Origin of the sequence: Streptomyces sp. NPDC051219 (assembly GCF_040682335.1) — a bacterium.
Taxonomy (GTDB): domain Bacteria; phylum Actinomycetota; class Actinomycetes; order Streptomycetales; family Streptomycetaceae; genus Streptomyces.
On the sequence record NZ_JBFBAS010000035.1, the window covers coordinates 1 to 57671 of the forward strand.

Below are 57671 nucleotides of genomic sequence, written 5' to 3' on the forward strand. Positions count from 1 at the left end.
CTGGGCCGCCCCCCCCGAGTCGTCGGCTTAACCCCGGGGCGGCGCACGCCACCGGGGCGCCCGGCGGGTCGACCGGCCGGGCGCCCTTCGTGTTGTCCGTTGTACGTGCGTGTAATTACGCTTTGGTGCGGGCCGTGTTGTAGAGCTTGGCCGCCAGTTCGGCAACCTCCTGCTGCTTCATGCTCCCGCCCGTTGCCATCGACGCCAGGTCGATGGCGTTCACCATGCCGTAGGTGCTGTAGTCGACCCAGATGCAGGTCGGGATCTTGAACTCCTTCGGCTCACCGGGCTTGGCATCAGCGTCCGTGTTGATGAACTTGATGTCCTGGCACTTCATCAAAGCGCCCTCGAAGCCTTCCGGCTTGTACTCGGTGGGGCTGCCGACGAGCTCGACCTTGACCTCCGCGTCCTCCTTCTCGGTGTCGGTCTTGATCTCCTCGAAGGCGGCGTCGAGCACCTTCGCCGGGTCGGAGATCTCTCCCCATACACCGATGAAGTTCATGGCCTTGCCCGCGAGCGGGTTGCTCGGATCGGCACCTGCCTGGTACTCGGTGTTGATCTGCTGCGCGTTGGTGACGCCGAGAGCCGCGGCTTCCTTCTTCTCCGTCTCCGTCATCGGCTCCGTCTTGTCGCCCTTGGGGCTCTTCTTGTACTCGCCCACCGTCGCAGGGGGCGTGAGCTTGTACCCCTTGGTGTCGTCGGCCACATCGCCGTTGCCGCCACCGCCCGCCAGGAAGTAGACCCCCGCGCCGACCACCGCGAGTGCGACCACCACCGCGCCGATGATCAGGCCCGTCTTCTTCTTCGGGGCGGCCGGGGGTGGCGGGACCTGGCCGTAGGGGGGCTGCTGGCCGTACGGGCCCGGCTGCTGCGGCTGGCTGTAGCCGCCCTGTTGCGGGTAGCCGTAGCCGGGCTGCTGGGGCGGTACGCCCTGCGGGGCCTGCTGGGGGTAGCCGTAGCCGGGCTGGGGGCCCTGCGGCTGCTGGCCGTAAGGGCCCGGCTGGCCCTGCGGCTGACCGTAAGGACCCGGCTGACCGTACGGCCCGGGCTGCTGAGGCTGCTGCCCACCGTACGGGCCCGGCTGGTTGTAGCTCATTCCTGGTTCCCCTCCAGATACTTATGTGTTCCGAACATCCTGACGGAAGGGGGCGGATGCCGGGGCGCCGGGGGCCACAGCGTTACGGAACATTCCCGTTTCAGTACGGCCCCGTGACACCTCTAAACTGTGCCTCGTGACCGAGAACCCTCAGCAGACTCCAGCGTCCACTCCCGAACTGCCGACCCAGTACGCGCCGGCCGAGGTAGAGGGGAAGCTGTACGAGCGCTGGGTAGAGCGCGGTTACTTCACGGCGGACCCCAAGAGCGAGAAGCCCGCGTACACCATCGTCATCCCGCCGCCGAACGTCACCGGCAGCCTGCACCTCGGGCACGCCTTCCAGCACACGCTCATGGACGCCCTCACCCGTCGCAAGCGGATGCAGGGCTACGAGGCGCTGTGGCTGCCCGGCATGGATCACGCCGGTATCGCCACCCAGAACGTCGTCGAGCGCGAGCTCGCCAAGGAGGGCGTCTCCCGCCACGACCTGGGCCGGGACGCCTTCATCGAGCGCGTCTGGGACTGGAAGGAAGAATACGGCGGCAAGATCCTCGGCCAGATGCGCCGGCTCGGGGACGGCGTCGACTGGTCGCGCGAGCGCTTCACCATGGACGAGGGCCTGTCCAAGGCCGTCCAAACGATCTTCAAAAATCTGTATGACGACGAGCTGATCTACCGCGCCGAGCGCATCATCAACTGGTGCCCGCGCTGTCTGACGGCCATCTCGGACATCGAGGTGGAGTACCAGGACGACGACGGCGAGCTGGTCTCGATCAAGTACGGCGAGGGTGAGGACACGCTCGTCGTCGCGACCACGCGCGCCGAGACGATGCTGGGCGACACGGCCGTCGCCGTCCACCCGGACGACGAGCGGTACGCGCACCTCATCGGCAAGCAGATCAAGCTGCCACTGACGAACCGCACGATCCCGGTCGTCGCCGACACGCACGTGGACCCGGAGTTCGGGACCGGCGCGGTCAAGGTGACGCCGGCCCACGACCCGAACGACTTCGCCATCGGCCAGCGGCACAACCTCGAGTCGCTGACCGTGATGGACGAGCGCGGTATCATCACCGTCCACGGCCCCTTCCAGGGTCTGGACCGCTTCGAGGCCCGCTCGACGATCGTCGGTGCGCTGCGCGCCGAAGGCCGCATCGTCGCCGAGAAGCGTCCCTACACGCACTCCGTCGGGCACTGCTCGCGCTGCAAGACGACGCTCGAGCCGCGGCTGTCCATGCAGTGGTGGGTCAAGGTCGAGCCGCTGGCGAAGGCCGCCGGTGACGCGGTCCGCGACGGCAAGGTGCAGATTCACCCGCAGGACATGTCGAAGCGGTACTTCGACTGGGTCGACAACATGCACGACTGGTGCATCTCGCGCCAGCTGTGGTGGGGTCACCGGATCCCCGTCTGGTACGGGCCGGAGGGCGAGGTCGTCTGCGTCGGCCCCGACGAGCAGCCGCCCGCCGGCGAGGGGTGGACGCAGGATCCGGACGTTCTGGACACCTGGTTCTCCTCGGGCCTGTGGCCGTTCTCGACCCTCGGCTGGCCGGAACAGACGCCGGATCTCGAGAAGTTCTACGCGACCGACGTTCTGCTCACCGGCCACGACATCATCTTCTTCTGGGTCGCCCGGATGATGATGTTCGGCCTGTACGCGATGGACGGCGAGCCGCCGTTCCACACCATCACGCTCACGGGTCTGGTCCGTGACCAGTTCGGCAAGAAGATGTCGAAGTCGTCCGGCACCGCCGTGGACCCGCTGGACTGGATGGACGCGTACGGCTCCGACGCCGTCCGCTTCACCCTGGCCAAGGGCGCCAACCCCGGCACCGACGTTCCGATCGGCGAGGACTGGGTCCAGGCGTCCCGCAACTTCGCCAACAAGATCTGGAACGCGACCCGGTTCGCGCTGATGAACGGCGCGACGGTCGAGGGTGAACTGCCGCCCGCCGAGCAGCTTTCGGCGACCGACCGGTGGATTCTGTCGCGGCTGAACGCCACGGTCGCGGAAGTCGACGCGTATTACGACGACTACCAGTTCGCGAAGCTGGCCGACGCGCTCTACCACTTCGCGTGGGACGAGGTCTTCGACTGGTACGTCGAGCTGTCCAAGACGACGTTCTTCGAGGGCGGCGAGCAGGCGCGGGTCTCCGGCCGGGTGCTCGGTGAAGTTCTCGACGTGACGCTCCGGCTCCTTCACCCGGTGGTGCCCTTCGTCACCGAGACGTTGTGGACCACCCTCACCGGCCGGGAGTCCGTCGTGATCGCCGACTGGCCGAAGGACAGCGGCTTCCGTGACGCAGCCGCCGAGCGGGAGATCGGGAACCTCCAGCAGGTGATCACCGAGGTCCGCCGGTTCCGCGCCGACCAGGGACTGCAGCCCGGTCAGAAGGTCCCGGCCCGGCTGGATCTCTCCGGTACGGAGCTCGCGGCGCACGAGGCGGCCATCCGCCAGCTGCTGCGTCTGCAGCCCGAGGGTGAGGGCTTCAGCGCCACCGCGACCCTGCCGGTGGCCGGAGCGACCGTGGCGCTGGACCTGTCCGGCACCATCGACGTCGCGGCGGAGCGCAAGCGGCTGGCCAAGGACCTCGCGGCGGCCGAGAAGGAGAAGGCCCAGGCCACGGCGAAGCTCGGCAACGAGGCCTTCCTGGCCAAGGCACCCGACAACGTCGTGGACAAGATCCGGGGCAGGCTGGCGAAGGCCGAGGCGGACATCGCCCGTATCCAGGCCCAGCTGGACAGCCTGCCGCAGGCCTAGCGGGTGGCGGGCCCGGCCGCTCCTGCCGGGCCCCTGCCCTCTGAACGCGCATGAACGCCCCCGGACCCTACACATGACACGGTCCGGGGGCCTTCGGGTTCTGGACTCGGCAGGGCGGTAGACGGTCCCGCCGGTGGTTCTCCGTAGACTGGCCCTGTGAGTGAGCAGCCCGACCCCACCGACGGCTTCGACGAGATCGTCGAAGCCGCAACCGACCGTGATCCCGACCTGGCGGTGATCGAGGCCGGGAGCCGCACGCTGCGCACCCAGGCCGGGCCGCCGCAGGGCGACCCCGTGCCTTCCCGGCCGCAGGACCCTGAAGTGGACAAAGCGCTCCGGGAGGTGGAGCAGGAGCTCGCGGGCCGCTGGGGAGAGACCAAACTGGAGCCCTCGGTGTCGCGTATCGCGGCCCTGATGGACCTGCTGGGCGAGCCTCAGCGCGCGTACCCCTCCATCCACATCACCGGTACCAACGGAAAGACCAGCACCGCCCGCATGATCGAGGCGCTGCTCGGTGCCTTCGAGCTTCGCACCGGGCGGTACACCAGCCCGCACGTACAGTCGATCACCGAGCGGATCAGCCTGGACGGGGCGCCGATCGAGGCCACGCGTTTCGTCGAGACGTACAACGACATCAAGCCCTACGTGGAGATGGTCGACGCCGCGCAGGAGTTCCGGCTGTCCTTCTTCGAGGTGCTCACCGGTATGGCGTACGCGGCCTTCGCGGACGCCCCGGTGGACGTGGCCGTCGTCGAGGTCGGTATGGGCGGCAGCTGGGACGCGACGAACGTCATCGACGGCTCGGTCGCCGTGGTAACTCCGATCGACCTGGACCACACCGACCGCCTCGGCGCCACTCCCGGCGAGATCGCCGAGGAGAAGGGCGGCGTCATCAAGCAGGGCGCGACCGTCATCCTCGCTCAGCAGCCGGTGGACGCCGCGCAGGTACTGCTCAGGAAGGCCGTCGAGGTGGACGCCACGGTGGCCCGCGCCGGCATGGAGTTCGGCGTGGTCTCCCGGGAGGTCGCGGTGGGCGGCCAGCGGCTGACGCTGCGCGGCCTCGGCGGTGAGTACGAGGACATCTTCCTGCCGCTGCACGGCGCCCACATGGCGCAGAACGCGGCGGTGGCCCTCGCCGCGGTGGAGGCGTTCTTCGGGATCGGCGCCGAGCAGGCTCGCGCGCTGGACGTCGACACGGTCCGCGACGCCTTCGCCTCGGTGGTCTCGCCGGGTCGCCTGGAGGTCGTCCGGCGCAGTCCGACCGTGATCCTCGACGCCGCGCACAACCCGGCCGGTGCCCGCGCCACGGCGGAGGCGGTCACCGAGGCGTTCGGCTTCAGCCGCCTCGTCGGGGTGGTCGGCGCGAGCGACGGCAAGGACGTGAAGGGTCTCTTCGAGGCCCTCGAGCCGCTGTTCGCCGAGGTCGTAGTGACCCAGAACTCGAGCCACCGGTCGATGGACCCGGACGAGCTCGCGGCCATCGCCGTCGAGGTGTTCGGTCCGGACCGGGTGCAGGTCGAGCCGCGGCTCGACGACGCTCTGGAAGCGGCGATCACCCTCGCCGAGGAGGAGGACGAGTACGCCGGGGCCGGCGTACTGGTCACCGGTTCCGTCATCACGGTCGGCGAGGCCCGGCTGCTCCTGGGGAGGGGCTGACCCATGCGAACACTCTGTGCGAGCACGCTCATCGGCGAGTTCTTCGTGATCGGCTTCGCCGGACTCGTCGCCATGAAGGGCGATCTGTCCGCCGCCACCATCTGGACGGTCTGCGGCATCGGGATGCTGCTGTCCGTGCTGCTCTGCGGGATGCTGAGCCGCCCCGGCGCGGTGCAGACCGGCTGGGTGCTCCAGGCCGGACTGATCGCGAGCGGGTTCGTCGTCACCGAGATGTTCATCCTCGGTGCGGTCTTCGCCGCGCTGTGGTGGGCCTCCGTGCACTACGGGCGCCGGATCGACGAGGCGAAGGCCCGATGGGCCGCCCAGGCCGAACCCCAGGCATCCGCCGGGCCTGACGCAGCGTAACGCCTGACGCTGCGTGACCATTGCCCCGTTCGGCCCTGTAACCTCGGAGCACCCGCTCACCGACGTACGTACAAAGGAGCTCGCCCCGTGAGCCAGCGCACCCTCGTCCTGCTCAAGCCCGACGCCGTACGCCGAGGCCTGGTCGGCGAGATCATCGGCCGGATCGAGCGCAAGGCCGGCTGGACCATCCCCGCGCTGGAGCTGCGCACGCTGGACCACGACACCCTCGAGGCGCACTACGGGGAGCACAAGGGCAAGCCCTTCTACGAGCCGCTTGTGGAGTTCATGTCCTCCGGACCGGTCGTCGCCCTGGTGGTCGAGGGCGAGCGGGTCATCGAGGGCGTCCGGGCCCTGGCCGGCCCGACCGACCCGATCGCCGCCGCGCCCGGCTCGATCCGTGGCGATTTCGGCACCATCGTCCGGGAGAACCTCATTCACGCCTCGGACTCGGAGGAGTCCGCGCAGCGGGAACTGAAGCTGTTCTTCCCTTCCTTTTCCTGACGAGGCATCAGCCATATAGCGCTCACGACCTGGGGCGACCGAAGTAATTTCGGTCGCCCTTCGGTATAGGTACGGTGAACCCGGGAACGCATGGACCCGACGCCACGTCACCATTACTGGGGCGGGTACGTGTTCCGCAGACTTTGACGGAGTCCCCTCGCGCGGTGTCGCACCTGCGGCACTACGATGGACCTTCACCCACACACCCACCTCGCCGACCTACAAGCCAGCAGCTCCACCTGGGAAGGCCAGACGTATCTCCATGGGGAACAACATGTCGTTCATCGGCCGTGACATGGCGATCGACCTCGGGACCGCCAATACGCTGGTGTTCGTCAGGGGCCGGGGGATCGTCCTCAACGAGCCTTCCGTCGTCGCCATCAACACCAACACCGGTGGCATCCTGGCGGTCGGCTCCGAGGCGAAGAAGATGATCGGGCGGACGCCCGGCAACATCGTTGCGGTCCGGCCGCTCAAGGACGGCGTCATCGCCGACTTCGAGATCACCGAGCGGATGCTCCGCTACTTCATCCTGAAGATCCACAAGCGTCGCTATCTGGCGCGTCCCCGTGTCGTCGTCTGTGTCCCCTCCGGCATCACGGGGGTCGAGCGCCGCGCCGTCATCGAGGCATCCACCCAGGCCGGCGCCCGCCAGGTGCACATCATCGAGGAGCCGATGGCCGCGGCGATCGGCGCGGGCCTGCCGGTCCACGAGGCCACCGGAAACATGGTGGTGGACATCGGCGGCGGCACCACCGAGGTGGCCGTCATCTCGCTCGGCGGAATCGTTACGGCTCAGTCGATCCGGGTCGCCGGTGACGAGCTGGACAACGCGATCATCCAGCACATCAAGAAGGAGTACTCCCTCCTCCTCGGTGAGCGCACCGCCGAACAGATCAAGATCACCATCGGCTCGGCGTTCGACCTGGACAAGGACGAACACACCGAGATCCGTGGCCGTGACCTGGTCTCAGGTCTGCCCAAGACCGTCGTCATCTCGGCCGGCGAGGTCCGCAAGGCCATCGAGGAGCCGGTCAACGCGATCGTCGACGCGGTCAAGACCACGCTGGACAAGTGCCCGCCCGAGCTCTCCGGCGACGTCATGGACCGCGGCATCGTCCTCACCGGCGGTGGGGCCCTGCTGCGCGGCCTCGATGAGCGGCTGCGCCGCGAGACCGGTATGCCCATCCACATCGCGGAGGATCCGCTGGACTCGGTGGCGCTCGGGTCGGGCAAATGCGTGGAGGAGTTCGAGGCGCTCCAGCAGGTACTGGACGCTCAGCCCCGCAGGTGACGTGGCGGTCACGTGACGTTTCACCCGAAATCCGCCGTACGGGGCCTGACTTCCCGTGCGGCGGATCGTTGATATACACGCACAGTAATTCCGACGAGGAAGGCACGGCCGCCGCACGTGAGGGACACACGAGAGAGCCGGCTGCTCCTGGTGCTGCTGATCGCCATCGCGTTCGCACTGATCACGGTGGACATCCGCGGTGGAGAGGAGTCGCCGGTCGACGGTGCCCGGCAGGCCGCCGCCAGGGTCTTCGGCCCGGTGGAGAGCGGGGTCGCCTCCGCCGTCGACCCGATCGGCAACGCCATAGGGGCGGTTCGCGACTCCGGTGAGCGCCACAACCGGATCACCGAGCTGGAGCGCGAGAACGCCGCACTGAAGGCCAGGCTCGGCAGCGACGACCGCAACCGCAGCCGCGTCCGCGAGCTCGACGAGATGCTCAAGAAGGCCGGCGCGGGGCAGTACGGAATCAAGGGGGCAGAGGTCATCGCGATAGGAGCGGCCCAGGGCTTCTCCTGGACCGTCACCATCGACGCCGGCAGCAACGACGGGATCGGACGGGACATGACCGTCCTCAACGGCGACGGGCTCGTCGGCCGGGTCACCACCGTCGGGCCGAACACCGCCACCGTCCTCCTCGCCAACGACCCCGACTTCACCGTCGGTACCCGCCTGGAGAACACCGGCGAACTCGGCTTCGCCACGGGCCAGGGCGACCGGGCCCTCCGGGTACAGCTGCTCAACGGAAAGGCCAAGGTCAAGAAGGGCGACCGCCTGGTGACCTTCGGTTCGCGCGGCGCCAAGCCGTTCGTACCCGGTGTACCGATCGGCGAGATCATCCGCGTCGACCCGGCCGGCGGCGACCTGACCCGGACCGTCATGGTCCGGCCGTACGTCGGCTTCAGCAGGCTCGACATCGTCGGCATCGTCGTCCAGCCGCCGCGCGAAGACCCGCGCGACATGGTCCTGCCGCCCAAACCCGCCCCGCCGCAGCCCACGCCCACGGTCACTGTCACGGTCACCCCCTCGGCGGACGCCGTGGCCGACGGCACCGAGCAGTAGGAGCTGAACCTCATGCGCTTCAACCGGATTCTGCTCTCGACCACCCTGGTGGTCGTCGCTCTCGTCGTCCAGGTGACCGTGCTGGCCCGGCTCCAACTCCCCGGCGCCGTCCCCGACCTGGTGCTTCTCACCGTCCTCGCCCTCGCGCTGGTGTACGGACACGTCAGTGGCGCCCTCATCGGCTTCGGCGCGGGTCTCCTCTCCGACCTCGCTCCGCCGGCCGACCACGCCGCGGGGCGCTACGCGCTCGTCCTCTGTGTGACCGGCTATCTGGCGGGCCTCGCCAAGCCGGAGACCGGACGACTGCGCTCCGCCACCGGGCCGATGGCCGTGGTCGTCGCTGCCGCGATCGGCTCGACACTGCTCTACGCGGGCGTGGGCGCCCTGGTCGGTGACACCGCCGCCCGTCATGTGGGCCTTACCGGGCTGTTGTTCACCGCTGTGGTCTACGACCTGGTACTGGCCCCCTTCACCGTTCCGCTGATCATGGCCCTGGCCAGACGCGCCGAGAACGATCCCCTCGCCGAGACCCAGAAGGGCGGCGGCGCCGGCACCGATGTCGCGTCCGGCTGGCTCGCCTCGGGCACCGGGCTGCGTATCGGCAACCAGCGCGGCGGCCTGCGCATCAAGGCCGCGAGGAGCAGGGCGGCAAAGGCGGGACGTATTAAGGGGGTCAAGAGGCTGTGAGGCAGTACCGTCCGGAGCGTCGCCGCCCGGGGCATCACCCGAGGCCCTCCGGGGCCCGTACGACCAGTGGGGGGACGCAGTGAGCAACATTCCCGAGACAGGCCGCACCCCCCGGGTCCAGATCCGGCTCGTCGCCATCCAGGTCCTCGTCTTCTCCCTCCTCCTCACCCTCGGCGGGCGCCTCTGGTACCTCCAGATCCGCAACGGCGAGGAGTACACCGACGAGGCGAAGAACAACCATGTCCAGCAGGTCGTCCAGCCCGCCGTCCGCGGCACGATCCTCGACGCCCGCGGTGTTCCGCTCGCCGACAACGAGACCCGTCTCGTCGTGTCCGCCAGCCGTACCGAGCTGATGAAGATGAAGGACGACGGAAAGGCCGTGCTCGCGCGCCTCGCCGAGGTCCTGGACATGAAGCCCAAGGACGTCGCCGACAAGGTCCGGCTGTGCGACTCCGAGACCCCGCAGCCCTGCTGGAACGGCTCGCCCTACCAGCCGATCCCGGTGACCGACGAGGCCACCACGCAGCAGGCGCTGCAGATCCGGGAGCGCGCGGAGGACTTCCCCGGCATCACCGCGGAGCCCACTGCCGTCCGCCGCTACCCCGCGCCCGGCGGGTCCAACACCGCCCAGGTCCTCGGCTACCTCTCCCCGGTCACCGACGAGGAGATCAAGAAGGCCGAGAACACCCGCTCGCCGCTGTTGCGCTCCGACCAGATCGGCCGCTCCGGCCTGGAGCGGACGTACGACAGCGAGCTGCGCGGCAAGGCCGGCGTCACCCGGTACGAGGTCGACAACCTGGGCCGCGTCATCGGAGAGGCCAACAACGACGAGGCCGTGCCCGGCGCCCATGTCGTCACCAGCATCGACGCGCGGGTGCAGGGGGTCGCCGAGTACCAGCTCAATGCGGCGATGGAGGAAGCCCGCAAGCAGCACGACCGGAACACCAACCAGAACTACAAGGCCGACGCGGGCGCCGTCGTGGTCATGGAGTCGAAGACCGGCCGGGTGGTGGCGATGGCCTCCAACCCGACGTACGACCCGAATGCCTGGGTCGGCGGCATCTCCGGCAAGGACTACGCCAAGCTCACCGGCAAGGACTCCAACTACCCCCTCCTCAACCGGGCCATCCAGGGCCAGGCAGCCCCCGGCTCGATCTTCAAGGTCATTCCGACCACGGCCGCGGTCAACGCGGGCTACGACTTCAACGGCCGCTACCCGTGCCCCAGCTCGTACTCCATCGGCGGCCAGGTCTTCAAGAACTTCGAGTCCCAGGGACACGGCAGCATCAGCCTCGGCAAGGCCCTCGAGGTCTCCTGCGACACCGTCTATTACGCCCTCGCGCACCAGCAGTGGCAGAAGGACGGCGGTAACAAGCCCAAGAAGAACCCGGCGGACTGGTTCTACAAGACCGCCCACCAGTTCGGCCTCGGCAAGGAGACCGGCATCGACCTCCCCAACGAGGTCACCGGCCGTGTCCCCGACCGGAAGTGGAAGAAGGACTTCTGGGAGGCCAACAAGGACGGCTGGTGCAAGCAGGGCAAGAAGGGCGGCACCTACGTCGAGCTGCTCGCCTACGAGAACTGCCTCGAAGGCATGAAGATGCGCGCCGGCGACTCCGTCAACTACTCGATCGGCCAGGGCGACACGCTCGTCACCCCGATCCAGATGGCCACCATCTACGCCGCCATCTCCAACGGCGGCACGATGTACAACCCGAGCGTCGGCAAGGCGGTCATCAGCCCGGACGGCAAGACGGTCCAGGAGATGAAGCCCAAGTCGCACGGCAAGCTGCCGATGGACGCCAAGACGCGCGAGCTGATAGACGAAGCCCTCGAGGGAGTCGCGACCCGCGGTACCGCCGCCTGGCGATTCGGCGGCTGGCCGCAGGACAAGATCCCGATGCACGCCAAGACGGGTACGGCCGAGGTCTACGGCAAGCAGACGACCTCCTGGTTCGCCACCTACACCGACGACTACACGATCGTGATGACGATCTCCCAGGGTGGTACGGGTTCCGGGGCGTCCGGTCCGTTCGTGCGCAACATCTACGACGAGCTCTACGGCTTGGACAAGGAAGGCAACCAGGACCTCGGGAGGGCACTGCTGCCCAAGCCGCAGAAGGAGCTGCCGAAGATCGAGAAGGACGGTTCGATCAACGCGCCGCTGATCAAACCGTACGTCCCGGCGAAGCCCGAGGACGAGAACAAGCAGCAGATCGCGGTCGGGAGGAGGGACTGATGGCCGGTACCCACGGCTTCTCCGTCTCGCGGTACACCCCCGACCGCGGGATCTGGTCCAAGCTCACCGCCCGTGACTCGGTGGTGCGCAGGCTCGACTGGCCGCTGCTCTTCTCGGCGCTGGCGCTGTCCTTCGTCGGCTCACTGCTGGTGTGGTCCGCGACCCGCAACCGCACCCAGCTCAATCAGGGCGACCCGTACTACTTCTTCTTCCGGCACGCCCTGAACACCGGTATCGGCCTGGTGCTGATGATCGGGACGATCTGGCTCGGCCACCGCACCCTGCGCGGAGCCGTCCCGGTTCTCTACGGGCTCTCGGTCGTGCTCGTTCTGCTCGTCCTCACCCCGCTCGGCGCGACCATCAACGGCGCGCACGCGTGGATCGTGCTCGGCGGGGGCTTCTCGCTCCAGCCGTCGGAATTCGTCAAGATCACGATCATCCTCGGCATGGCGATGCTGCTGGCCGCCCGGGTCGACGCCGGCGACCAACTCCATCCCGATCACCGCATCGTCGTCAAGGCTCTGGGCCTGGCGGTCCTCCCCATGGCGATCGTCATGCTGATGCCCGACCTCGGTTCGGTCATGGTGATGGCGGTGATCGTCCTCGGTGTCCTGCTGGCCTCCGGTGCCTCCAATCGCTGGGTCTTCGGCCTGCTCGGCGCGGGCGCCGTGGGCGCCGTCATGGTCTGGCAGCTCGGAGTCCTCGACGAGTACCAGATCAACCGCTTCGCCGCGTTCGCCAACCCGGAGCTCGACCCGGCCGGTGTCGGCTACAACACCAACCAGGCGCGGATCGCGATCGGCTCGGGCGGCCTCACCGGCACGGGCCTGTTCAAGGGCTCGCAGACCACCGGCCAGTTCGTGCCGGAGCAGCAGACCGACTTCGTGTTCACCGTCGCGGGCGAGGAACTGGGCTTCCTGGGCGCGGGACTGATCCTGCTGCTGCTGGGCGTGGTGCTGTGGCGTGCCTGCCGGATCGCTCGCGAGACGACCGAGTTGTACGGCACGATCGTCGCCGCCGGGATCATCGCCTGGTTCGCGTTCCAGTCCTTCGAGAACATCGGCATGACGCTCGGCATCATGCCGGTGGCGGGCCTCCCGCTGCCGTTCGTCTCGTACGGCGGATCCTCGATGTTCGCGGTCTGGGTGGCCATCGGACTGCTGCAGTCCATCCGAGTGCAACGTCCGCTGTCGGCGTAGACCTGCCAACGGAAGTCATTCGCGACTAAATTCGGTCTATGGCGGACACGAAGCGCGAGATCGAGCGGAAATTCGAGTTCACTGCGGCCGATGGCGAGATGCGGCTGCCCGATCTGACCGAGATGGCCGGGGTCGCGGCCGTCATCGACCAAGGCGTCATGGAACTCGACGCCACCTATTACGACACCCAGGACGGGCGGCTCGCCGCCCACGCCATCACGCTGCGCCGTAGAAACGGTGGATCCGACGAGGGCTGGCACCTCAAGCTGCCGGTGGCGCCGGACGTGCGGGACGAGATCCATGTCCCGCTCACCGCCGGGGTCGAGGGCGGGGGCGTCCCGCACGAGCTCCGAGAGCTCGTACGCTCCCGGGTCCGTGACGCCGAACTCGTCCCGCGGGTACGCCTGCGTACCACCCGCCACGTACTCCACCTGGAGGACGGTGACGGCAGGCTGCTCGCCGAAGTGAGCACGGACCAGGTCCGCGCGGAACGTCTCGAGCCCGGCGGCGGTACGGCCGAGTGGACCGAGATCGAGGTCGAGCTCGCGGACGGCGGCGACGCCTCGTTCCTCGACGCCGTGGAGAAGAAGCTCCGCAAGGCCGGCGCACGGGTCTCGGACTCCCCGTCGAAGCTGGCCCGCGCCCTGGCGGAGACGGAGCCCGCGGCTGCGGATCGCAAGGCCGCTTCGGCCGAGCCCGCAGGCGGTGCCGGCAAGAAAACCGCCGGCAAGGACACCGCCGGGAGCCATGTCCTTGCCTACCTGCGTGCGCAGGTCGCGGCGATCGTCGAGTACGACCCGGCCGTGCGACGGGATCTGCCCGACTCGGTGCACCAGATGCGGGTCGCCAGCCGCCGGATGCGCAGCGCCTTCAAGACGTACCGGAAGGTCCTCGACCGGACCGTCACCGACCCCCTCGGCGATGAGCTCAAGTGGCTCGGCGCGGAGTTGGGGGTCGACCGGGACCTGGAGGTACTGACCGAGCGGCTGGAGTCCCGGATCGCCGAGGTACCCGAGACCCTGCGGCTCGGCCCCGTCAGCAGCCGGGTGCGGATCTGGAGCGTGTCGCGCCGCACCGGTTCCCGCCGCAGGACCCTCGAAGTACTGGACAGCAAGCGGTACCTGGCGCTGCTGGACGCGCTCGACGCACTGCTCGCCGCCCCGCCGCTGCGGCCCGCCGCTTCCCGGTCCCCTCACAAGGTGCTCCCGAAGGCCGTGCTCAAGGACTACGGCCGGCTGGCAGGCCGGGTCGAGCACGCTCTCTCCCTCGACCCGGGCCAGGAGCGCGACGTGGCGATGCATGAGGCCCGCAAGGCCGCCAAGCGGGCCCGCTATGCCGCCGAGCTGGCGCAGCCGGCGCTGGGCAAGCCCGCCAAACGGTTCGTGAAGCGGATGAAGGCCGTACAGACCCTGCTCGGCGACCACCAGGACAGTGTCGTCGCCCGGGAGTCTTTGCGGACACTGGCCATCCAGGCGCATGCGGCGGGCGAGAGCGCCTTCACCTGGGGCCTGCTGTACGGACACGAGGAGGCGCAGGCGGTGGAGAGGGAGCGGGAGCTGCCGAAGGTGTGGGCGAAGGCGTCGCGACCCGCGCTGCGCGACGGGCTCACCGGGTAACCGGACGGCCGGCCGATCGTTTCGTCTGTGTACGGTTTCCTCGCCGATGCGGGGGTGATCCTGGCCGGACGCCCGACGATCCGATCGTGCTTGCGCCTTCCCCGCCAATGCCGGGGTCCGACAGCCGTGCCTGGGGGCGGCTCAGACCGCGTTACGCTAGAGAGTCGTCCCCTGCCAGCTCATGAAGGTCCTGAGATGTCTGCTGCCGAGTCGGTCTTCCCACAGCTCGAAGCTCTGCTGCCGCATGTGCAGAAGCCCATCCAGTACGTCGGCGGTGAGCTCAACTCCACCGTCAAGCCGTGGGAGAGCTGTGACGTCCGCTGGGCCCTCATGTACCCGGACGCGTACGAGGTCGGACTGCCCAACCAGGGCGTCATGATCCTCTACGAGGTCCTCAACGAGCGCGAGGGTGTACTCGCCGAGCGCACCTACAGCGTGTGGCCCGACCTTGAGGCGCTGATGCGCGAGCACCGGGTCCCGCAGTTCACTGTGGACAGCCACCGCCCTGTACGCGCCTTCGATGTCTTCGGGCTGAGCTTTTCCACCGAGCTCGGCTACACCAACATGCTCACCGCCCTGGATTTGGCGGGCATCCCGCTGGAGGCGCGCGACCGCACGCCCGACGATCCGATCGTGCTCGCGGGCGGCCACGCCGCGTTCAACCCGGAGCCGATCGCGGACTTCATCGACTGCGCCGTGATCGGCGACGGCGAGCAGGCCGTCCTCGACATGACCGAGATCATCCGCGCCTGGAAGGCCGAGGGCCGTCCGGGCGGGCGCGACGAGGTCCTGTTCCGCCTCGCGAAGACCGGCAATGTCTACGTACCGCGCTTCTACGACGTCGAGTACCTGCCCGACGGCCGGATCGCCCGGGTCGTACCGAACAGGTCCGGCGTGCCGTGGCGCGTGTCCAAGCACACTGTGATGGACCTCGACGAGTGGCCGTACCCGAAGCAGCCGCTGGTCCCGCTCGCCGAGACCGTCCATGAGCGGATGTCGGTCGAGATCTTCCGCGGCTGTACCCGCGGCTGCCGTTTCTGCCAGGCCGGCATGATCACGCGCCCCGTGCGGGAGCGAAGCATCACCGGCATCGGCGAGATGGTCGAGAAGGGTCTGAAGGCGACCGGCTTCGAGGAGGTGGGCCTGCTCTCGCTGTCCTCCGCGGACCACAGCGAGATCGGCGACATCGCCAAGGGCCTCGCGGACCGGTACGAGGAAGACAAGATCGGCCTGTCGCTGCCCTCCACCCGGGTGGACGCGTTCAACGTCGATCTGGCCAACGAGCTGACCCGCAACGGCCGTCGGTCCGGACTGACCTTCGCCCCCGAGGGCGGATCGGAGCGCCTGCGCAAGGTCATCAACAAGATGGTCTCGGAAGAGGACCTGATCCGTACGGTCTCCACGGCGTACGGCAACGGCTGGCGCCAGGTGAAGCTGTACTTCATGTGCGGCCTGCCGACCGAGACCGACGAGGACGTACTCCAGATCGGCGACATGGCGGTCAAGGTCATCGCCGAGGGCCGCAAGGTCTCCGGGCAGAACGACATCCGCTGCACGGTGTCGATCGGTGGCTTCGTACCCAAGCCGCACACCCCGTTCCAGTGGGCCCCGCAGCTCTCCGCCGAGGAGACGGACGCCCGCCTGGAGAAGCTCCGCGACAAGATCCGCGGCGACAAGAAGTACGGACGCTCCATCGGCTTCCGCTACCACGACGGCAAGCCGGGCATTGTCGAGGGCCTGCTCTCACGCGGTGACCGCCGTATCGGCTCGGTCATCCGGGCCGTGTACGAGTCGGGCGGCCGGTTCGACGGATGGCGCGAGCACTTCAGCTACGACCGCTGGATGGAGGCCGCCGCGAAGACGCTGCCCGAGTTCGGGGTGGACGTCGCCTGGTACACGACGCGTGAGCGTACGTACGAGGAGGTCCTGCCCTGGGACCACCTGGACTCCGGTCTCGACAAGGACTGGCTCTGGGAGGACTGGCAGGACGCACTCGACGAGACCGAGGTCGAGGACTGCCGCTGGACCCCGTGCTTCGACTGCGGCGTCTGTCCTCAGATGGACACTCAGATTCAGATCGGCCCGACCGGTAAGAAACTGCTGCCGCTGACGGTCGTCAAGTAGGTCTGCCACTCGGTCTCCACATGCGGAGGCCCTCACCGCAACGGTGGGGGCCTCCGCTGCGTCTACGCCCACATGGAACCCGAGAAGCGGCAGGCCGAAGGCTGTCTGACGGCTGTCGTCAGAATCCCGGTACGGATCGTGGTGCTGGTCGTGGTCCTGCCCGTTCGGATGGCGTGGGACCTCCTCGTGGTGTGCGCGAGGTCGGTCGACCGCGCGATGCTCCGGCCGGCAGGCCGCGCGCTGGCGTGGCTGTTCGCCGTGGTCGTCGTGGTGCCGGTGTGGTGGCTGTACGAGCGGGTGCTGACTCCGTTGGGTCACGGTCTCGGGTGGCTGGCGCGGGGTGTGGGTGTGGGGCTGGTGTGGGTGGCCCGTGTGTTGTTCGTGTGGCCGTGGGTGGCGTTGTGGCGGTGCGTGCTGGTGCCGTCGGCGGTGTCCGTGTACCGGTGTCTACTCGCGCCGTTGGGTCACGGTCTCGGGTGGCTGGCGCGGGGTGTGGGTGTGGGGCTGGTGTGGGTGGCCCGTGCGTTGTTCGTGTGGCCGTGGGTGGCGTTGTGGCGGTACGTGCTGGTGCCGTCGGCGGTGTCCGTGTACCGGTGTCTGCTCGCGCCGTTGGGTCACGGTCTCGGCTGGCTCGGCAGAGTGGTCGTCGTGGCGCCCGCTGTCGCCCTGTACCGCTGGGTGCTGGCCCCCGTGGGCCGGGAGATCGCCGACGCACTCGGCCATGCCTGGCGCATCGCCGGCCATGTCTCCCGTGCCGTGGGACGCGGACTGAAGTGGCTCGCCTGGAATCTCGTCGGACGCCCGGTCGTTTCGGCCTACCGCAACGTGCTGGCACCCTTTGGGCACCTGATCCGCGACAGCCTGTGGGCACCCGCCGCGCGGGCCGCCGCCGAGGCGGGCGGGGCCGCGCGGGCAGCGCTGATGTCGGCGCGTGAGACGGTACGGCAGGCCCGCGCCGACGCCTGGCGGACGCTGGTCGGCGGGAAGGCCCGGCCGAAGGGTGTGGAACCGGTAGCGCCACCGGCGCGTACTCTGGGTAGTACAGCTATCGCCGCCGGCGCGGCGCCCGGTCCCGAGATCTCCCTGCACAAGCGGGGGTGAGCCGGACGGGGACGACGCCGAGGCGGCACCGTCCTGACGTCCCGAGGGCGGCGCGCGAGAGCGCCGCCCCGCACCGAGGAGAAGAACCACTGGGCAAGCGACAGCCCGAAGGCCCGCCGCCCGCACCGGCAGTGCAGCGCGTCCGGCTGCGCTACACCAAGCGCGGCCGCCTCCGGTTCACCAGCCACCGTGACTTCCAGCGCGCCTTCGAGCGGGCCCTGCGCCGAGCCGAAGTGCCCATGGCGTACTCGGCCGGCTTCACCCCGCACCCCAAGGTGTCGTATGCCAATGCCGCACCCACCGGCACGGGCAGCGAGGCCGAATACCTGGAGATCGCCCTCACCGAGTCCCGCGACCCCGACAAACTGCGTGAGCTGCTCAACGAGTCGCTGCCGGACGGACTCGACATCACCGACGCCGTGGAGGCCCGTACTTCGGGACTTGCCGAGCGGCTGACCGCCTCCGTGTGGGAGCTGCGCCTGGACGGCGTCCCGCTCGGGGACGCGGAGCGGGCCGTCAAGGTCTTCCTGGCCGCCGAGACCGTCGAGGTCCAGCGCCGTACCAAGAACGGCATGCGCAGCTTCGACGCGCGCGGCGCCGTTGCGGGTCTGCAGGCGCTTCCTCACCAGGCTGATAGGCCGGTGGACGACGCCTGTGCGATACTGCGGCTGGTAGTACGGCACCTGACACCTGCCGTGCGACCCGACGACGTCCTGTCCGGTCTCCGAGCTGTGGCCGACCTGGCGCCGCCGGTCCCCGCTGCGGTGACCAGGCTGGCGCAGGGGCTCTTCGACGAGGAGTCCGGCACGGTGACCGACCCGCTCGCGCCCGACCGCGAGGCAGTCATGGCCGCCCCACCCACGGCCGCCGGACTCGCCGCCGCGAAGGCGCCGAAAGGTTCCGCGTAAAAGCGGTCGTCGTTCGGCGCAGCCCTGGTACTCGGGAGCCACCTGGGTCGGGCAGCGCACTGACCTGAAGACTTTCGCCAGGCCGTACGCATTACGTACGGAACCGGCGAGCTAGACACAGCTCCCGTGCGGCGCCCGCGCCCCGGACGGCGGTTCCGCGTTCCACGCGGACCGTTGCGGACCGGAATGAGGCGTGGCGCCCGGGAGCGCGACGGGAGAACCGCCCGCATGCTTGAGCCGATCGAATCCAATGAGCCGGCGCACAACAGCGCCGCAGACGACAGTCCCAGCGACACCCTGCCCGCGCGCCGCCGGCGTCGCGCGGCGTCCCGCCCCGCGGGGCCGCCGGTCGCGGCCGGAAACGGCCCCGGAGCAGAAGCCGTGACACCGGACGCGGCCGATGCCGCCTCCGGTGGCGAGGCCGCCGCCGAGACCGAGGCCGCGCCCCCGGCGCGTGCCCGCCGTCGGGCGACCCGGAAGGCGACCGCACCCGCGGGAGCGCACGTGGCCGCCGAGAGCGAGAGCCCGGCGTCCGTGACCGAGGCCGCGCCCGAGACCGGGCCCGCAGCAGCTGACGTGACCGCCGGCGAGGCCGCCGCCGAGCCCGCCGCCCCGGCCCGAACGCGTCGTCGTGCCACCCGGAAGGCGACCGCGGCCGCCGCTGCGCCGGAGCCCGTCGAGCCCGCCGAGGGCCCCGAGACCGAGACAGCGGTTGAGGACGAGGAGCCCGTGTTGGCCCCTGCCGTAGTCGAGGCCGAGCCCGAGACCGCGCCGCCCGCTCGTGCCCGTCGTCGCGCCACCCGCAAGGCGACCGCGCCCGCCGGTGCGCCGAAGGCCGCCGAGAGCGAGACCGCGCCCGACGTGGAGGCCGAGGCCGCTGCCGCGGCCGAGGTCGTGACGGCCGCCGAGGCCGCCGTCGAGCCTGCCGCCCCGGCGCGTACGCGTCGTCGTGCCACCCGCAAGGCGACCGCCCCGCAGGCCGAGGTACCCGCCGCCGAGATCGAGGCCGGCGAGCGTATGCCCGCGGACGCCGCTGCCGGGATCGCAGCCGAGATCGCCGAGGAGCCGGCCGCCGAGGAGCCCGCCGCCGAGGAGGGGACGCGCAGCCGCCGTCGCCGCCGTGCCGCCGAGCCCGAGGGCGAAGCCGTCGCCGAAGCCGTCACCGTGGCAGACGCCGTGGACGCGCCCCAGGGCCGCGGCCGCCGCCGTGCGACGCGCCAGCCGGTGACCCCCGCACCGCAGCCCGCGGCCCCGGCCGAGGCCGAGGCCGAGGCCGAGGCCGAGGAGAGTGCGCCGGGCCGTTCACGCCGCCGTGCGGCGCGCCCGGCTGTCGCCGTGTTCCAGGCGCCCGTCTTCGCCGAGCCGATGTTCCAGACCCCTGAGACCGCGGCGGCCGCCGCTGCCGCCGAGGCGGCGGAGCGTGCGGAGTCTTCGGACGAGGAGGCGGCGGCCCCCGCGCCGCAGACCGCCTCGCGCCGTCGCCGCCGTCGCGGTGGTGCGGCCGAGCCGGAGCCGGCTGTCGAGCCCGCGCCCGCTGCCGCTGCCGCTGCCGCGCCTGCCGAGCCGGAGGCCGAGGGGCCCGTCGAGGACGAGCACGAAGGTGAGGAGTCGGACGAGTCCGGCGACCGCCCCGCGCGTCGCCGCCGCCGTGGTGGCCGCCGTCGTCGCCGTGGCGAGTCCGCCGACTTCGACGAGGCCGGCGAGGGCGAGGAGGGGCAGGACGCCGAGGGCGCTGCCGACCAGGACGAAGAGGAGCAGGACGAGCGGGCCGAGGACGAGGACGAGGGTTCGTCCGCGACCGGGTCGGCCTCCAGCCGTCGTCGCCGTCGCCGTCGCCGTCGCAGCGGAGACGCCGGTCCCGAGGCCGAGACCGGTGCCGACGACCCGGAGCGCACGATCGTCAAGGTCCGCGAGCCGCGTCCGTCCCGTAAGAGCGAAGAGCCGTCCGACGAGGTGCAGTCCATCAAGGGCTCGACCCGTCTGGAGGCGAAGAAGCAGCGCCGCCGTGAGGGACGCGAGCAGGGCCGCCGCCGGGTGCCGATCATCACCGAGGCGGAGTTCCTGGCGCGCCGCGAGGCCGTCGAGCGCGTCATGGTCGTCCGTCAGACCGGCGAGCGCACCCAGATCGGCGTCCTCGAGGACAACGTGCTCGTCGAGCACTACGTCAACAAGGAGGAGTCGACCAGCTACGTCGGCAACGTCTACCTGGGCAAGGTGCAGAACGTACTGCCGTCCATGGAGGCCGCGTTCATCGACATCGGCAAGGGCCGCAACGCGGTCCTGTACGCCGGTGAGGTCAACTTCGAGGCGCTGGGCATGGCCAACGGCCCGCGCCGCATCGAGTCCGCGCTCAAGTCCGGCCAGTCGGTGCTCGTCCAGGTGACGAAGGACCCGATCGGCCACAAGGGCGCCCGCCTCACCAGCCAGGTCTCACTGCCCGGCCGCTACCTCGTCTACGTGCCCGAGGGCTCGATGACCGGGATCAGCCGCAAGCTGCCCGACACCGAGCGCGCGCGTCTGAAGACCATCCTCAAGAAGATCGTCCCCGAGGACGCGGGCGTCATCGTGCGTACGGCCGCGGAGGGCGCGAGCGAGGACGAACTGCGCCGCGACGTCGAGCGTCTGCAGTCGCAGTGGGAGGACATCCAGAAGAAGGCGAAGAGCGGCGGCGCCTCGAACGCGCCGACCCTGCTGTACGGCGAGCCGGACATGACCGTCCGGGTCGTGCGCGACATCTTCAACGAGGACTTCACCAAGGTCATCGTCAGCGGTGACGAGGCGTGGGAGACGATCCACGGGTACGTCAGCCATGTCGCCCCGGACCTGAGCGACCGGCTGTCCAGGTGGACCTCCGAGGTCGACGTCTTCGCCTCGTACCGGATCGACGAGCAGCTGATGAAGGCGCTGGACCGCAAGGTCTGGCTGCCGAGCGGCGGTTCGCTCGTGATCGACAAGACCGAAGCCATGGTCGTGATCGACGTCAACACCGGCAAGTTCACCGGTCAGGGCGGCAACCTCGAGGAGACCGTCACCAGGAACAACCTGGAGGCGGCCGAGGAGATCGTGCGCCAGCTGCGGCTGCGCGACCTGGGCGGCATCGTCGTCGTCGACTTCATCGACATGGTGCTGGAGTCCAACCGCGATCTGGTGCTGCGGCGCATGCTGGAGTGCCTCGGCCGCGACCGTACGAAGCACCAGGTCGCCGAGGTCACTTCGCTGGGCCTGGTCCAGATGACCCGTAAGCGGGTCGGCCAGGGCCTGTTGGAGTCGTTCTCCGAGTCCTGCGTCCACTGCAACGGCCGTGGCGTGATCGTGCACATGGAGCAGCCGACCGCCGCCGGTGGCGGGGGCGGTGGCAAGCGTGCCAAGAAGCGCGCCCGTGGTGGTGTTCAGGAGCACACGCACGAGCACGAACTGCTGACGGCCGACACCGGGACGGAGGCCGAGGCCGAGTCCGAGGCCGAGGTCGCCGCCGAGCTGGCCGTCCCGAAGGCGCTGCCCGAGCCCGACTTCTCGATGGACGAGGAGCTGTTCAGCAGCGTCGCGGAGGCCGAGGCCGCCGCGGGCCTGGTGGGCGGACGCGGCCGTTCGCGCCGCCGGGCGACCCGGAAGGCGACCGCGCCCGCCGGTGCGCCGAAGGCGGCGGAGCCGGTGTCCGAGCCGGTTGCGGAGCCGGTGTCCGAGCCCGCGGCCGAGGCCGTGCAGGTCTCCGAGCCCGTCCAGGTCTCCGAGCCCGCACCGGTCGTCGAGGCCGCCCCGGTCGAGGCCCCCGTGGCCGTGCCTGTGGAGGCCGTCGTCGAGGAGGCCGCGCCGCAGGGCCGGACCCGTCGCCGGGCCACTCGTAAGGCCACGGCGCCGGCGGGTTCGCCGAAGCCTGCGGAGGAGGCGGCCCCCGAAGCTGCCGCCGAGATCGTCATCGAGGCACCGGCTCCGGTCGCCGCCCCGGTTGCCGTCGAGGCTCCGCAGGAGCCGGTGGCTTCCGAGGCGCCGGAGCAGCCGGAGCCGGCCGCACCCCGTGCACGGCGCCGGGCGACCCGCAAGGTCACCGCCCCCGCCGGATCGCCGGCCGGCGCGGCCGAGGCCGCCGTCCTCGTGGTGGAGGCCGAGCCCCAGGCGGGGTCGCAGGCCGAGCCGGAGTCCGAGCCGGAGGCGGATGCCGCCGTGGCGAAGAAGACGGCGCGCAAAACGGCCAAGAAGGCCACGGCGAAGAAGGCTGTGACCAAGAAGACGGCCGCCAAGAAGACCGCGGCCAAGAAGACGACCGCCAAGAAGGCGACGAAGAAGGCCGTCGCCGCGGAACAGCAGGCGCAGTCGTCGGTGTCGGCTTCGGCACAGGACTGAGCAAGGAAGCGGTCCGCCCCCGATTGACGGGGGTGGACCGCTTTTCCGTGGCAGAATCGTTGTCTTTACGCGTTTGCAACCCGCGATTTACCCCATGAAATTCCTGATAATGTGACGCCGGTCGTTGCCGACTAGTGCCTCCCCACGGAGACTGCCGTCGGCGAACCGGTCCCGGTCCGGGACGAACCGGTCCTGAAATTCCTCGGTAGGGCGTCGGCTTTGTGCCGGAGGGGAACAGCGCGGCCTCGAGAGACGTCCGCACCCCAGACCTCTGCCACATATAGAGCTCTTTGCGGTGCTGAAGGAGGACGTCCATGTCGAGCGTCAACGAGCAGCCAATTCCTGCTGCGCGTCCGGTGATCGGTGAAGAAGAGATCGAGGCCGCGGTACGCGTACTGCGGACCGGTCGCGTCGTGCAGGGTCCGGAGGTGGCCGCCTTCGAGGAGGGCTTCTCCGAGCTGGTCGAGGGCCGTCACTGTGTGGCCGTGAACTCGGGCACCTCTGCCCTTCACCTGCTGCTGCTCGCCCTGGGCATCGGCCCCGGCGACGAGGTCATCGTCCCGTCGTTCTCGTTCGCCGCCTCGGCGAACGCGGTCCGCCTGGTCGGCGCCGACGTCGTCTTCGCCGACATCGAGCCCGACAGCTTCGGCCTGGACCCGGCCGCCGTCGAGGCCGCCATCACCCCGCGCACCGCCGCGATCATGCCGGTCCACCTGTACGGCGCCCCCGCCGCGATGGACAAGCTGATGCCCATCGCCGCCAAGCACAAGCTGGCCGTCGTCGAGGACGCCTGCCAGGCGCACGCCGCGGCCCTGAACGGCACCCCCGTCGGCGCGTTCGGCTCGGGCGGCACGTTCAGCTTCTACCCGACGAAGAACATGCATTCCCTCGAGGGCGGCATGATCTCCACCGGCGACGCCGAGGTCGCGCGCACCCTGCGCCTCCTGCGCAACCAGGGCATGGAGCAGCGGTACGCCAACGAGATCGTCGGCGCCAACATGCGCATGACGGACGTCGCCGCCGCCGTCGGCCGCGTACAGCTGTCGAAGCTGGACGCCTGGACCGAGCAGCGCCGCGCCAACGCCGCCTACCTCGACGAGCACATCACCGCGCCGAACGTGGTCACCCCGCCGGTTGCCGAGGGTGCACGCCACGTTTACCACCAGTACACCGTCCGGGTGCAGGGTGACCGTGACGCCGCGATGCAGCAGCTCACCGAGGCGGGCATCGGCAACGCTGTGTACTACCCGACCCCCATCCACCGGCTGAAGCCGTACTGGGAGCCGGACCAGAAGGCCGGCCGCAACTGGGACCTGCCGGAGACCGAGCGCGCAGCCGCCGAAGTCGTCTCCCTCCCGGTCCACCCCTCGTTGACCGAGGGCGACCTGGAACGCATTGCCGCCGCCGTGAACGCGCTTGGAGAGAACCTGTGACTTCCGCTGGACTGAGGGCCGGTCTGATCGGCCTCGGCTCGATGGGGCGTCACCACGCCCGTGTGCTCGCCAACCTCGAAGGCGTACAGCTGGTCGGCGTCGTCGACCCGATGGGCGACAAGTTCGGTGCCGCGAACGGCGCGCCCGTCCTTTCCACCGTCGAGGAGCTGCTTCAGCTCGGTGTCGACTACGTCGTCGTGGCCTGCCCCACCGCGCTGCACGAGGAAGTCGGCCTCAAGCTGGCCGAGGCAGGCGTCTGCGCGCTGATCGAGAAGCCGGTCGCGGACACCGTCGAGGGCGCACGTCGTCTCGTCGAGGCCTTCGAGACGCGTGGTCTGGTGGCCGGCGTCGGGCACATCGAGCGCTTCAACCCGGCGCTGCAGAGCCTGCGCAAGCGGCTCGAAGCCGGTGAACTGGGCGAGGTCTTCCAGGTGGTCACCCGCCGCCAGGGCCCCTTCCCGCACCGCATCGCCGATGTCGGCGTGGTCAAGGACCTCGCCACCCACGACATCGACCTCACCGCGTGGGTGACCGGCCAGGACTACGTGTCCATCGCCGCACACACGGTCTCCAAGAGCGGCCGCCCGCACGAGGACATGGTCGCGGCCGTCGGCCAGCTCGCCGACGGCACGATGGTCAACCACCTCGTCAACTGGCTGAGCCCGCTGAAGGAGCGGTTCACCTCGGTCACCGGCGAGCGCGGCTGCTTCATCGCCGACACCCTCACCGCGGACCTCACGTTCTACTCGAACGCCGCCCAGGAGACCGAGTGGGAGGCCCTGCAGGCCTTCCGCGGTGTCGCCGAGGGCGACATGATCCGGTACGCGATCCCGAAGCGTGAGCCGCTGCTGGTCGAGCACGAGAACTTCCGCGACGCGGTGCAGGGCAAGCCGAGCAGCATCTCCACGCTGCGTCAGGGCCTGCGTACGGTCGAGGTGGCCGCCGCCGTGCTGGAGTCCGCCACCTGTGGCACCACCGTCGCGCTTTCCGGACTGGACGTGATGCCACGGGATGTGGCGTGAGCAAGCCCGATGTCACCGTCGTTGTCGCCGTCTACAACACGATGCCGGCCCTGACGGAGTGCCTCGAGTCACTCGTCAAGCAGAGCATCGGGCTGGACCGTATGGAGATCGTCGCAGTTGACGACGGTTCCACGGACGGCGGCGGGAAGGAGCTCGACCGGTACGCGGAGCGTTACCCGGGCACCTTCAAGGTGATCCACCAGGCCAACTCCGGGGGCCCGGCCGCGCCGAGCAACCGGGCCCTGGATGTGGCCACCGGGCGTTACGTGTTCTTCGTGGGCTCGGACGACTACCTGGGGCGCAAGGCGCTCCAGCGCATGGTCGCCATGGCGGACCGCCACGACTCCGACATCGTGCTCGGGAAGATGGTGGCGGTCGGCGACCGCTCCATCCCCCGGGCGGTCTTCCGCAGCACGCAGGCCAGCATTCCGCTGATCGGATCGGGAGCGCTGTACGCGATCTCGAACACCAAGCTGTACCGGCGGGCGCTGATCGAGAAGCACGGCCTGCGCTTCTCCGAGAAGCTTCCGGTGAGCAGTGACATGCCGTTCACCCTCGAGGCGTACGTGCGCGCGAAGACCATCTCGGTGGTCGCCGACTACGACTGCTACTACGCGGTCCGGCGTACCGACGACAGCAACATCACCTATCGCGCCCGCTTCGAGAACCGGCTGCTGGTCTGCGGGTACGCGCTCGACCGGCTCGACGAGCTGGTGGGGCCGGGTGAGCTCTACGACGCCTTCGCGACCCGCCTGCTGAAGGTCGACCTGGCGTGGATCTTCGGCCGGAACTTCCTGGCGATGGACGCGGAGCGACGCGAGGAGTGCGTACACGCCACCGCGCGATTCCTCGGGAAGTACTACGGCGACGGCGCGTACGAGCGGATGGAACACCAGCTGACCGTGCCGCAACGGCTGCGTTTCCGCTGGGTGTTGGAGGAGGACGCCGTCGCACTGGCGGAGCTGGTCCGGATGGACAGCGACGGGATCTTCCCGCCGACGCTCATCGAGGGCGACCGCGCGTTCGCCCGGTACCCGGGTTTCCGGAACGCGGGAAACAGCATCCCCGATTTCGGCTTCGAACTCACCGACAATGCCTCCGACCGACTGGGCTCGGGCGTCGAGCTCGAGTCCGCGGAGTGGTACCAGGCCGACGGCGAACTGTCGTTGGACATCGTCGTGCGGACTCCGTTCGTCGGCGACACCGACTCGGTCGTCGTAAGGCTGGTGAACGGCGCCATGCCGCGGAGCTCCGACAAGCACGGAGCGCGGCGTCTGCCCGAGGGGCACAAGGCGACTCCGGCCCCGGGCGAACTGACCCGCGAACCGTGCGAGGACGGGACCGGTACCGTCCTGCGCGCCCAAATTCCCATCGAGCGCCGCAAGGCGGTGCTGGGTGTGCGCGTCCACGCGGACGTGGCAGGCTCGACGTACGAGATCCCGGTGCGGACCGTCGGCCGGCCGCTGCCCCTCGCACGCCGCTGGCGCCGCGACAACCCGTACCGGATCTCGGCCAACGCCAACCCCAAGGGTCGGCTGGTCATCACAACGGCTCCCTTGTGGGAGCCTGCACCTGGTGTAGGAGAGCGGCTGCGCGACGCGCTGTACCGGTCGAAGCTGCGCCCCTTGCTGTCCCGGTTGAAGAGGAAAATAACCCGATGAACATCTGTGTAGTCGCGCTGGGCAAGATCGGCCTGCCGCTCGCCGTGCAGTTCGCCGCCAAGGGTCACCGCGTGATCGGCGCCGACGTCAACGAGAAGGTCGTCGAGCTGGTCAACGCCGGCACCGAGCCCTTCCCCGGCGAGCACGACCTCGACCGTCTGCTCAAGGAGACGGTCGGCGCCGGGCTGCTCTCCGCGACGACCGACACGACCGCCGCCGTGGCCCAGTCCGACGCCGTCGTGGTCGTCGTGCCGCTCTTCGTGGACGCCGAGGGCACGCCGGACTTCGGCTGGATGGACTCCGCGACCAAGGCGATCGCCGCCGGGCTGAAGCCGGGCACGCTCGTCAGCTACGAGACCACGCTGCCCGTCGGCACCACCCGTACCCGCTGGGCCCCGATGCTGGAGGAGGGCTCCGGCCTGACCGCCGGTAAGGACTTCCACCTGGTCTTCAGCCCGGAGCGGGTGCTGACCGGCCGTGTCTTCGCGGACCTGCGCCGCTACCCGAAGCTCGTCGGCGGTATCGACGGGGCGTCGACCGCGCGCGGTGTCGAGTTCTACGAGCAGGTTCTCGACTTCGACGAGCGTGCCGACCTGGCGCAGCCGAACGGCGTGTGGGACCTGGGCACGGCGGAGGCGTCCGAGCTCGCGAAGCTGGCCGAGACCACGTACCGCGACGTCAACATCGGTCTGGCGAACCAGTTCGCACGGTTCGCCGACAAGAACGACATCGACGTCAAGAAGGTCATCGAGGCCTGCAACAGCCAGCCTTACAGCCACATCCACCAGCCCGGCATCGCCGTCGGCGGCCACTGCATCCCGATCTACCCGCGGATGTACCTGTGGAACGACCCGGAGGCGACCGTCGTGCGCTCGGCCCGCGAGGCCAATGCCGCGATGCCGGCATACGCCGTGGACCTGCTGGCCGCGGCCTACGGCGACCTGGACGGCGTGGGTGTCCTGGTGCTCGGCGCGGCCTATCGCGGCGGTGTGAAGGAGACGGCCTTCTCCGGCGTCTTCGGGACCGTCGAGGCACTCAAGGCGCGCGGCGCGGTTCCGTTCGTCTCCGACCCGATGTACACGGCCGAGGAACTGGTCGCGCATGGTCTCGTCCCGCACGAGGGCCAGGCCGTCACCGCGGCGATCCTCCAGGCCGACCACGCGGAGTACCGCGAGCTGGCCGCCTCCGACCTGCCGGAGGTCCGCGTCCTGATCGACGGCCGCCGCACCACGGACCCGGCCCGCTGGGAGGGTGTCCGCCGCGTCGTCATCGGCGGCTGACCCGGGCAGACCACACGGCTGAGGGCCGGTACCCCCGCGGGGGTACCGGCCCTCAGCCGTGTATGCGCGCGGTCTGTGGTCAGGGCCGGCGGGACGGCACCGGGGCGACCGCGTCGGACCGCGCCGGGGCCTGCGCCGCCGACCGGACCGAGGGACCCAGCCGGCGCAGCAGGCGCTCGGCGGGGTGCTCGACGTACTGGTAGCAGAGTCCGGCCAGCGCCAGACTCGCGGTCAGGACCAGCACCCAGAGCGCGGCCGTGTGAGCGCCGGTGGCGGGCTTGCCGGCCACATGGAGAACGGCCCGGATGACGATCTCGTGGACGAGATACCAGGCGAACGACCAGTGCCCCAGCCGGATCATCCACCGACCACCCAGATACGTGCGGCTGCCGTCCAGGTCCGCCCGCGCGGCCGCGCAGATCAGCGCGGCGAAGACCGGGGCGGACAGCCACTGGGAGGCGGTGTACGGGCTGTACCAGAGGGAATCCGGTACGGCGGCCGACCAGGGGATGAGCGCAAGGTGCCAGGCGGCCACCAGGGCGACCGCTCCGGCGAGCGGTACGGGCGGCCGCCAGCCGCGCTTGACGGCGAGCCCGGCGACCACACCGAGGACGAACTGCAGGGTGCGGGTCAGGGGGAAGTAGTCCAGCGCCCAGGCCCTGGTGCCGGGCGAGCCGACGGCGGAGGAGCCGAGCCAGAGAAGGAACGTTACTGCCGTGACGGCGGCGGCGGTCCACGCCCAGACGCGCGCCCGGCGGCCGCCGAAGAGAGCCAGCAACGCCGGGAAGGTCAGGTAGAACCAGGCCTCGTCGCTGAGCGACCAGGCCGCCGGGTTGCCGCCGGTGTACAGCACGGGGTCGGGGAACCAGGCGTGCACCAGCAGGAGGGTCGCAGCGACCGCCTTGGCCGGCACGGCCCTGTCCATCACCGCCCACACGGCGACGGACAGGACCACGCTGACGGCGAGCAGCGGCCAGATGCGGGCGAAGCGCCGCCAGAGGAAGACCTTGGCGGGCACCTTCGCGCCGTCGTACGTCCAGGCGAGCACGAAGCCCGAGAGGACGAAGAAGAACGTCACCCCGCTGCGTCCGTACCAGACCGTGTCGCTGAGGCCCGGGATCGGGCCGACCTGCCGCGACAGGTGGTACAGGACGACCAGCAGGGCCGCCCAGAACCTCAGCCCTGTCAGCGAGGGAAGTCGGTCACGCCCGGTCGGCGTGCTGGGCGCGGACTGCAGGGGATTCCCCTCCCTCGGTGCTGAGCAGCAGCCGGTCGAAGTCCTCGCGTACGACCGGCCAGTCCCAGGCGGTCAGCGCGTGCTCGGAAGCCGCCTGGCACGCCTCGATCCAGCCCTCCTGGGTCGCGGTGACCTTCAGGATCCGCTCGGCGGCCTCTTCCGGCGTGCTGGTGACCCAGTCGGCCGGGAAGAGGGTGCGGGCGCTGTTCTCCTTGCCGGCGAAGAACGGCCAGTCACGGGCGACCGGAACGGCGCCGCTCGCCGCCCCCTCCACGAACCCGCAGTGGAAGCTCTCACGGACGGACGCGCTCAGGATGACACCGACCTCGGTCAGCGCCGCCGGGACGTCGTCCAGCTGTCCGAGCCTGACGACGGCGCCGTCCGGCTCCAGTTCGGCGACATCCTTGCGGTACTGGACGGCGTACGCCCGGGCCGCGGCGCTGAGCTTCGCGTCGACGTCCTCGCCGAGCAGGAAGAGCCGGTACCGGGAGTCCTTGGCGCGCAGGATACGCAGCACCTCGATCGCCCACCGCGGATCCTTGGCGACCGCCGAGATCCCGGTGAGGGCCAGGGTGAAGCGTGCGTCGGGCGCCTTGGGGCGCACGAAACGCGTGAGGTCCATGGCGTTGTGGATGACGTGCAGCCGGGGCGCCTCGGCGGACCGCAGCTGCGGCACCACGGCGGTGGTGAGGTCACGCAGGTGCGCGCCGACGAACACCAGGTCGTCGACCCGGGAGAAGTCCACCAGGAACGGCCAGTAGCTGAACGTCTCGAAGCTGTGCAGCCGTACGACCACGCGCGTGCTGCCGGGGTCGACCGCGGTCAGCAGCGCGGCGGGGCCCACGCACCAGTCGACGAACACCGTGTCCGCCCAGTCCAGGTGCGGGCGCAGGAGCTCCTCGGCCTGGCGGGCGAACTCCGCGTCGCCGCCGAGCCTGTGGTCGGCGAGCCGGGTGAGATCCGTGGCGAGCTTGTCGAGCGCCGGGTCCGTCTTCAGGTCCAGGAAACGCACCTCCACTCCGGGGTGCGCCTCGTAGTGGTCGCTGATCTCGGTCAGGAAGTTCGCGTTGGCCCGGGTGACGAACAGCAGCCGCAGCGGCCGGTCCGACGTCGCTGCCGCCGCCGGCACGGTGCGCCCGGCTCCCACCGACAGCGCCTTCAGCGTCGCGCTCCGGTGGAGCGGCGCCAGGTACTTGGCGGGGTCGTCCGTGAGCGGCGAGGTGGTCCGGTCGAAGTGCAGGACCCGGTGGAAGGCCAGGGTCATCGCCGCGATCGCGGACCTGGCCGCCGCCTTGGTCTTTCCGCGTCCCAACTGGCCGTCGGCGTATTCGAGTTCGGCAGTGACGGCCTCTGTCAGCCGACCGGGGACACGGCCGCTCGACAGCTCGATACGGGCGGCGTCGGTCAGCAGGTCGGCCCGGCGGCGCAGGCTGCCGGTGCGCTGCGCCGCGGAGTGGAGCGCGAGCGCGGCGCCGGCCGGCCGGTTGGCCTTGGCCATGCCGTTGCCCACGCGCCGCGCGAGCTTGAAACGGACCGGCTCGGGCAGGCCGGGCGCGGACACCGCGAGCCGCCAGGCCCGCGCGCCGACACCGGTACGCAGCACCCGTGGGCCGATCGCCCGGGCGGCCACGGTCCTCGGCAGGCGGACGACCTTGCGCCTGGCGCCGCGGGCGGCCCGGGCCGGGTTGGGCAGGGCGTCCAGGCGGGCGGCGCGGGCGTAGTGCCTGGGGTCGGCGCGCCGGTCCGCCAGCGCCCTGACCGCTGCGGCGGTGCCGAAGCATGCGTGCGCCACGCGGTTGGCCTGAGCCAGCTGCCAGACGGTGTAGACGGCCTGGGCGTCCAGTGCGACCAGCACATCGGCCTTGCGGGCGTGCTGCTTGAGCCAGGCGTCCTTATTGGCGTACAGCCAAGTCCGGCGGGGCGCCGAGACCTTCTTCGCGGCCGCGGCGAAGCCCTTGCCGTGGTTCTGCTCCGAGAAGGAGTGCGCGTCGGCCAGGAAGGGGGAGCCGGGCAGCTCGTCCGAGGCACAGAACCCGGCCAGACGGATCTGGACGTCCTCGCCCTGCAGGTTCCGCAGGGAGGCCACCAGCGTCTCGGGCTGGGGTGCGGAGGACGCCACCAGTAGAACCTTGATCATGCCTGCACACTTCCTGCCTTGACCGTCGCGGGGCTTACCGCGTCCGCCAGTTCCCGGATCGCGGGCACCATGAGTGCGGCGCGGGTGAAACGTGCCGCGTGGGCGCGGGCCGCCGCGCGGTCCTCCTCGGTGCCCTCCGCCGCCATCCTGGCCGCTTCGCAGAACGCGTCGGCGAGGCGCTCCTCGTCCAGCCCGCAGGCCCCGGTCCACAGCGGATGGCCCTCGAGGACGTGGGAGGCGTCATGGTCGACCTCGTGCGCGGACAGCACGGGCAGCCCGGACGCCATGAACTCGTACACCTTGCCGGACGTCACGAACCGGCCGCCGACCAGCATCAGGACCAGTGCGTCCCAGCTGCCGTAGGTGGCCGCGACCTCCGCCTTGGGCACCGGCCCGCCGAAGGTCACGCCGTCCGCCTCGGCCTGCCGGATCAGGGTCATGTGCGCGTTGGCCTCGCGGCTGGCGCCTGCTCCTATGTGGCCGCGCACCTCGAACCGGGAACGCGCGACGAGCGGGTCGCGAAGGCGCGCCGACCGCCAGCCGTCCAGGACGGTCTGCAGGAAGCTGGGCGGGAAGTTCACCGAGCCCAAGTAGCCGAACGTCAGACCCTGTGCGGGATCAGGCGCGGGGGAGAGGGGCGGCACGCTGTCCGGGTCGAAGCCGTTGCGCACGACCTTGACGCGCTCGGCGAGCTCCGGGTACCGGTCCCGGTAGAAGTCCGCGATGGGGTCGTTGACGCACCACACCGCGACGGCCTCGGAGAGCACACGCTCCTCCCACTGGCCGGCCTCCGACTCACGGGTGAAGGCCTCACCGCCGCGGATCACGTCCACCGACCAGCCGTCCCGGAAGTCCACCGCGTACGGCACGCGGTGCGCCTCCCAGAGCCGCCAGGCGGCCGCCAGGTTGACGTAAGGCGCGCAGCTGGCCAGCAGGAGATCGGCCGGGTGCTCCTCGTGGAGATCCAGCATCGCCTGCTCCAGCACCGCGCGCCAGCCGCCGAACACCAGCTCGGGGAAGTGCTCCAGGTGCCGCTCGCGCTCCAGCTTGGCCCAGCGGGTCGGGCCGAGCGCCCGCTCCTCGCTGTACTGCCGGATGTCGGTCTCCAGGTCCTCGCGGGCGAGGGGAAGCTCGACGATCCGCACGCGCGGGTCGACCGGGTCGGACAGCGTGTGGTCCAGCCCGTACTCACGCTCCCAGGACTCCTCCAGGATCGTCACCACGGTGACGTCCCAGCCCAGAGCGACGAACTGGTTCGCCGTCTCGCGCATCCGGTACGCGCAGCTCTTCGCCGCCGGAGGGAATCCGATGGCGAGGTAGATCAGGTGCGGCCGGCCCCCGTCGGGACGGGGCGCCGGACGGGAGCTGCGGTACGGCAGTCCCGATTCCCGGCCCGGGGGCCTGAGACGCTTGATCACATTACGCAAGGAAAGCTCCGGAAAGACTGGCTCGGGCGGCGAAGGCGGCCGGCGGCAGTGGCGGCGGTGGGCAACGGTGGTCGGCGGACGTGCCGGATCAGCGCTCGGTCAGCGCACGGACAGCGGCCACGGCGGCGTTGCCGTCACCGTAGGGGGTGCCCCGCTCGGTCTCTGGGGCGGGGCGGGTGGCGGTCGCCGCCCAGGCCTCGGCACCGAGCTCGTGCGGGTTCGGGACGAGGATGTTCCAGCCGTCCTCGATGGTCTCCACCCACTCGGTCTCCGGGCGCAGCGTGGTGCAGGCGCGGCCCAGCAGGAAGGCTTCCTTCTGGAGGCCGCCGGAGTCGGTGACCACACCGGCGGAGCCGAGCACGGCGGCGACGAGACCGGCGTAGGGGAGCGGCCGGCCCGTGTGCAGTGCGCCGCGGTTCAGCTTGATGCCGTGCTCCTCGGCGCGGGCGATCAGCCGCGGGTGGGCGAGCAGCGCCACCGGCACCGGGAGGTCGGCGAGCGAGTCGATCAGCGCGGCGAGGCGCTCCGGGTCGTCGGTGTTCTCGGCGCGGTGCAGGGTCGAGACGAGGTACGGGGCCTCGGGGTCGATGCCCTCGGGCAGCACCGGGCGGGGGTGCTCACCGGCGAGTACGGCGTCGCGGATGCGCAGGCAGACGTCGACCATGACGTCGCCGACCATGACGGAGCGGTCGGCCAGGCCCTCGGACGCGAGGTGGCGCATGGCCTCCTCGGTCGGGGCGAGCAGCAGGTCGGCCGCGTGGTCGGTCATGACGCGGTTGTGCTCTTCCGGCATCCGGCGGTTGAAGGACCGCAGGCCGGCCTCCAGGTGGGCGACCGGGTAGTGCAGCTTCACCGCGGACAGCGCGCCGGCCAGCGTCGAGTTGGTGTCGCCGTAGACCAGCACCCAGTCGGGCTTCTCCGCCTCCAGGACGGCGTCCATGGCGGCCAGGACGGCGCCGGTCTGCACGCCGTGGCTGCCCGAGCCGACGCCCAGGTGTACATCCGGGTCCGGGATGCCGAGCCCGGAGAAGAAGACGTCGGACAGGTCGGCGTCGTAGTGCTGACCGGTGTGCACGATCACATGCTGGTGAGGGGTGCCTGCGAAGGCCGCCGCGATGGGGGCGAGCTTGACCAGCTGGGGGCGCGCCCCTACGACACTGAGGACCTTCACGTTGCTCTGCTCCTTTGAGCCGGGGTATGGATGAGCGGGGTGTCCGATAATACGGGCGTGCCGAACCGGTCCACCGGGGCGTCTTGATCGACCGAGAGGTCGACTCGGATGCCGTACTCCGGAGATCGGCCGCAATGCCGGGGGCGGTATGCTCTTAGGCTGCGGGGTCCCCTATCCATGCCGATTGCGCCCCGAGCGCAACGCACGTGATGCCCCCCACATCGATGGCACTAGTGCACAGGCTCGCATGCTCGGCGGGCTCCTGGAGGTGCCGGTCCTTGAGAGTCAAGAAAGGCACACATATGGAGCTCGACAGCGCCGCACGGCCCCGGATGTCCCGGGGCACCCGGGGGCGAGTCGTGATGCTCGTCGACAACGGGGTCAGGAACGACTCGCGCGTGCAGAAGGCGGCCCGCTCGGCCGCCGACGCCGGCTGGGACGTCATCCTCTTCGGCATCTCCCCGGACCGCGAGATCCACTCCTGGTTCATCGGCGATGCCGAAGTACGTCTCGTGCCGAAGCCGGGACCGCTGGCTCCCAAGCGTCACGACATGCGCAGCCCGTTCCTGCGCAGCCCGCTCGCCTACCGGACCCCGCAGGAGCTGCGGTACCGGCAGCAGCAGGTCAAGGCCTGGCGGGCGGACCTCAGGTTCCGTGCCGCCGCCGCGCGCGCCGAGGGCCCCGGCCCGAAGGCCGGCGGCTCTCCCGCCCGGCTGCTGCTGCCCCGTGCAACCGCCAAGTTCGCCAGCAAGTGGGTCGGCCTGCGGGCACGCCAGACGCGCCGTCTGAAGAAGCGCCGCGCGAGCCTGGAGGCGCCGATCGACCGCGCGACCACGATCATGTGGCAGAAGCTCATGGGCGACCGCGCGTGGCGGAAGCTGCTCCCGTACCTGTGGGACTACGAGCTGGCGTTCGCCAAGCACATCGACGAGCTCCAGCCCGACCTCATCCACGCCCACGACTTCCGCATGCTGGGCGTCGGCGCCCGTGCCGCGGTGCGCCTGCGTGGCGCCGGCCACCCGGTCAAGCTGGTGTGGGACGCCCACGAGTACGTGCCGGGCCTGCACTCCGCGCACGGCCGCTGGCTGCCGGGTCACGTGGCGTGGGAGCGGGAGCACGCGCCGTACGCCGATGCAGCGATCACCGTGTCGCCGTCGCTCGCCGAGCTGCTGAAGGAGGGGCACCACCTCAAGGAGCTCCCCTACGTCGTGCTGAACGCCCCGGTGACCGACCCGGACCCGGAGGAGGCCGCCAACGCCGACCCGGTGCCGGACCTGCGCGCGATGTGCGGTGTGGACACGGACACACCGCTGCTCGCCTACTGCGGCGGCATCAACCCGGTGCGCGGCGTCGAGACGATGATCGAGGCGCTCGCGCTGCTTCCCGACGTGCACGTGGCGCTGGTGTCCGTACCGCCGGGCCGGCCCTACTCGGCCACGGCCAAGATCGAGAAGCTCATCGAGGAGCTGGAGGTGGGCGACCGCGTCCACGTCCTGCCGTTCGTCCCGCACTGGCAGGTGCCCGAGTTCCTGTCCACGGCGGATGCCGCGGTGAGCCCGCTGCACCACCTGCCGAACCACGAGCTGGCGCTGAGCAACAAGTTCTTCGAGTACTCGCAGGCGAAGCTCCCGCTGGTCGTCAGTGACATCCGCACCATGGCGGAGATGGTGGAGTCCACCGGACAGGGCGAGGTCTTCCGCGCCCAGGACGTGCAGGACTACGTGCGTGCGGTGAAGGCCGTACTGGCCGATCCCGAGCGCTACCGGGCCGCGTACGAGACGCCCGGTCTGCTGGAGAAGTGGACCTGGGAGGCCCAGGCCGAGGTGCTGGACGAGGTCTACAGCCGACTGCTGCCGGACCGTCCCCGGCCGAAGGCCGCCCCGGCGAAGACCGTCGCCGTGGAGCCGCCGGCCCAGCAGCCGGCCTCCGAGGACGGGCACGCCACGGCCGTCTGAGTCAACAGCCCCAACAGCAGTGCCCCGGACCGGTCTTCGGTCCGGGGCACTGTCGTTGCCGCGGGCGTTCGAGCCGTCAGCGGCCGTCGGTCAGCACCTGGGAGCAGGGCGCCCAGTAGTCCTTGAGCGCGCCGGCGGTGATCCGCACCATGGGCCGCCCGTTCACGATCGCCCGTACATCGAACGGGGCGTTGGAGTCGCCCGCGAACTTCACCGTCTTCGTGGCACCAGTGGCCCCGTTTGTGGCGAACTTGTAACACGTAATGCTGATGCCCTTGGGGAAAGTGGCCACCCGGCGCGGCATGTACGTCGACGTGAACCACTGGCCGCGGAGGAACACCCGTGGGAAGGACTCCGCGATGTACCAGTCCTTGGCCGTACCCGCAGTGATCAGGTAGTGGACGCCCCGGCCCTTGATGCGGACACGCGTCTTGGTCGGGGCCTGGGTGGCGCTGTTCACGGTCAGCTTCTTGGTCGCCGTGACGGCGCCGTTCCCGTCGAACCGGTAGAGCGTGTGCGTACCGGCGGCCATCGCGACATTGCCGCTGACCGGCATCTTCGGCGTCGGGTAGTCGTCCATAAGTACGTCGGACAGGTACGCGGAGCGCGTGCTGCCCGACAGCCACTGCATCTGTCGCAGCAGCTCGATGTGGATGTTGTGGTACTTGTCGTTCGGCAGCCGGTGCGGGACGCAGTAGTAAGAGATCCAGCCCTTGTTCCGGATGGGCGTGAAGTGGGCGTAGATCGTGGTGAGCGAGCCGTCGAAGAGCTGCTGGGCCAGCGGGTTCCCGGTCAGCTTGAAGTAGTCCCAGAGGCCGAGCAAGGCGAAGAGGAAGCCGTTGTACGTGAAGTCCGACGTCTCCGGCGTCGCGCCCGGGTACTCCTGGATCCAGAGGTAGCCCTTGCTGTCCTTCGCGACCACCCACGGCTTGCCGTCGGTCCCGCGCAGCATCGAGCCGAACGCACCGTCGGCCGCGGCCTTGTAGAGCGTGCGCGCGTCCTCGGGAATGATGTCTATCTGCGCGAGCTGCGCGAAGAAGCTCAGCGCCTCGCCCTGCGCCATGCCCGAGTACCAGGGGCCCGTGTAGCGGACCGAGGTGTGCGCCCCGCCCGAGTAGTCGAAGGGGTACGGGAAGTACCAGGCTCCGCGCGCCTCCACGCGAGTGTCGATGAGGCGCTCGGCCTGCGCGCGGGCGCGGTCGAGGTAGAACGAATCCCGGGTGCGGCGCCACGTGTTGAGGTTCGACAGCCCGTACTGCAGCTGCGCCACCGGGTGGTTGTAGACCCTGCCGTTGGCCGCCTTGAACATCCGTACACCGGCGGCGTCGTGCAGTCCGGTGTCTACCCGGGGCACGATGAGGTCGCGCCACGGCTGCATCTCGTCCGGTACGTCTTCGACGATCCGGTACCCGGACATCTTGAACGTGAACGGCAGCGTCGTCGGCACCGCCGCCGCGACCGCCGACGGATTCGGCATGGCCGTCTCGTACGGGATCCGCCGGCTCGGCGCGGTGACCGTGCCCTCGGCGAGCGGGTCCGGAAGTTCGGTCAGTCCCGCGTAGTGCGGCTGCCCCGGCAGGTCCAGGGCAAGGGACTTGGGCATTCCCGCGAACGGATCGACCGGCGTCGGGTCGTCCAGTACGCCGGTCGCCATCGCGGTGACCGTGCCCCCGCCCACGACGGCGACACCGGCGACAGTGCCGCCGGCCGCCCGGATGAGCCGTCTGCGGCTGACGTCAGCACGCCGTTTTCCAGCCATGACTGGGTACCCCCCCAAAGGATGTGCTCAGTGATGGCCGGAATCGTAAGCGACCCGTGACGCCTCTGTGAGGGGGGTGGCCACAGAGTTTCCCGACGGTGAACGGGAGTTACGCTGTCCGCTCGATCAGTACGCCGTCCTTCTCGTCGTACAAAGCACCCGTCTCGGGGCACTCCCAGACATCCGGCTCGCCCTCGCGCTCCGTCAGCCGGACGCCGACGCGGCCGACCCAGCCGATCTGCCGCGCGGGGACACCGACGACCAGCGCGAAGTCGGGCACGTCCTTGGTGACGACAGCGCCCGCGGCGACCATCGCCCAGCGGCCGACCCGCACCGGCGCCACACACACCGAGCGCGCGCCCAGCGAGGCGCCCTCGGCGACCTTGACGCCGACGGCTTCCCAGTCGCCGCCGCGCTTCTGCTTGCCCTCGGGGTCGACCGAGCGCGGATTGTGATCATTGGTGAGCACCACGGCCGGGCCGACGAAGACGCCGTCGCCGAGCTCGGCCGGCTCGTAGACGAGGGCGTAGTTCTGCAGCTTGACGTTGTTGCCGATCTGTACGCCGGTCCCCACGTACGCGCCGCGGCCGACGACACAGCCCTCGCCGAGCCGGGCCCCTTCGCGGATCTGGGCGAGCTCCCAGACGCTGCTGCCGTCGCCGATCTGGGCGGTCTCGGCGACCTGGGCGGTGGGCTGGACCCTGTAGTTCACTCTGCTGGCCTTTCGGGAGGGGCTTGGCGGGGTGAGCATACGTCCGAGCCCGGTTTGACCCTCCGCTCGGGGCCCCGTAGCCTTGACCCTCGGCGTGTTTCCCTATGCGTCACATCCCTGAGCAACTCCCTCCCGGTCCGCCGGGAGAGGCCGCTCGTCCAATCCGGATCATCACAGGCCCGTTCCTGTGTGAGCGGCTGGCATCAGGGGTTCCGGTTCCGAGCGAGAGTGAGTTCCGCGTGTACGCCATCGTGCGCAGCGGTGGTCGCCAGCACAAGGTTGCTGTCGGCGACATCGTTGAGGTTGACAAGATTTCCACTGCCAAGGTTGGCGACACGGTCGAGCTCTCGACCCTGCTCGTTGTCGACGGCGAGGCCGTGACCAGCGACCCGTGGGTTCTGGCCGGGATCAAGGTCACGGCTGAGGTCGTGGACCACCACAAGGGCGCGAAGATCGACATCCTTCGCTACAAGAACAAGACCGGCTACCGCCGTCGCCAGGGTCACCGCCAGCAGTACACGGCGATCAAGGTCACCGGCATCCCCGCGGCTGCGAAGTAAGGGACTGAGAACAAATGGCACACAAGAAGGGCGCATCGTCCACCCGGAACGGGCGCGATTCCAACGCTCAGCGGCTCGGCGTCAAGCGCTTCGGCGGCCAGGCCGTCAACGCCGGTGAGATCCTGGTCCGCCAGCGCGGCACCCACTTCCACCCGGGCACGGGCGTCGGCCGTGGCGGCGACGACACGCTGTTCGCGCTCCAGGCCGGTGCGGTGGAGTTCGGTACGCACCGTGGCCGCAAGGTCGTGAACATCGTTCCGGTCGCCGGCTGAACTCGGCGTTCGCAGAACGGCACAGCACCTTCCGAGGGCGGATCGCAGCTTTCCCGGTGACCGGGGAAGCGGGTCCGCCCTCGGCGTGTTACTGAGTTAGACATTTCCGTACGTACTGGAGGACACCCATGACCACCTTCGTGGACCGCGTCGAACTGCATGTCGCCGCGGGTAACGGAGGCCACGGCTGTGCCTCCGTACACCGTGAGAAGTTCAAGCCGCTCGGCGGCCCCGACGGGGGCAACGGCGGGCGCGGCGGTGACGTGACCCTGGTCGTCGACCAGTCCGTGACCACGCTGCTGGACTACCACCACAGCCCTCACCGCAAGGCGACCAACGGCCAGCCCGGCGCCGGCGACAACCGTTCCGGCAAGGACGGCCAGGACCTGGTCCTGCCGGTCCCGGACGGCACCGTCGTTCTGGACAGGCAGGGCAACGTACTGGCCGACCTGGTCGGTCAGGGCACCACCTTCGTGGCGGGCCAGGGCGGCCGCGGCGGGCTCGGCAATGCCGCGCTGGCCTCCGCCCGCCGCAAGGCCCCCGGATTCGCGCTGCTCGGCGAGCCGGGCGAGGCCCGGGACGTCGTCCTGGAGCTGAAGACCGTCGCCGACGTCGCGCTGGTCGGATACCCGAGCGCCGGCAAGTCCTCGCTGATCTCGGTGCTGTCCGCCGCCAAGCCGAAGATCGCGGACTACCCCTTCACCACCCTGGTGCCGAACCTGGGTGTGGTGACGGCCGGCTCGACCGTCTACACGATCGCCGACGTACCGGGTCTGATCCCCGGCGCCAGCCAGGGCAAGGGCCTGGGCCTGGAATTCCTGCGTCACGTCGAGCGATGCTCGGTCCTCGTGCACGTACTGGACACGGCGACCCTCGAATCCGAGCGTGACCCGGTCACCGACCTCGACGTGATCGAGGACGAGCTGAAGCAGTACGGCGGACTCGACGACCGGCCGCGGATCGTCGTACTCAACAAGATCGACATTCCGGACGGCCAGGACCTCGCCGACATGATCCGCCCGGACCTCGAAGAGCGCGGCTACCAGGTCTACGAGGCGTCCGCGGTCGCCAGGACCGGCCTGAAGGAGCTCTCCTTCGCGCTGGCCGGCATCGTAGCCGAGGCGCGCGCCGCCAAGCCGAAGGAGGAGGCGACCCGGATCGTCATCCGTCCGAAGGCCGTGGACGACGCGGGCTTCACGGTTACGCGTGAGGAGGACGGTCTCTACCGCGTCCGGGGCGAGAAGCCCGAGCGCTGGGTCCGCCAGACCGACTTCAACAACGACGAGGCCGTCGGTTACCTCGCCGACCGCCTCAACCGTCTCGGCGTCGAGGATGCCCTGGTGAAGGCCGGTGCACGGGGGGGCGACGGCGTGGCCATCGGCCCCGAGGACAACGCGGTCGTCTTCGACTGGGAGCCGACGATGATGGCGGGCGCGGAGATGCTCGGCCGGCGCGGCGAGGACCACCGTATGGAGGCTCCGCGGCCCGCGGCGCAGCGTCGGCGGGACCGGGACGCGGAGCGCGACGAGGCACAGCGCGAGTTCGACGACTTCGACCCGTTCTAAACCCTTGCGGTGGGCAACGGAAGATAACAATCGTTTGTGGTCTGTCGGCGCGCACAACCCTCCGCCCCCCGGCATCGTCTAGATACGGGGGTCGGGGCGAGGTGCCCCGGCGGACCTGAAACGGAGCGTTGATGAAGATCTCCTTCCTCATCCACACGGTGTACGGCATCGGCGGGACCATCCGCACGACGCTGAACCTCGCTGAGGAACTGGCCAATCGCCACGAAGTGGAGATCGTCTCCGTGTTCCGGCACCGCGATGTGCCGATGTTCACGATCGACCCGCGCATCAAGGTCGTACCGCTGGTGGACACGCGCCCGCTCTCGCCGTCCAACGAGAAGGAACACCCCTTCCTCGTACAACCCTCCGAGTGTGTGCCCAAGTCCGAGGCGCGCTACCAGGAGTACGGCAGGCTCACCGACGAGCGGGTGCGTGAGCACTACGCGGCCTCGGACGCGGACGTGGTCATCGGCACCCGGCCGGCGCTGGTCGCGTACGTCGCCCAGTTCGCCCCGTCGAGCGCGGTGCTCATCGGCCAGGAGCACATGACGCACCACCACCACAAGCCGCCGCTCCGGGCAGAGATGTACGACCACTTCGCCGCGCTCGACGCGCTGGTGACGGTCTCCGAGGGCGACGCCGCGGTGTACCGGGAGAAGATGCCGCTGCCCGTCACCCGCGTGCTCGCCATTCCCAACAGCGTCCCGGAGCCGCCGGTGGTCCCGGCCGACGGATCGGGCCGGACCGTGGTCGCGGCCGGCCGGCTGGCCTCGGAGAAGCAGTACGAGGTGCTGATCTCCGCCTTCGCCAAGGTGGTCGCCCAGCGCCCCGACTGGGACCTGCGCATCTACGGCTGGGGCCCCCACAAGGAGGCGCTGCGGCGCCACATCGACAAGCTGCGCCTCTACAACAGCGTCTTCCTGATGGGCCCGCACTCGCCCATCGAGCCCGAGTGGGCCAAGGGCGCGATCGCCGCCTCCACCTCCAAGGGCGAGTCTTTCGGGATGACGCTCGTCGAGGCCATGCGCTGTGGTCTGCCGGTGATCAGTACCGACTGCGACTACGGGCCGCGGGAGATCCTCAAGGACGGCGAGGACGGTCTGCTGGTACCGGTCGGCGACGTCGGTGCGGTCGCCTCCGCGCTGCTGAAGCTCATCGACGACGAGCCGCTGCGCCGCCGGATGAGCAAGGCGGCGGTGCGTAACGCCCGACGCTTCGACCCGGGCCACGTCACCAAGCAGTACGAGGAGCTCTTCGGAGAGCTGCGCCGTGCCGCGGCGCTGCGCGCGGCCGCGGAGAACTTCGAGCCGGTGGCGGACTGCGTGGTCGCGGAGGACGGCGGGGTGACCGTGGCGCTCGTCGCCGGGCAGCCCGCCGCCGCGGAGCGCAGCGGGCTGCAACTGCTGTGCTCGCGCACCGACGTGCGCACCGACGAGCGCCGTTTCGCGTTCGACGACCACGGCATCGCCACGATTCCGGCCGACGAGGACATCGCCGAGGGTGTCTGGCAGTGCTTCGTCGAGCTGCCCCGGTCGGGTCGGCGGGTCCGGATCACCGCCCGCGCCGTCGACCAGCGTGGTGCCATGCGGGCCGGCGAGCGGGTCCGGGCCGGCGCCCCGGTTCGCAACCTCGTCCCGTACGCGGTGAAGCCGCACGGTCTGCTCGCACTGCGCTCCTGGGTGCGGCCGGTCCATGCCGAGGCCGGTGACATCCAGGTGGTCGGCAAGGAGGTCACCGTCTCCGGGCGGCTCATCGGAGACACGATGTCCGGTTCGCCGGTCCTGCTGCTCCGCCGTACCGGGGGCGCGTCGGCCGAGCTGACATACCCGGCGGTCCGGCAGGGTGAGGACGGCTTCCGGGCTTCCTTCCCGTGCGGGGAGGCGGCCGCCCGCCAGATTGCGGTGAGTGAGGTGTGGGACCTGTGGCTGCGGTACGCGCCGGGTGCAGAGCCGGTGAAAATCGGCCGCCTGCTCGACGACGTCGTCGAGAAGACCGCCGCCTACACCTATCCCGTTCCGGTCCTGCGGAAGACGAGGCCGTGGGGTCTCGTCCGGATCGTGGCCCGCAAGCTCCGCGGCAGGCCACAGCAGCGGGTCAAGGCCCGAATTCACTACCGTGCAGGGAACGACCTGGGCCTTCACGTCGCCGACCTGCCGCCCAAGTAGCGGTTCGGCGGCCGGCCGGCGCGTGTGGCATCTGTCACCGTGGAGCGCGCTTCGCGCCTCTCCAATCCCCCTGGCCAACGGGTGAACAGACGGTTTCGCGGGGGTGTGGGGCGGTCGGCGTCCGCCTTGCGAGACCGTCACGGAGAGTGCGACCATCACCTCGTCCCCCAGCCAATTCAACGTAGAGGTCGCCTGTGTCTGTGCCGCACGAAGCCAAGCCCCGCACCACAGCGGTCGTGCTCGCCGGTGGTACCGGCCAGCGCGTCGGTCTTGCGATACCGAAGCAGCTGCTGAAGATTGCCGGGAAGGCTGTCATCGAGCACACGCTGGCGAGCTTCGAGCAGGCCGAGTCCATCGACGACGTGATCGTGCTGATGGCCCCGGGTTTCGTTCCCGATGTGGAGCGGATCATCGCGCGGGCGGGGCTGACCAAGGTGACCCAGGTCATCGAGGGCGGCGCGACCCGGAACGAGACCACCGAGCGGGCCATCGCCGCGCTCGGCGAGGGGCTGGCCGAGGGCGAGGACCGCAACGTCCTGTTCCATGACGCTGTGCGCCCGCTGCTGTCACAGCGAGTGATCCAGGACTGTGTCGACGCCCTCGAGCGCTACCAGGCCGTCGATGTCGCCATCCCGTCCGCGGACACGATCATCGTGACCCGCACCCACGGCGAGGACGGCGAGTTCATCACCGATGTCCCGGACCGTTCCCGGCTGCGCCGCGGCCAGACCCCGCAGGCGTTCAAGCTCTCCACGATCCGACGGGCGTACGAAGTCGCGGCCGGTGACCCCAACTTCCAGGCGACGGACGACTGTTCGGTCGTGCTGAAGTACCTGCCGGACGTACCGATCTACGTCGTGGCGGGCGACGAGTACAACATGAAGGTGACCCAGCCGGTCGACGTCTTCATCGCGGACAAGCTCTTCCAGCTGGCCTCCACCGCCGCCCCGCGCCAGGCCGACGAGGCCGCCTACCGTGAGCTGCTGGCCGGCCGCACGCTGGTCGTGTTCGGTGGCTCGTACGGCATCGGTGCGGACATCGCCGAGCTGGCGGAGCAGTACGGTGCCAAGGTCTACGCCCTGGGCCGCTCCACCACCGGTACCCACGTCGAGAACCCGGAGCACGTGGACGACGCGCTGTCGAAGGCATATGCCGAGACCGGGCGAATCGATTACGTCATCAATACCGCCGGTGTGCTGCGTATCGGAAAACTGGCAGAGACCGACAATGCGACCATTGAGGAAGCGCTGAAGGTCAATTACCTGGCTCCCGTCCAGATTGCCCGTGCTTCCTACAAATACCTGGCCGAAACCAAGGGGCAGTTGCTTCTCTACACGTCCAGCAGCTATACGCGCGGGCGCGCCGAGTACAGCCTCTACTCGTCGACCAAGGCCGCCATGGTGAATCTCACTCAGGCACTCTCGGACGAATGGGCCACCGAGGGGGTCCGGGTCAATTGCGTAAACCCCGAGCGCACCGCGACGCCCATGCGCACCAAGGCATTCGGCACCGAGCCCGCCGGTTCCCTGCTCTCCTCCGAGGCGGTGGCCAGGACTTCTCTCGATGTGCTGCTCTCCGACCTCACGGGCCATGTCATCGACGTGCGGCAGCAGGACCCGACGCGGGAGGCTTCCGAAGCCACCGGCTTTGAACAGGCGCTCGCGTCTGTTCTTGACCGGCAAGAAGATGTGTAATAATCCTCGATAATCTTACTTATGGGCCTCTTTGGTTGTCTTTCAACCTTGGAGGCCCCACTTCGTGAACCTCGTCTTCACGATCCCCACACGCACACCAAAACCGGCACCCCCCAGGAGCAGGTTCTCCGTGATTTCGACCGCCATCCGTCTGGCCCGCGTGGGCAGCGTCTCCGAGCTGGTGGCCGCAGCCCTTCTCGGGCTGGGCTTCCCCTGCCTCATGCTCGCCGCGCTGATTCCCAATCCGTGGTTCTTCGCGGCAGCCGCAGTAGTGACGTACGTCGCGGACCAGTTTTTGCACAGGCGCAACAGTTACCTGCTCAACCGGCTGGGCAAGGTACGCGCCGGTCTGCCGATGCGGTTCCTGGTACGCCAGCTCCTGCTGATCCTGCTGCTGGCCCGCATGGACATGGCGCAGGACCAGATCTTCTACGCCACGGTCGCCTGCTTCCTGCTGCTCTTCGGCATCAGCGCGCCGCACGGCGCACTGGCCACCCTGATCCGGCTGCGCCGCACCATGCCGATCTCGACCCGCAACGTGGACCTCACCCCGCTGCGGATTCCCGACTCCCCGCCGCGCTGGCTGCTGAACCGCTCCGCGGAGAAGATGCAGCACCTCGACATCCCGGCGATGGCCGGCATCCTGGCCGCCGTCGCGGCCGGCGAGGACGCCATCGGCTACGTCGGCATGGCGGTCACGCTGGGCCTCGCCGTGCTCTACACGCTCGCGCTGGTCCCGTTCCTGCGCCGGAGCCGGATCGTTCCCAAGGCGCCGGTCGTCCTCAAGGCGCTGGGCACCTGGCTCGGCGAGTACCAGCCGACCACCATGCTCTACTTCTCCGGCTCCAAGGAGTCGGCGTACCAGGTCAACATGTGGCTCGACACCATGGCGCGGATCGAGGGCCGGCCGCTGATCGTCCTGCGCGAACAGAACCTGATGGCGCAGCTCAACCCCACCGCGGTTCCGGTGGTCTGCGTGCCGGGCGGCGTGCACATGATGCAGATGGATCTGTCGTCGGTGCGCGTGGCGCTCTACCCGGCCAACGTGGGCAAGAACATCCACGTCCTGCGCATGGCGACCATGAAGCACGTCTTCGTCGGGCACGGCGACAGCGACAAGATCGCGAGCATCAACCCGTTCAGCAAGGCGTACGACGAGGTGTGGACAGCCGGCCGGGCCGGCCGGGACCGCTACGCACTGGCCGACATCGGCGTCCGCGACGAGGACATCGTCGAGGTCGGACGCCCGCAGCTGGCCCCCATAGAGACGTGGACCGGCAAGCCCCGGAACCCCGTCCCCACCGTGCTGTACGCCCCCACCTGGGAGGGCTGGGACGACAAGCCGGGCAACACCTCCCTGATCCTGGCCGGCGAGAACATCGTGCGGCGGCTGCTGAACGCCGAGCCGCCCGTCCGGGTCCTCTACAAGCCGCACCCGTTCACCGGCACGCGCAGCGCCAAGGCCAAGGCGGCGCACCTGCGGATCAAGTCCATGGTGGAGAAGGCCGCGGTCGAGCGTGCCGTCGATCCGCGCTGGCAGGCGAAGGCGGCGGAACTCCGCGCCGAACAGGCGGCGGCCCGGGCGGAGCTGGTCCGTATCGAGGCCGAACTCGCCGAGATGAGTGGTCCGGCCAGGCCCGGCAGCGACGATGCCGAGGTGTCGCGCGACGCCCTGGCGGACCCGGTGTGCGAAGCCGAGACGGCCGCGCTGCGGGACGCCTGGAACGCCGCCTACTGGCGTACGTTCGGCTGGTGGGAGCACCGGGTCATCGTCGGCAACGAGCCACGGCTGTACGACTGTTTCAACGAGGCGGACGGCATGGTCTCCGACATCTCCAGCGTGGTGTCGGACTTCATCGCCAGCGGCAAGCCGTACGCGGTCGCGGACTCCGCGGGGCTGGGCGCCGAGGAGTTCAGGCGGCAGAACACCGCGGTGCGCGCCGCGGTCATCCTCTCCAACAGCGCCGAGGAGACGGACGAACTGCTCGCCGCGATCTTCGATGCAGGCGCCGACACGCTGGCCGCCGCGCGGCGTGAGCTGAAGGAATACCTGCTCGGGCCCGATGAGCCGTCCTCCATCGAGCGGTTCAGCGCCGCTGTACGGGACCTGGCCGAGCGGGCCGAGGCCCGCAACCAGCGGCTGGAGCAGCAGCAGGCCGATCCGGACGCGGCCGTGGCGAAGTCGCTCGCCCCGGACGTCCCGGCAGCCGGCTGACACGGCATACGCCGGCCGGTTCACACGGCATACGCCGAGCGCGCAGGCCCCGCTGCCCGATGGGCGGTGGGGCCTGCGCGCTCTCCGCCCGGGCACGGGTGCCCGCTCAGGACCGTACCGGGGGATGGAACGCGTCCGGCTGGTCCAACTGCTGCGCGGGGATCACCGCCTCGCCCCGCTGAGCCATCCGGGCCTGGTGGGCCGCCGCACCGGCACTGAGTGCGAGCACCGCCCGGCGGAAGCGGACCGCCGCCGAGGGCTGCGCCGGGCCGAGCAGGTACTCCTTCAACTCGGCGCGGGCGGACCGGAGTCCGCCCTTCGAGGGATCGCGTACCGACGCCAGCAGCTCGGCCGTACCCATGGCGTCGGGCGTCAGGATCGTCGCCGCACGTGCGGTCGGGAAGGCCGCCCTGAACATCTCCTCCGGCAGCCCGGTGGTGTTGGCCACGGCATACGGCTTCTCACTTGCCAGGTAGTCGGAGACGACGCTCGACACATCGCTGATGAGCAGGTCGGCCTGGTTGAAGCAGGAGTACAGGGTCGGCCGGGGCCCGGAGACGACCTGATGTGCTCCAGCGGGCAGGGAGGCCCAGAAGGCCGACTCCCACGCCTCGGTGGCCCTTTCCACGGCGAGGGCGTTGTCGGCGGCGGGGACCCCCTGGAGCCTCATCCGCTCCGCGGAGTCCGAGTCGTCGGGGAACGAGGTGGCGCTGAGCGCCTCCAACGCCGAGGCGAGCCTGGCCAGTTCGGCGACGGCCGCCTTCGACGGCGTGCGTGGTCCCGGGCGCCGGCCGTTGGCCTCGCGGACCAGTTCGCGAATGCGGGCGTCGGCGGCCGCGGCCCGGCTGTCGACCGAGCCGGTCATCGCGTGCGGCTTGTAGAGCAGCCGCACGCCCGGGTCCGCGAGCAGGGCGCGGACCAGGTTCTCGCCGGCCAGGATCACCGAGGTGTTGCCCGGGTCGTCGGTCCACCCCTCCCAGGTGGGGGCGTACAGCACGGTGACCCGGCCGTCTGCGGGCGGGCCCGCGTACGGGCTGACCGCGGCCAGCTGCGGGCGGCCGATCTCGACCACGTCCTTGTCGTCGACACCGACGTCGGCCTGCGCGTACCGTTCGCGCCCGGCGGGCCCGGCCACCCACACCTCGTCGTACGCCTTCGCGTACGGATTGCAGCTGGAGAGCTTGTCGCTCTCGCCGTGATTGACGAAGGCGTGCTTGATCGTGGGAATGCGCAGCACCTGCGAGGTCTTCCCGGAGTTCGCCGGATGGATCAGGACCTTGAGCGTGGAGCGCTTCAGACGCATGAGGTGCGCCACCTTGGGGATGCACACGATCGGAATCTCCGTCGCGGCGATCTCCTGCACCATGAACCGTTCGCGCAGCACGATCACCGGGCGGCCGCCCAGGCCGGCCAGCGGGCCCAGCCACATGTTCGCCTGGTACGCCGAGGTGGCGCCGCCGGAGAAGTACATGCCGACCGTGGGCCGGTAGTCCTCCAGCCAGCGGTCGAACCAGGCCAGCACCTCCGCCTCGCCCGGCGCGCGGCGGCCCGGCAGCAGATGTGCCAGCAACTCGGCCGGAGCGGTCAGCGCCAGACCCAGCGAGACCGCGATTCCGGCGGCACCGAAATGCGGTGCCCCAGCCGAGGCCGCCAGCAGCAGTCCCGCGGTGTACGGCAGGCAGAACCACAGCATCCGTGGCCCCGGCCGGCGCATCAGCAGCGCCGGGGGAGCGGGGTTCAGGCGCAGCGCGGAGGCGTCGATGTTGCGGGTGACGACGGGGAGGGTACGGCTGCGCCGGACCACCGCCGCGGCCCCCTGGCAGGCGAAGTGCAGGACGTAGAACGCCAGCAGCCCGAACACCAGCGGCAGCGCGGCCGCTCCCCGGTTCTGCTCCCCGGTGCTCAGCAGGCCCAATACCAGAAGAAAGTCCCGCAAGACCTGACGGACCGTGACATCGGCGCGGACTCTGGCGAGCAGGTTGACGAGCCCGTGCTGCCAGCGGTGCAGGGCGAGATCCGCGGCCAGGCCGGTCAGCGTCGAGGCGATCAACAGAGGAGCGTCGGGGGTGAGGGCTCCTACGACCTGAAGGGCGAAGGATGCCGCAAGCACGGCAGGGGCAAGGAGTTGTACGGGGTTCAATGCCGGGGGCTCCAAGCAGCCGGTTACGCGAAGGGGACTTGCTGGTGAACGTGAGGCACCCGACGGTGGGAATGGCCACCCGGCTGGATTCACGCGAAAGGGACCGAGTACGCAGTTCCGTACACAGATTCGTGCGCAGCCCCGTACGTGGACGTACGTGGACGGGGGCCCGGGCGCTCCGCGGTCGTCCACGGGGCGGAATGCGCAGGCGGCCCCCGCGGCGGCTCGCGTAGATTGCCAGGAGAGAGCCGCGGGCCGTGCCCGCGGGGACAGCGGGACACCGGGCGAGCAATTGGGGACGTACGTGTCAGCGGCAAGGCAGGGTGTGACGAACGCTCGCAGGATCGTGGTCAAGGTCGGTTCGTCCTCCCTCACCACGGCCGCCGGCGGACTCGACGCCGACCGGGTGGACGCTCTCGTCGACGTACTGGCCAAGGCGCGCAGCGGCGGCGAGAAGGAGATCGTGCTCGTTTCCAGCGGTGCGATCGCCGCGGGGCTCTCCCCGCTCGGCCTGCGCCGTCGGCCCAAGGACCTGGCCCGGCAGCAGGCCGCGGCCAGCGTCGGCCAGGGGCTGCTGGTGGCCCGCTACACGGCCTCCTTCGCGCGCTACGGCGTACGCGTCGGCCAGGTGCTGCTGACCACCGACGACACCAGCCGCCGCGCGCACTACCGCAACGCCTACCGGACCCTCGACCAGTTGCTGGCCATGGGCGCCCTGCCGGTCGTCAACGAGAACGACACCGTCGCCACCGACGAGATCCGCTTCGGCGACAACGACAGGCTGGCCGCTCTGGTCGCCCATCTGGTCCGGGCCGACCTGCTGGTGCTGCTCTCCGACGTCGACGGGCTGTACGACGGCGACCCGAGCATCCCTGGTACGTCGAGGATCGCCGAGGTGCGCGGCCCCGGGGACATCGAGCACGTCACGATCGGCAGCGCGGGCAGGGCCGGGGTCGGCACCGGCGGCATGGTCACCAAGGTCGAGGCCGCCCGCATCGCCGCCGCGGCGGGCATCCCGGTGGTCCTCACCTCCGCGATCCGGGCCGCGGACGCGCTCGCCGGCCGCGCCACCGGTACCTACTTCCACAGCACCGGCCGGCGCTCCGCCGACCGGCTGCTGTGGCTCGCGCACGCCTCCACCCCGCAGGGGCACCTCACGCTGGACGACGGGGCGGTGCGCGCCGTAGTGGAGCGCCGGACCTCGTTGCTGCCCGCCGGGATCGCGGCGGTGGAGGGCGAGTTCGTGGCCGGCGACCCGGTCGAACTGCGGGACACCAGGGGGCGGGCCGTCGCCCGAGGACTGGTCAACTTCGATGCCAAGGAGATCCCCCAGCTGATCGGCCGGTCGACGCGGGAGCTGGCGCGCGAACTCGGTCCTGCGTACGAACGCGAGGTCGTGCACCGCGACGATCTGGTACTTCTCCAGCCCTGACCCCCCGCGGTTACCCGAAACGGCCGAAAGTCCTGCCTCCGCACGGAGAGCTTCGGCAAAACCGCCACGCTCGGGGCCGCGGGCTGGTCAACTTTGTTGCGGGGGAGTAGGCGATGAGCGTTCAACAGGAGGCCGCCGGTGAGACGAGCGCGCCCAGGGGCCAAGCCCCGGGACGGGGGCACCTCCCACGCCTTCAGGGCGGTGGGCGAGGACAAGCGTGCACTGACCAGCGTCGGAGCCGGAGCGAGTTTCGAGGCCGGGTCACAGACGGCGGATTCCCGTGGGGAGGAGCTCCACGCGTCCAGACTGTGGCACATCACCCTCAGCGTCTCCGGTGCCGAGACGCCGCTCCAGGAGGTCAGACGCGGGCTTGAACAGCTCGCTCACGATCACCCCTTTCTGCTCACCAGCAGGTACGCCAACGACCATGCGGAGATCCGCTACTGGGAAGAGGCGCGCGACCTGCACGACGCCGCGGCGGTGGCACTCCGGCTGTGGGGAGAGCACCGGTCGACGGCGAAACTGCCGCCGTGGGAGATCGTGGGCCTTGAGGTCATCGACCGGGAGACCTACCACCAGCGCATCGCCGAGGGCTACGGCCCGCCGCCGGCCGCACCGGTCGGCGTCCACCCCTTCTGACCGCACCCGCGTTCTGACCCGCACCCGCGGTCCCGGCCGGGCTGCCGGCCCGCTGCCCGCGTTCTCGGTAAGTGGGACATGAGCCGGAGCGAGAACCCCCGGCCGCGGGGGGAACGGGAGTCGCCCGCGGCGAGCGCAGTACTCTGCGAACATGACCTCGCTCACTCCTGCCGACGATCAGTCCCCCGTCATCCGGGCCGCTCACCGGGCCCGCGCCGCGTCCGCCGAGATCGCGCCACTGCCGCGGTCCGCGAAGGACGCAGCGCTGCTGGCGATCGCCGACGCGCTCGAGGCGCGGACGGACGAGATCGTCGAGGCCAACGCGGAGGACGTGCGGCGGGCCCGCGAGGCCGGGACCACCGAGACGGTCATCGACCGGCTGACGCTCACGCCGGAGCGGATAAAGGCGATCGCCGCCGACGTCCGGGACGTCGTGGCCCTGCCCGACCCGGTCGGCGAGGTCGTCCGCGGGTCGACCCTGCCCAACGGCATCGACCTGCGCCAGGTGCGGGTCCCGCTCGGCGTGGTCGGAATCATCTACGAGGCCCGGCCCAATGTGACCGTCGACGCCGCCGCCCTCTGCCTCAAGTCGGGCAACGCGGTGCTGCTGCGCGGCTCGTCGTCGGCGTACTCCTCGAACACCGCTCTGATGGAGGTGCTGCGCGACGCCGTCGCCGGGGCCGGGCTGCCGGCCGACGCGGTGCAGCTCGTTCCGGGGGAGAGCCGCGACTCGGTCCGTGAACTGATGCGCGCCCGCGGCCTCGTCGACGTCCTGATCCCGCGCGGCGGCGCCTCGCTGATCCGTACCGTGGTGGAGGAGTCCACCGTGCCGGTGATCGAGACCGGCACCGGCAACTGCCATGTGTACGTGGACGCGCAGGCCGACCTCGACATGGCCGTGGACATCCTCGTCAACTCCAAGGCGCAGCGGCCGAGCGTCTGCAACGCCGCCGAGACGCTCCTCGTCCACCAGGACATCGCCGGGACCTTCCTGCCGCGCGCGCTGGACGCGCTCGCCGAGGCCGGTGTGACCGTACACGGCGACGACCGCGTGCTGGCCTTCGGCGAGGACTCCAAGGCCACCGTCGTACCGGCCACCGCCGAGGACTGGGAGACGGAGTACCTCTCGTACGACATCGCCGCCGCCGTGGTCGACTCGCTGGACGCGGCGGTCGGCCATATCCGGCGGTGGACGTCGGGGCACACCGAGGCGATCGTCACCACCTCCCAGGCGGCGGCCCGCCGGTTCACGCAGTTGGTCGACTCCACGACGGTCGCGGTGAACGCGTCCACGCGTTTCACGGACGGTGGCCAGTTCGGTTTCGGGGCCGAGATCGGCATCTCGACGCAGAAGCTGCACGCACGCGGGCCGATGGGCCTGCCCGAGCTGACCTCGACGAAGTACATCGTCACGGGCGACGGTCACGTACGGTGACAGCCGTCGCCGGGGGGTGAGCGCGGCTCCGATTCCGCGAGCCGCACCCCGGCCCTCCGAATGTCCGCTCTCCCTGCCCAAAGCGACCCCCCAGGTCTACTCTGGACGCGTGCCGGACGACGTGGGGGGCAAGCCGTTCCAGGACGGCTGGGAGCCCGACGACGACCGCGGGGGCGCGGACGAGGACTTCGCCTCCGTGGTCTTCGACGAGGACTTCGTGCGGAACGCCGAGGTCCATGAACCGACGGCCGTCGAGCGGCTCCTGGCCGCTGCGCAGGCGCGTGCCGAAGCCGAGGCGGCCCGGGCCAGGTCCGGGGGCCCCGCCCCCGACGAGGACCCGTACGACGAGGCCTACGGGCCGGACGCCACCGGCGAGTACGGCTACGGCTACGGCCGGTACCCCCATGACGTGCACTGCCCGGCGGGCCCGGACGACGACGAGTACGGCCCGTACGGCAGCCACGGCGGCGCTCTGCGCCCGTACCGCGGCCAGGGCCGCTGGCATCGCCCGGTCGCCTGGGTTCTCGCCCTGCTGATGGGCATCGGAATGGTCGCCCTCGCCTTCACGGCCGTCTATCGCGGGGCGGCCTCCAACCGTCAGGACCAGGTCCCGCCGCCTGCCACGACGGGCGTCGACACGGGGACCGGCAATGGCCTCGTCCCGGGCCGGCCGGCCGGCCCCTCGGCCTCGGCGGAGTACTCCGCACCCGCCGTGTCCGCGGAGCCGCGTACGCCCTGACCGGGCCCTGACCGGTTACGTGCGAACTCGTCGTCGGAACTCGTCACAAGTTGTCGTGGACCAGTGCGTTTACGTCAGCCCCGGCCGACCTACCCTGAAGGTATGGCAGGGCCTGGAGACCCACCTGAGGGGACACCCGAAGGCGTGCCGGCGGGTGGCGAGGACGAGTACCGATCCGTTGTCTTCGACGAGTCGTTCGTACGTGCTGCCCGGCTGCAGGAGTACTCCGCCCAGGAGCGCATCACGGACCACGCCCCGGCCGTCCGCAGCCGCCCGGCCTGGGCGGGCAGACGCGGCTCCACCCACGCGCTGGTCCTCGTCCTGGTGGTCGCGCTGGCCTTCGGTACGGCGATCTACATGGGCCTGCGCCACCCCTACGCTCCACCCGCCGCCAACAGGGCGGAATCGCTCGGCATGACGGTGATCCCGCTCGCGCCCGAGGGAACCGTGCCGGGCGGCACCCCTGATGACCTTTTCGCGAACAGCCAGGCGGCGCAGTTCCGGGTCGGCGCGGCGGGAATCACTCTTCCGGCCGCGCGGCGCACCGCGCATTTCTCGGAGAGCCAGGTGATGGCCGCCTTGGCCACTGCCAAGGACTACCTCGTCGAGTCCTCCCTCGACCCGGATGTGCTCACCGGCGCCACCGAGCGGCCGGTGCGGGTGCTGCTCGACCCCGACCAGGTGGCGCAGTTCGACCGCAGCCTCGACTTCCCGGCCGACGACGGAAGGCACGCGGCCACCGGCTGGCTGGTCCGCTTCGACCCAACGAAGACCGCGCTCGCCGACCCCGAGGTGCGGGTGCGGGGCACCATGCGCTTCGCGGAGGCCGGGCCCGGCATGCTCGAGGTAATCACCGACCACACCTTCGTCTACGCGGTGCGGGAAGCCGGCGCCGCGCCCGGGCGGGCCGACGACGCCTCCCTCTTCACCGTCCGGCGCGAACTGCATCTGCGCTTCGACCGGGACGACCTGCGGACACACCAGGCCGAGGTGCACCTGTCCTACGTGCAGGCCGGGCCGCAGTCCTGCGCCCCCGATCCCTCCGTTCACTTCCAGCCGCTGCTGCCCGGCGAGAAGGCGACGCGCGAGGGCCCGGCCGGTACGGATCCCTTTGACTCCGGCCGGGCCACGGCCGTGTGCGGCACGCTGGCCCCAGGCGCTATGCCGACCCCGGCGACCCCGAAGCCTCCCCGTCCGTAGCCCCGGGGCCGTCCGGGCTGTCGCTGCCGTTGCGGCTGCTCCCGGTGAACCGGTCGCGCAGCTTGCCGCCCAGGTCGCCGGCGCCACCGGCGATGTCGCCCACCAGCTTCATCAGCGGGTCCTTGCTGGTGCGTACCGTGTCCGCGTAGTGCGCAGCGGACTGGCGGAAGGAGTCGGAGACGGACGTCTCCGGGTCCTCGTCCCGGCGCGGGTAGTGGCCGTCCATGATCCGCTGGTAGTCGCGGGTCTCCGCCCACTTCTTCAGCTCGGCGGCCCGCACGGTGGTGAAGGGATGCGTCCGCGGCAGCACGTTGAGGATCTTCAGCACGGAGTCGCGCAGGTCGCCCCCGGCCTCGTACTCCGCGGCCTGCTCCAGGAAGGCGTCCACGTTCATCTCGTGCAGATGGTTGCCGCCGGCGATCTTCATCAGGCCGCGCATCGAGCCCTTGAGGTCCTGGCCGACCAGCAGCCCGGCCCGGTCGGCCGACAGCTCCGACTTGCGGAACCACTCGCGCAGCGCGGTCACGATTGTCATGATCGCGACGTTGCCCAGCGGGATCCAGGCGACCTTGAGGGCGAGGCTGGTGAGGAACAGCAGAATCGTGCGGTAGACGGAGTGCCCGGACAGCGCGTGGCCCACCTCGTGGCCCACGACCGCGCGCATCTCCTCCTCGTCGAGCAGCTCCACCAGGCCCGTGGTGACCACGATGATCGGCTCGTCGAGCCCGATGCACATGGCGTTCGGCTGCGGGTTCTGGGTGACGTACATCGGCGGGACCTTCTCCAGGTCCAGGATGTAACAGGCGTCCAGCAGCATGGTGTTGAGATGGGCGAACTGCGCCTCGCTCACCCGGACCGAGTCGGAGAGGAAGAGCAGCCTCAGGCTCCGCTCCGGCAGCAGTCCGCTCAGTGCCTTGAAGACCGTGTCGAAACCGGTGAGCCTGCGCAGGGCCACGAGTGCCGAGCGGTCCGCGGGGTGTTCGTACGCCCGTGAGGAGATGCCGGGGAACCGCTGGCGATTGCGGCTCGGCACGTGGTCGTGACTGCTGTCTGTCATGGGATGTGTCCCCCTGTCTGCGAGTCTGCCCGTGAGTCTGCTCGTCCCCCTTGACGGCCTCAGCGTATGTGCTGAGGCGCTGCGGTCCCTTCTGGAGGCCGTGAACAGCCCGCCCCGTCCCGTTCCCGCCGCGCGGATACCCCGACAACGACTGAGTCGGCGTGAGCGTGCCCGGAGCGCCCGCATACGATGTGCGCGAAGACTCCGCTCCGACTCCCGACTCCCGATAGGTCCTGCCGAAGATGAGCCTCACAAGCACCGCCCACAGCCTGGTCACCCTCGCCTCCGAAGGTGGCGAGCACGGCAGCGGACACGCCAGTCTCAGCCCCTACCTCACCGGCGGTGGCGCACTCTTCGCGCTCCTGCTCCTGCTGTGGATCACCACCCGCTTCAACCGCGACCGCTGAGGCAGGGCCGCTCGACCGGGCCAGTAGGCTCTGCACGCATGGGAGAGCAGGAAGTGCCTACCGGTCCGGTCAAGCGCCGACTCGGTGTGATGGGCGGGACGTTCGACCCGATCCACCACGGACACCTGGTGGCCGCCAGTGAGGTGGCCGCGCTGTTCCATCTGGACGAGGTGGTCTTCGTACCGACCGGGCAGCCGTGGCAGAAGACCCACGAGGCGGTTTCGCCGGCCGAGGACCGCTACCTCATGACGGTCATCGCCACGGCGTCCAACCCGCAGTTCTCGGTGAGCCGCATCGACATCGACCGCGCCGGACCCACCTACACGATCGATACGCTCAGGGACTTGCGCTCCCGCAACGACGACGCCGATCTTTTCTTCATCACCGGTGCCGACGCGCTGTCCCAGATCCTCACCTGGCGGAATGCCGAGGAGCTGTTCTCCCTCGCCCATTTCATCGGCGTGACCCGTCCCGGGCATCTGCTGACGGACGACGGGCTGCCCGAGGGCGGAGTCTCCCTGGTGGAGGTGCCGGCACTGGCCATCTCGTCGACGGACTGCCGGGCCAGGGTCGCGCAGGGGGATCCGGTCTGGTATCTGGTGCCGGACGGCGTGGTGCGCTACATCGACAAGCGCGCGCTGTACCGGGGCGACTGAGGTTCCGGCCGGTCCGGGCCGTACGGGGAGCACGAGAGAGCACGGAGAGGGGCAGCGGTGAACGACCGACAGGACCCGTACGCGCGGCAGGACCCGTACGCCCAGCAGCAGCAGTTCGTCGGGTACGACGAATACGGGCAGCCGGTGTACCAGCAGTACGACCCGTACGCCCAGCAGCAGGGACAGCAGGGACAGCAGGGACAGCAGCAGCAGGGGTACGGCTACGCCCCGTACGGGCAGCAGTCCCCACCGCCCCAGCACCCTCAGCAGCCCCAGCACCCTCAGCACCCTCAGCAGCCCCAGCAGGGCGGATACGACCCGTACGGCGGGCAGCAGTACGCCCCCCAGCAGGACTACGGGTACGACTACTCCACCGGCCCCCAGCAGGCCGTCGACACCACGCAGCAGTGGATCCCGCAACAGGCTCCCGCGCCGGAGCGCGTCCGCGAGCGGGAGCCGGATCCGGAGCCGGCCGCGTCGGTGCCCGAGCAGCGCCGCTCCGGCCAGGAGTACCGGACCGAGCAGTTCTCGTTCATCGAGGAGCCCGACGAGGACTCCGAGGACGTCATCGACTGGCTGAAGTTCACCGAGAGCCGTACCGAGCGGCGCGAGGAGGCCAAACGGCGCGGCCGCAACCGGGTCGTCGCGCTGGCCGTCGTCCTCGCGCTGGTGGTGGCGGGCGGCGTCGGCTACCTCTGGTACGCGGGCATGCTCCCCGGCTTTGCCGGGTCGGAGGACAAGAAGCAGGCCGCCGCC

At 70.2% G+C, this 57671-nt stretch carries 42 protein-coding genes (1 of these 42 running past the window's edge); 33 read left to right on the forward strand and 9 right to left on the reverse strand.

Annotated features, from left to right (window positions below):
- Positions 1–115 precede the first annotated feature (115 nt).
- Positions 116–1096: a hypothetical protein gene (locus AB0M62_RS28545; protein ID WP_366077176.1), complete on the reverse strand. Its 981-nt coding sequence runs from the start codon at positions 1094–1096 to the stop codon at positions 116–118.
- Positions 1097–1232: 136 nt separating this feature from the next.
- On the opposite strand from AB0M62_RS28545, the gene AB0M62_RS28550 reads away from it, so the two are divergent.
- The 18 genes from AB0M62_RS28550 (at position 1233) to AB0M62_RS28635 (ending at position 28341) form a co-directional block, all read left to right on the forward strand.
- Positions 1233–3854 carry a valine--tRNA ligase gene (locus AB0M62_RS28550; protein ID WP_366077177.1) on the forward strand — a complete coding sequence of 874 codons (2622 nt, stop codon included), beginning with the start codon at positions 1233–1235 and terminating at the stop codon, positions 3852–3854.
- Positions 3855–4010: 156 nt separating this feature from the next.
- The gene (locus AB0M62_RS28555; RefSeq protein WP_366077178.1) at positions 4011–5510 is read left to right on the forward strand and encodes a folylpolyglutamate synthase/dihydrofolate synthase family protein; all 1500 of its coding nucleotides are present in this window, start codon (positions 4011–4013) and stop codon (positions 5508–5510) included.
- A gap of 3 nt (positions 5511–5513) precedes the next feature.
- Entirely contained in the window at positions 5514–5876 is a 363-nt protein-coding gene (locus tag AB0M62_RS28560) for a DUF4233 domain-containing protein (protein WP_366077179.1), read from the forward strand.
- An 87-nt stretch (positions 5877–5963) separates the two neighbouring features.
- Positions 5964–6377: a nucleoside-diphosphate kinase gene (ndk, locus tag AB0M62_RS28565; protein ID WP_366077180.1), complete on the forward strand. Its 414-nt coding sequence runs from the start codon at positions 5964–5966 to the stop codon at positions 6375–6377.
- 274 nt (positions 6378–6651) lie between these two features.
- The gene (locus AB0M62_RS28570; RefSeq protein WP_366077219.1) at positions 6652–7671 is read left to right on the forward strand and encodes a rod shape-determining protein; all 1020 of its coding nucleotides are present in this window, start codon (positions 6652–6654) and stop codon (positions 7669–7671) included.
- A 117-nt stretch (positions 7672–7788) separates the two neighbouring features.
- Positions 7789–8730, forward strand: a complete 942-nt coding sequence (mreC, locus tag AB0M62_RS28575) for a rod shape-determining protein MreC (protein WP_366077181.1) — start codon at positions 7789–7791, stop codon at positions 8728–8730.
- Positions 8731–8742: 12 nt separating this feature from the next.
- Positions 8743–9417, forward strand: coding sequence for a rod shape-determining protein MreD (gene mreD, locus AB0M62_RS28580; RefSeq protein WP_366077182.1), 675 nt, complete (start codon positions 8743–8745; stop codon positions 9415–9417).
- A 79-nt stretch (positions 9418–9496) separates the two neighbouring features.
- Positions 9497–11656 carry a penicillin-binding protein 2 gene (gene mrdA / locus AB0M62_RS28585; RefSeq protein WP_366077183.1) on the forward strand — a complete coding sequence of 720 codons (2160 nt, stop codon included), beginning with the start codon at positions 9497–9499 and terminating at the stop codon, positions 11654–11656.
- Positions 11656–12855, forward strand: coding sequence for a rod shape-determining protein RodA (gene rodA / locus AB0M62_RS28590; RefSeq protein ID WP_366077184.1), 1200 nt, complete (start codon positions 11656–11658; stop codon positions 12853–12855). Before mrdA ends, rodA begins: the two co-directional genes overlap by 1 nt.
- 38 nt (positions 12856–12893) lie before the next feature.
- Entirely contained in the window at positions 12894–14471 is a 1578-nt protein-coding gene (locus AB0M62_RS28595; protein ID WP_366077185.1) for a CYTH and CHAD domain-containing protein, read from the forward strand.
- A gap of 195 nt (positions 14472–14666) precedes the next feature.
- On the forward strand, positions 14667–16595 hold the full coding sequence (locus AB0M62_RS28600; protein WP_366077186.1) for a TIGR03960 family B12-binding radical SAM protein: 1929 nt from the start codon (positions 14667–14669) through the stop codon (positions 16593–16595).
- A gap of 72 nt (positions 16596–16667) precedes the next feature.
- Complete coding sequence (locus tag AB0M62_RS28605; protein WP_366077187.1) at positions 16668–17696, forward strand: hypothetical protein; 1029 nt, start codon at positions 16668–16670, stop codon at positions 17694–17696.
- Between the two features lie 131 nt (positions 17697–17827).
- Positions 17828–18604, forward strand: coding sequence for a TIGR03936 family radical SAM-associated protein (locus AB0M62_RS28610; protein WP_366077188.1), 777 nt, complete (start codon positions 17828–17830; stop codon positions 18602–18604).
- 228 nt (positions 18605–18832) lie between these two features.
- Positions 18833–22945 (forward strand): Rne/Rng family ribonuclease, encoded by a 4113-nt coding sequence (locus AB0M62_RS28615; RefSeq protein WP_366077189.1) that lies wholly within the window; start codon positions 18833–18835, stop codon positions 22943–22945.
- A gap of 314 nt (positions 22946–23259) precedes the next feature.
- Positions 23260–24378: a DegT/DnrJ/EryC1/StrS family aminotransferase gene (locus tag AB0M62_RS28620; protein WP_366077191.1), complete on the forward strand. Its 1119-nt coding sequence runs from the start codon at positions 23260–23262 to the stop codon at positions 24376–24378.
- The gene (locus tag AB0M62_RS28625; RefSeq protein ID WP_366077193.1) at positions 24375–25400 is read left to right on the forward strand and encodes a Gfo/Idh/MocA family oxidoreductase; all 1026 of its coding nucleotides are present in this window, start codon (positions 24375–24377) and stop codon (positions 25398–25400) included. Before AB0M62_RS28620 ends, AB0M62_RS28625 begins: the two co-directional genes overlap by 4 nt.
- Positions 25397–27061 (forward strand): glycosyltransferase, encoded by a 1665-nt coding sequence (locus AB0M62_RS28630; protein WP_366077194.1) that lies wholly within the window; start codon positions 25397–25399, stop codon positions 27059–27061. Before AB0M62_RS28625 ends, AB0M62_RS28630 begins: the two co-directional genes overlap by 4 nt.
- Positions 27058–28341, forward strand: coding sequence for a nucleotide sugar dehydrogenase (locus AB0M62_RS28635; RefSeq protein ID WP_366077195.1), 1284 nt, complete (start codon positions 27058–27060; stop codon positions 28339–28341). Before AB0M62_RS28630 ends, AB0M62_RS28635 begins: the two co-directional genes overlap by 4 nt.
- A gap of 79 nt (positions 28342–28420) precedes the next feature.
- On the opposite strand, the gene AB0M62_RS28640 is transcribed toward AB0M62_RS28635, so the two are convergent.
- The 4 genes from AB0M62_RS28640 to wecB all read right to left on the reverse strand — a co-directional run bounded on the left by AB0M62_RS28640 (position 28421) and on the right by wecB (position 34313).
- On the reverse strand, positions 28421–29578 hold the full coding sequence (locus AB0M62_RS28640; RefSeq protein WP_366077220.1) for an acyltransferase: 1158 nt from the start codon (positions 29576–29578) through the stop codon (positions 28421–28423).
- Positions 29544–31715, reverse strand: coding sequence for a hypothetical protein (locus AB0M62_RS28645; protein WP_366077196.1), 2172 nt, complete (start codon positions 31713–31715; stop codon positions 29544–29546). Before AB0M62_RS28645 ends, AB0M62_RS28640 begins: the two co-directional genes overlap by 35 nt.
- Entirely contained in the window at positions 31712–32986 is a 1275-nt protein-coding gene (locus tag AB0M62_RS28650; protein WP_366077221.1) for a glycosyl transferase, read from the reverse strand. Before AB0M62_RS28650 ends, AB0M62_RS28645 begins: the two co-directional genes overlap by 4 nt.
- Before the next feature lie 244 nt (positions 32987–33230).
- Positions 33231–34313: a UDP-N-acetylglucosamine 2-epimerase (non-hydrolyzing) gene (gene wecB / locus AB0M62_RS28655; RefSeq protein ID WP_366077197.1), complete on the reverse strand. Its 1083-nt coding sequence runs from the start codon at positions 34311–34313 to the stop codon at positions 33231–33233.
- Positions 34314–34615: 302 nt separating this feature from the next.
- On the opposite strand from wecB, the gene AB0M62_RS28660 reads away from it, so the two are divergent.
- Positions 34616–36268: a glycosyltransferase family 4 protein gene (locus AB0M62_RS28660; protein ID WP_366077198.1), complete on the forward strand. Its 1653-nt coding sequence runs from the start codon at positions 34616–34618 to the stop codon at positions 36266–36268.
- Between the two features lie 76 nt (positions 36269–36344).
- Here AB0M62_RS28660 and AB0M62_RS28665 read toward each other — a convergent pair whose 3' ends face one another.
- Complete coding sequence (locus AB0M62_RS28665; RefSeq protein ID WP_366077199.1) at positions 36345–38027, reverse strand: D-glucuronyl C5-epimerase family protein; 1683 nt, start codon at positions 38025–38027, stop codon at positions 36345–36347.
- 109 nt (positions 38028–38136) lie between these two features.
- Entirely contained in the window at positions 38137–38739 is a 603-nt protein-coding gene (locus AB0M62_RS28670; protein ID WP_366077200.1) for an acyltransferase, read from the reverse strand.
- A gap of 239 nt (positions 38740–38978) precedes the next feature.
- Here AB0M62_RS28670 and rplU point away from each other — a divergent pair, with 239 nt between their 5' ends.
- The 6 genes from rplU to AB0M62_RS28700 all read left to right on the forward strand — a co-directional run bounded on the left by rplU (position 38979) and on the right by AB0M62_RS28700 (position 47210).
- Positions 38979–39299 carry a 50S ribosomal protein L21 gene (gene rplU / locus AB0M62_RS28675; RefSeq protein ID WP_030013082.1) on the forward strand — a complete coding sequence of 107 codons (321 nt, stop codon included), beginning with the start codon at positions 38979–38981 and terminating at the stop codon, positions 39297–39299.
- A gap of 14 nt (positions 39300–39313) precedes the next feature.
- Positions 39314–39571 carry a 50S ribosomal protein L27 gene (gene rpmA, locus AB0M62_RS28680; RefSeq protein ID WP_366077201.1) on the forward strand — a complete coding sequence of 86 codons (258 nt, stop codon included), beginning with the start codon at positions 39314–39316 and terminating at the stop codon, positions 39569–39571.
- Between the two features lie 128 nt (positions 39572–39699).
- Positions 39700–41136, forward strand: a complete 1437-nt coding sequence (obgE, locus tag AB0M62_RS28685; protein WP_366077202.1) for a GTPase ObgE — start codon at positions 39700–39702, stop codon at positions 41134–41136.
- A 131-nt stretch (positions 41137–41267) separates the two neighbouring features.
- Positions 41268–43301, forward strand: coding sequence for a glycosyltransferase family 4 protein (locus AB0M62_RS28690; protein WP_366077203.1), 2034 nt, complete (start codon positions 41268–41270; stop codon positions 43299–43301).
- Positions 43302–43495: 194 nt separating this feature from the next.
- Positions 43496–44995 carry a bifunctional cytidylyltransferase/SDR family oxidoreductase gene (locus AB0M62_RS28695; RefSeq protein ID WP_366077204.1) on the forward strand — a complete coding sequence of 500 codons (1500 nt, stop codon included), beginning with the start codon at positions 43496–43498 and terminating at the stop codon, positions 44993–44995.
- A gap of 130 nt (positions 44996–45125) precedes the next feature.
- Positions 45126–47210, forward strand: a complete 2085-nt coding sequence (locus AB0M62_RS28700) for a hypothetical protein (protein ID WP_366077205.1) — start codon at positions 45126–45128, stop codon at positions 47208–47210.
- 106 nt (positions 47211–47316) lie between these two features.
- Here AB0M62_RS28700 and AB0M62_RS28705 read toward each other — a convergent pair whose 3' ends face one another.
- Complete coding sequence (locus tag AB0M62_RS28705; protein WP_366077206.1) at positions 47317–49365, reverse strand: hypothetical protein; 2049 nt, start codon at positions 49363–49365, stop codon at positions 47317–47319.
- Positions 49366–49654: 289 nt separating this feature from the next.
- On the opposite strand from AB0M62_RS28705, the gene proB reads away from it, so the two are divergent.
- From proB to AB0M62_RS28730, 5 genes are all read left to right on the forward strand, one after another.
- Positions 49655–50782 (forward strand): glutamate 5-kinase, encoded by a 1128-nt coding sequence (gene proB / locus AB0M62_RS28710; RefSeq protein WP_366077207.1) that lies wholly within the window; start codon positions 49655–49657, stop codon positions 50780–50782.
- Between the two features lie 201 nt (positions 50783–50983).
- A complete protein-coding gene (locus AB0M62_RS28715; protein ID WP_366077222.1) occupies positions 50984–51421 on the forward strand; it encodes a hypothetical protein in 438 nt (145 codons plus the stop codon).
- A 151-nt stretch (positions 51422–51572) separates the two neighbouring features.
- On the forward strand, positions 51573–52856 hold the full coding sequence (locus tag AB0M62_RS28720) for a glutamate-5-semialdehyde dehydrogenase (protein ID WP_366077208.1): 1284 nt from the start codon (positions 51573–51575) through the stop codon (positions 52854–52856).
- A gap of 109 nt (positions 52857–52965) precedes the next feature.
- Positions 52966–53595: a hypothetical protein gene (locus AB0M62_RS28725; protein WP_366077209.1), complete on the forward strand. Its 630-nt coding sequence runs from the start codon at positions 52966–52968 to the stop codon at positions 53593–53595.
- Between the two features lie 102 nt (positions 53596–53697).
- Positions 53698–54795: a hypothetical protein gene (locus tag AB0M62_RS28730; protein WP_366077210.1), complete on the forward strand. Its 1098-nt coding sequence runs from the start codon at positions 53698–53700 to the stop codon at positions 54793–54795.
- On the opposite strand, the gene AB0M62_RS28735 is transcribed toward AB0M62_RS28730, so the two are convergent.
- Positions 54755–55852: a M48 family metallopeptidase gene (locus AB0M62_RS28735; protein WP_366077211.1), complete on the reverse strand. Its 1098-nt coding sequence runs from the start codon at positions 55850–55852 to the stop codon at positions 54755–54757. The two genes, AB0M62_RS28730 and AB0M62_RS28735, sit on opposite strands and share 41 nt — an antisense overlap.
- A 242-nt stretch (positions 55853–56094) precedes the next feature.
- On the opposite strand from AB0M62_RS28735, the gene AB0M62_RS28740 reads away from it, so the two are divergent.
- The 3 genes in view from AB0M62_RS28740 to AB0M62_RS28750 are tightly spaced (at most 57 nt apart) and all read left to right on the forward strand, a layout consistent with a single transcriptional unit that may run on beyond the window.
- Positions 56095–56259: a hypothetical protein gene (locus AB0M62_RS28740; protein ID WP_366077213.1), complete on the forward strand. Its 165-nt coding sequence runs from the start codon at positions 56095–56097 to the stop codon at positions 56257–56259.
- Between the two features lie 38 nt (positions 56260–56297).
- Positions 56298–56915 carry a nicotinate-nucleotide adenylyltransferase gene (gene nadD, locus AB0M62_RS28745; RefSeq protein ID WP_366077214.1) on the forward strand — a complete coding sequence of 206 codons (618 nt, stop codon included), beginning with the start codon at positions 56298–56300 and terminating at the stop codon, positions 56913–56915.
- A 57-nt stretch (positions 56916–56972) separates the two neighbouring features.
- Positions 56973–57671 carry the 5' end (the start) of an LCP family protein gene (locus tag AB0M62_RS28750; protein WP_366077215.1) on the forward strand. The gene runs 1008 nt beyond the window's last position, so only the first 699 of its 1707 coding nucleotides appear in the window; its start codon is at positions 56973–56975; the stop codon falls past the right edge of the window.

Coding starts and splice junctions, on each gene's coding strand:
- AB0M62_RS28645 (WP_366077196.1), bottom strand. CDS start 31,715: ATGATCAAGGTTCTACTGGTGGCGTCCTCCGCACCCCAGCCCGAGACG.
- rodA (WP_366077184.1), top strand. CDS start 11,656: ATGGCCGGTACCCACGGCTTCTCCGTCTCGCGGTACACCCCCGACCGC.
- AB0M62_RS28730 (WP_366077210.1), top strand. CDS start 53,698: ATGGCAGGGCCTGGAGACCCACCTGAGGGGACACCCGAAGGCGTGCCG.
- obgE (WP_366077202.1), top strand. CDS start 39,700: ATGACCACCTTCGTGGACCGCGTCGAACTGCATGTCGCCGCGGGTAAC.
- AB0M62_RS28615 (WP_366077189.1), top strand. CDS start 18,833: ATGCTTGAGCCGATCGAATCCAATGAGCCGGCGCACAACAGCGCCGCA.
- AB0M62_RS28605 (WP_366077187.1), top strand. CDS start 16,668: ATGGAACCCGAGAAGCGGCAGGCCGAAGGCTGTCTGACGGCTGTCGTC.
- AB0M62_RS28595 (WP_366077185.1), top strand. CDS start 12,894: ATGGCGGACACGAAGCGCGAGATCGAGCGGAAATTCGAGTTCACTGCG.
- AB0M62_RS28735 (WP_366077211.1), bottom strand. CDS start 55,852: ATGACAGACAGCAGTCACGACCACGTGCCGAGCCGCAATCGCCAGCGG.
- AB0M62_RS28560 (WP_366077179.1), top strand. CDS start 5,514: ATGCGAACACTCTGTGCGAGCACGCTCATCGGCGAGTTCTTCGTGATC.
- AB0M62_RS28650 (WP_366077221.1), bottom strand. CDS start 32,986: ATGCGCGAGACGGCGAACCAGTTCGTCGCTCTGGGCTGGGACGTCACC.
- nadD (WP_366077214.1), top strand. CDS start 56,298: ATGGGAGAGCAGGAAGTGCCTACCGGTCCGGTCAAGCGCCGACTCGGT.
- AB0M62_RS28545 (WP_366077176.1), bottom strand. CDS start 1,096: ATGAGCTACAACCAGCCGGGCCCGTACGGTGGGCAGCAGCCTCAGCAG.
- AB0M62_RS28740 (WP_366077213.1), top strand. CDS start 56,095: ATGAGCCTCACAAGCACCGCCCACAGCCTGGTCACCCTCGCCTCCGAA.
- AB0M62_RS28690 (WP_366077203.1), top strand. CDS start 41,268: ATGAAGATCTCCTTCCTCATCCACACGGTGTACGGCATCGGCGGGACC.
- mreD (WP_366077182.1), top strand. CDS start 8,743: ATGCGCTTCAACCGGATTCTGCTCTCGACCACCCTGGTGGTCGTCGCT.
- AB0M62_RS28570 (WP_366077219.1), top strand. CDS start 6,652: ATGTCGTTCATCGGCCGTGACATGGCGATCGACCTCGGGACCGCCAAT.
- AB0M62_RS28600 (WP_366077186.1), top strand. CDS start 14,667: ATGTCTGCTGCCGAGTCGGTCTTCCCACAGCTCGAAGCTCTGCTGCCG.
- rpmA (WP_366077201.1), top strand. CDS start 39,314: ATGGCACACAAGAAGGGCGCATCGTCCACCCGGAACGGGCGCGATTCC.
- AB0M62_RS28720 (WP_366077208.1), top strand. CDS start 51,573: ATGACCTCGCTCACTCCTGCCGACGATCAGTCCCCCGTCATCCGGGCC.
- AB0M62_RS28665 (WP_366077199.1), bottom strand. CDS start 38,027: ATGGCTGGAAAACGGCGTGCTGACGTCAGCCGCAGACGGCTCATCCGG.
- AB0M62_RS28635 (WP_366077195.1), top strand. CDS start 27,058: ATGAACATCTGTGTAGTCGCGCTGGGCAAGATCGGCCTGCCGCTCGCC.
- AB0M62_RS28620 (WP_366077191.1), top strand. CDS start 23,260: ATGTCGAGCGTCAACGAGCAGCCAATTCCTGCTGCGCGTCCGGTGATC.
- AB0M62_RS28660 (WP_366077198.1), top strand. CDS start 34,616: ATGGAGCTCGACAGCGCCGCACGGCCCCGGATGTCCCGGGGCACCCGG.